We start from the raw sequence: 57,671 nt of genomic DNA, 5'->3' as shown, positions 1-57,671 counted from the left end.
ACCTTGAGGCCCTCGTTCTCGGCCTTGGCGCGGGACGCGGAGCCCTCGCGCAGACCGACGGTCACGTCGACGCCGGAGTCGCGCAGGTTGAGCGAGTGCGCGTGCCCCTGGCTGCCGTAGCCGATGACGGCGACCTTCTTGGACTGGATCAGCGACAGGTCGGCATCGTCGTCGTAGAACAGCTCAGCCACGGTGGAACTCCTTAGGTGATGTGGGTGTGCGAGACAAGAGGTATCAGGCGGAGCGCGAGACGCGCTCGAGCGCCCGGTCCGTGATCGAGCGGGAACCGCGTCCGATGGCGACCGTGCCGGACTGCACGATCTCCCGGACGCCGAACGGCTCGAGCGCCGCGAGCAGCGCCTCGAGCTTCCCCGGGGACCCGGTCGCCTCGATGACGACCGAGTCGGGCACCACGTCGACGACGTGGGCCCGGAACAGGTTGACGATCTCCAGGACGCCGGTGCGCTGCGACGCGTCCGCGCGCACCTTGACCAGCAGCAGCTCACGCTGCACGGAGGCGGCGTCCTCGAGCTCGACGATCTTGATGACGTTGATCAGCTTGTTCAGCTGCTTGGTCACCTGCTCGAGCGGGAGCTCGTCGACGTCCACGACGACGGTGATCCGGGAGATCTCGTCGTGCTCGGTGGGGCCGACCGCGAGCGAGTGGATGTTGAACGATCGTCGGGCGAACAGGCCCGCGACGCGCGTGAGCACGCCCGGCTTGTTCTCGACGAGCACCGACAGTGTGTGACGGCTCATCTGGATCAGTCCTCCCGGTCCCACGCCGGGCTGATGCCACGGGCGTACTCGATCAAGTCGTTGCTGCCGCCCGAGGCGATCATCGGCCAGACCATCGCGTCACGGGAGACCGTGAAGTCCACGACGACGGGCTGGTCGTTGATCTCCAGCGCCCGCTTGATCGTCGCGTCGACGTCGGCCTTCGACTCGCACCGCAGGCCCACCGCCCCGTACGCGTCCGCGAGCTTGACGAAGTCGGGCACGCGCCGCGTGCCGTGGCCCGTGTGCAGGTCGGTGTGGGAGTAGCGCGACTCGTAGAACAGCGTCTGCCACTGCCGGACCATGCCCAGCGACGAGTTGTTGATCACCGCGACCTTGATCGGGATGTCGTTGATCGTGCAGGTGGCCAGCTCCTGGTTGGTCATCTGGAAGCAGCCGTCGCCGTCGATCGCCCAGACCGTGCGGTCCGGCTGGCCGACCTTGGCGCCCATCGCGGCCGGCACCGAGTAGCCCATGGTGCCCAGGCCGCCCGAGTTGAGCCACGCGTTGGGCCGCTCGTACTTGATGAACTGCGCGGCCCACATCTGGTGCTGGCCGACGCCGGCGACGTAGACCGCGTCCGGGCCGGTCAGCTCGCCGATCCGGGAGATGACGTGCTGCGGGGCGAGCAGGCCGTCGGTCGTCTCGTCGAAACCCAGCGGGAACGAGTCGCGCAGGCCGCTCAGGAACGCCCACCACGCCTCGACGTCCGGCTTGCCGTGCTGCGCGTGCTCGCGGGCGAGCTCGGGCAGCAGGTCCGCCAGGACCTCGCGCAGGTCGCCGACGATCGGCACGTCCGCGGTGCGGTTCTTGCTGATCTCGGCCGGGTCGATGTCCGCGTGCACGACGGCCGCGTCGGGCGCGAAGCTCGACAGCAGGCCGGTCACGCGGTCGTCGAACCGCGCGCCGAGCGCGACGACGAGGTCGGCCTTCTGCAGTGCGGCGACGGCCGGGACCGTGCCGTGCATGCCGGGCATGCCCAGGTGCTGCGGGTGCGAGTCAGGCAGCGCACCGCGGGCCATGAGCGTCGTGACGACGGGAGCGCCGGACGCGTCGACGAGCGCCCGCAGCTGCGCGGAGGCGCGGGCGCGGATGACGCCGCCGCCCACGTACAGGACGGGCCGACGAGCGGTCGCGAGCAGCCGGGCCGCCTCGCGGATCTGCTTGGCGTGCGGCTTGGTGACCGGGTGGTAGCCCGGCAGCGAGATCTCCTGCGGCCAGGTGAACGTGGTCTGCGCCTGCATCGCGGACTTGGCGATGTCGACGAGCACGGGGCCGGGGCGGCCGGTCGAGGCGATGTGGAACGCCTCGGCGATGACCCGCGGGATGTCGTCGGGGTCGGTCACCAGGTAGTTGTGCTTGGTCACCGGGAGCGTGATGCCGACGATGTCGGCCTCCTGGAACGCGTCGGTGCCGATCAGCGACGCGCCGACCTGGCCGGTGATGGCGACGAGCGGCACCGAGTCCATGTGCGCGTCGGCGATCGCGGTCACGAGGTTGGTCGCACCCGGGCCGGACGTGGCCATGCAGACGCCGACCTTGCCGGTCGCCGACGCGTAGCCCGCGGCCGCGTGGCCGCCGCCCTGCTCGTGGCGCACGAGGATGTGGCGGACGCGGGTCGAGTCCATGAGCGGGTCGTACGTCGGCAGGATCGCGCCGCCGGGGATGCCGAAGACGACCTCGGCGCCGACCTCCTCGAGCGAGCGGACGATCGACTTGGCGCCCGTGACCTGCTCGGTGATCGAGCTGGTCGCGGGGCTGGTCGACGAGGTGGCTGCCGAGACGGAGGCCGAGCGCGGGCTGACCACGGCCGAGCCGTGGGCGGGCGGAGCGGGCGTGCGCGGCGGTGCCGGGTGGGGACCGGTCATCGTTGTTCTCTCCCTGCGTGCGGTGGTGCTGCGGGGTCATGCCTTGCGGTCGTCGTCCGGGCCGGACAACAGAAAACCCCTCGAGGCCGCGTGGGCCGAACGAGGGGTGAGCGCGCTGACGAGGCCTGTGCGGGTGGCCTCAGCCGGCGCGCTCAGGAAGTACTACGAGGATGATCGTCTGCACGCCAGCGAGGCTACGCCTCCGTAGGCTGGCTGTCACGCCGTCTCACATCGTGGTTCACGGGACCACTCTGTGGAACCGGTTCACGCCACGTCGCGCCGTCGGAACACCACCCACGCCACCAGGACCAGCGCGACGACGACCCCGCCCAGCTGGAGCCCGGCCTGTGTCATGTGCGTGACCTGCTCGACACCGACGCACTGCATCGTCCCGTCCTCGGCTCGGGAGCACTCGTCGACGTAGTAGCTCGCACTCCCCTGCACCCAGGCGACGATGTCGAACGACAGCGTGTAGGGACGCATGCCCGAGACTGCGCTGCCGATGACGCCTTCCCACACCACGGCCCAGCCGATCACCGCACCGAGCACGGCGGCCGTGTGTCGCAGCAGGAACGCGAGGGCAGCCGCGCCGGCGGCGAAGCCGAGTCCGAGCGCGACCAGTCGCAGCGAGGTGTCGACGTAGGGCCGGTAGCCGTGTGGGCCGAGGTCACCGATGGTCCCGTGCGACCGGTACGCCAGCCAGATGCCGAAGGCAGCGACGGCCGTGGAGACCAGCACCGCCGGCGCGACGCCCAGGACGGCCGCCACGACCTTGCTCCAGTAGACCCGGTTGCGCCTCGGCGCGAAGGTCAGCCAGTTGCTGATCGCACCGGTGGCGAACTCCGCCGCGATGAAGCTGACCGCCATGAGCGACGGCGCGAGCACCAGCGGGATGGCCAGGTTGCTCAGCTTCCCCTGCCCCGCCTCGGCGAACGGGGGGTCCGCGTTGACGAAGTCCTGGAGCGAGGGCGCGGGGTAGTCGCAGGTCCAGCCGGTGGTGTCGTCGCCGTTGTCCTTCGCCTGCTGCAGCTGGTCCAGGCAGTCGGCCTCGTACTGGTCGTTGTTCGCCTCCCAGTCGGCGAGGCTCTGCTCGTAGTACGTCTGGGCGTCCGCGAGGTCGGCCGCCGACGGCGGGGACGACGAGCGCCACGCATCGAGCACGATGAGCCCGGAGACCGCGACGAGGCCGACCGCGACGCACCACACGAGGATGCGCGCGAAGAACCGCGCGAGCTCGACCCGCACCAGCCGCGTCACTCCGCACCGCCCTTCTGGGCGCGCCGACCGTGCGGGGCATGGTCCGCGGACTCGGCGTGCGTGCCCGGTCCTTGCCCGGCCGTGAGCTCCAGGAACACCGACTCCAGGTCGGCGCGCACGGGGACCAGCTCATTCACGAAGATCCCGGCACCGGCGAGGACCTGCGTGATCCGGCCGGGGTCCGGCGCCCCCTCGACGACGAGCAGGTGCCCGTCGAGACGCGCGGACCATCCCTGCGCGGCCAGCACAGGACCGGCCACCGCCGGGTCCGGCACACCGACGCGCACCGCGGTCGTCGCCGCGGCGCCGATGAGGTCGGTCACGCGGCCGCTCGCGACGAGCCGGCCGCGGGCGATGATCGAGACCGTGTCGGCGACGAGCTCGACCTCGTTGAGGATGTGGCTCGAGACGAGCACCGTCTTGCCCCGGTCCGCGAGCCCGCGCATCGTGCCGCGGATCTCGCGGATGCCCGCGGGATCCAGGCCGTTGGTCGGCTCGTCGAAGATCAGCAGGTCGGGGTCCTTCAGGAGCGTGGCCGCGATGGCGAGGCGCTGCTTCATACCGAGGGAGTAGCCGCGGTAGCGGTCCTTCGCGCGGTCGGCGAGGCCGACGTCCGCGATGACGACGTCGACGAGCTTCGGGTCCACGCCGATCGCGCCCGCAAGCAGCGTGAGGTTGCGGCGGCCGGAGAAGTTCGGGAAGAACTTGGGCTGCTCGACGATGGCACCCACGCGACCGACGACCTCCGGGAGCGCCTTCGGCACCTCCTGGTCGAAGAGCCGCATCGTGCCGGCGTCGGCGCGGATCAGCCCGAGGAGCATCCGGATCGTCGTCGTCTTGCCCGAGCCGTTGGGGCCGAGGAACCCGTGCACGCCGCCGACGGGCACGTCGAGGTCGAGTCCCTCGACCGCGACCGACCGCGTCATGTTGAGCTTGCGGTAGGTCTTGCGCAGTCCCCGAGTCGAGATCGCCAGGTCAGCGGTCACGAAGCCCCCTTCGTCGTGCGCGCCTCGTCGTCGCGACTGCCCGAACCGTACCTGGCCGACGGGCGTCGCGTGGGCGAAACGGCAGGTCAGATGTGCGCGTCAGGTGACGGCGCGACGACGGAACACGAGCGCTCCGATCGCGAGGACCACGGCGGCCGTGAGCAGGAGGACGAGGCCGCCCTGCGCGGAGCCGACGGTCCGAGCCACGTCCTCGCACACCTGAGCCCCGAGGACGTCGGGATCGGGCCTGCACTCCTGCACGGTGTACTCCGCGCCGCCCTCCAGCCACGCTCGCAGGTTGAGCCCGAGCGTGGCGGGCGCGAGCGCCGGGATGATCTGCGGCAAGGCGACCTCGACCGCGAGCGCCCACCAGACGACGATTCCTGCCACCGCGGCTGCGTTCCTGACGGCGAAGGCCAGACCAGCGCCCAGCACGGCCGCGACTGCCGCTGCTGGGAGCAGGTGGGTCACGAAGCGCAGGAGATCGGTCCACACGGACGCCTCGCCCAGATCCAGCCCTCGGACGAGGTACACCAGGACGACTCCGCCGATCGTCACGGCCAGCGCTGCGAGCGCCGCCGGGAGGACGCCGATCACGGCCGCCCCGGTCTTGGACGCGAGCACCCGGCTGCGTCGTGGCGCGAACGTGAGCCACGTGCCCATGGTGCGGGCGCCGAACTCGGCGGTGACGAAGCTGACCCCCATCGCCAGCGCAGCGATCAGGACGGGGACCTTCATCCCGCCGACGGCGTCACCGAGCTCCCACGAGAGCTCGGGGGGCTCGGGGATGTACTGCGACAGCGTGGGGAGGTCGGGCGGCCGGCAGTCGAGGTCATTGCCCTCGTCGGTCGCCTGCAGCTCGAGGCAGCGCTCGACGAACTGCTTCGCGCCCTCGGCGTCGACGCGGAACGCCTCCGTCGCCGCCGCGACCTCCGCCGCCGATGCTGGAGCGGTGTGGCCCCAGGTCATGAGCACGTACCCCGAGCCCGTGAGCAGGAGGAGTCCGGCGACGAGCCACAGCACGCCGCGGCAGCGGAACCGCTCGAGCTCGATGCGCAGGAGCGTCGTCATGCACCGACCCCCTGCGGCCGGGCGGCGCCCTGCGCGCCCGTGAGCTCGAGGAACACCTGCTCGAGGTCGGGCCGCTCGGCGACCAGCTCGCGCGCGTACACGCCGGCGTCGGCCAGCACGCGGGAGATCTCGACCGGATCGTCCACACCCTCGACGACGAGGACCTCGCCGTCGCGGCGCACGATCCAGCCGCGTCGCTCGAGCGCCTCGCCTCCCCTGACGGGATCCGTCACGTCCACCCGGACCGCTCCCCTGGCGCGCGACCCGATGAGGTCCGCGACCCGCCCGTCGGCGACGAGCCGTCCGCCGACCACGATCGAGACGGTGTCGGCGACCTGCTCGACCTCGGCGAGCATGTGGCTCGACACGAGCACGGTGCGCCCGGCGTCGGCCAGCGCCCGCATGATCGTCCGGACGTCGTGGACGCCGGCCGGGTCCAGCCCGTTGGTCGGCTCGTCGAAGATCACGAGCTCGGGGTCCTTGAGGAGCGTCGACGCGACCGCGAGGCGCTGCTTCATCCCCAGCGAGTACGAGCGGTACCGGTCGCCCGCGCGGTCGGCCAGCCCGACCTGCGCGAGCAGGCCGTCGACCTTCGCCCCGGCACCGACGGACTGCGCGAGCAGCGACAGGTTCCTGCGGCCGGAGAACGCCGGGTAGAACCGCGGCTGCTCGACGATCGCACCGACCTTGGCGACCGCGGCCCCCAGCCCACCGGGCAGGTCGTGACCCAGCACCCGGATCGAGCCCGAGTCGGGACGCTCCAGGCCGAGCAGCATCCGGATCGTCGTCGTCTTCCCGGCGCCGTTGGGGCCGAGGAAGGCGTGCACGCCGCCGACCGGCACCTCGAGGTCGAGCCCCTCGACCGCGACCACCTCACGCAGCGTGAAGGACCGGTAGGTCTTGCGCAGGCCCCTGGTCCGGATCGCCGGTTCGTCGCTCACGCGTGGTCGTCCCCCTCGAGCAGCCCGCCGCCGGCACCCCCGGCATGCTCAGCGCATCGGCATCGCACGGGCGAGGGTTGAGGGGTCCGCGCTGGTCAGCGCGGCGCGGGGTCCATGTCGAAGCCGGGCAGCCCGTCGATGCTCACGCGGTTCTTCAGCCGCCGGTAGTCCGCGCGCCCCCCGGCGCCCTTGCGCTCCATGTACGGCGGCAGCAGGTCGCGCTCGCCCTCGTAGCTCATGAGCGGCACGCCGTAGCCGCACGAGTCGGAGACGCGGTCGACGTCGACGAGGATCACGGCCCGGGTGCCGCGCTCCTCCGGCAGGTCGGCGGGGAACCGCGCGAGCAGGTCGTCGAAGCCCTCGTCGTACAGCGTGACGAAGCGGCCCCGGCCGTGCAGGCGGACGATGTTGGGCGGGCCGTCGAAGGCGCAGAACATGATCGTGATGCGGCCGTTCTCGCGCAGGTGCGCGATCGTCTCCGAGCCGCTGGCGGTGAGGTCGACGTAGGCGACGGTGTGCTCGTCGATCACGACGAACGAGCCGGGGATGCCCTTCGGCGACACGTTGACGTGCCCGTCCGGCCCGCTCGGCGCGGTGGCGACGAAGAACATCGGCTGCTTCTCGACGAAGGTTCGCAGGCGACCGTCGATCGACTCGTGCACCTTTCCCATGCACCGCACGCTAGCCCTGCGTCGCCCGGGCCGGCTCGGTGATTCGCAGCGTGGGCAGGCCGCGCCGCCGGACCAGCCACTCGGCGACGACGAGGTTGGGCAGCCAGCACAGGAACGGCACCGCGGCGTACGCGTTGGCGAACGCCGCCTCGGCGTCGAACGCACCCGAGACGAACGGAACCTGCGCCGCGATCAGCACGCCTGTCCACGCGCGCAGCATGACCGCGGCGTAGGTGAGCGCGAAGTTGCGGATCATCCAGGCCTGGTGCGCGCGCACGTCGCCGGAGCGGATCGCGCGGTAGCCGCGCCAGGCGGTGAGCAGCCACAGGACGGCGAGCGTGCCGAACCCGAAGAAGCCGACGATGCCCGCGGTGTTGAACGGCGCCAGCGCGAGCGCACCGAGGCCGGCGATCCCCACCGCCCCGAGGTAGACCCGGCCGAGCGCGCGGTGCACCACCGGCCGTCGTCGGCGCAGGCCCGCCCAGAACTGGAACGGCCCGACGAGCAGCGCGATGCCGCCCGCCACGACGTGCACGTAGAACGCGGCGAGGATCGCCGCGGACCGGCCGGCGTACCCGGACGCGAGCCCGGCGTCGTCCGCCGCGAGCGCCTCGAGCGACTGCACGAGATAGGGGCTGACCGCGTAGGTGGCGATCGCGACCGAGGTCAGGGTCACGACCGTCCAGCTCGCGCGGCGCGGGCGGCGGGTGACCTGGCGGAGCGGGGCGGGCGTGGCCGTCGTCGTCATGTCGACGACGCTAGGGACGCCCGTGGCGCGGGTCTGTGCGGCAGCCCCACCGAGCTATCGGTGGGGCTGCCCTACTGTCAGATCAGGACGGCGCCCTTCGAGGCCGACTGCACGAGCTTCGCGTACTTGGCCAGCACACCGCGCGTGTACGTCGGGGGCAGCGGCGCCCAGCCGGCCCTGCGGCCGTCGAGGACGTCCTGCTCGACGAGGACGTCGAGGGTCTCGTTCGCCACGTCGAGCCGGATCCGGTCGCCGTCCTGGATGAACGCGATGGGTCCGCCGTCGACGGCCTCGGGGGCGACGTGGCCGACGCACAGCCCCGTCGTGCCGCCGGAGAAGCGGCCGTCGGTGAGCAGCAGGACGTCCTTGCCGAGCCCGGCGCCCTTGATCGCGCCCGTGATGGCCAGCATCTCGCGCATGCCCGGGCCGCCCTTGGGGCCCTCGTAGCGGATCACGACGACGTCGCCCGCGACGATCGTGCCGTCCTCGAGCGCGTCCATCGCGGCCCGCTCGCGGTCGAACACCCGGGCGGTGCCCTCGAACACGTCGGAGTCGAAGCCTGCCGACTTCACGACTGCACCCTCCGGGGCCAGCGACCCGTGGAGGATCGTGATGCCGCCCGTGCGGTGGATCGGGTTGTCGAGCGCGCGCAGGATCTTGCCGTCCGGGTCCGGCGGGTTCACGTCGGCGAGGTTCTCGGCGATGGTCTTGCCGGTCACCGTGAGGCAGTCGCCGTGCAGCAGGCCGGCGTCGAGGAGCGCCTTCATGACGACGGGGACGCCGCCGATGCGGTCGATGTCGTTCATGACGTAGCGGCCGAACGGCTTGAGGTCGCCCAGGTGCGGCACGCGGGCCGCGACGCGCGAGAAGTCGGCGAGCGTGAGGTCGACCTCGGCCTCGTGCGCGATCGCGAGCAGGTGCAGCACGGCGTTCGTCGAGCCGCCGAACGCCATGACCACGGCGATCGCGTTCTCGAACGCCTCCTTGGTCATGATCTGGCGCGCGGTGATGCCCTTGCGGAGCATCTCGACGACGGCCTCGCCGGACTTGTGCGCGAACGCGTCGCGGCGACGGTCGGCCGACGGCGGGGCGGCGGAGCCCGGGATCGACATGCCGATCGCCTCGGCCACCGAGGCCATCGTGTTGGCGGTGTACATGCCGCCGCACGCGCCCTCGCCGGGGCAGATGGCGCGCTCGATGCGGTCCACGTCCTCGCGGCTCATCAGCCCTCGAGCGCACGCGCCGACGGCCTCGAACGCGTCGATGATCGTCACGTCCTTCTCGGTGCCGTCTTCGAGCTTGACCCAACCCGGGGCGATCGAGCCCGCGTAGAGGAACACGCTCGCGAGGTCCAGGCGCGCTGCGGCCATCAGCATCCCGGGCAGCGACTTGTCGCAGCCCGCGAGCAGCACCGAGCCGTCGAGGCGCTCGGCCTGCATGACCGTCTCGACCGAGTCCGCGATGATGTCGCGGCTCACGAGCGAGAAGTGCATGCCCTCGTGGCCCATCGAGATGCCGTCGGACACCGAGATCGTGCCGAACTCCAGCGGGTAGCCCCCCGCGGCGTGCACGCCGGCCTTGGCGGCCTGCGCGAGCCGCTGCAGCGAGAGGTTGCACGGCGTGATCTCGTTCCACGAGCTCGCGACGCCGATCTGCGGCTTGGCGAAGTCGTCGTCGCCGAGCCCGACGGCCCGGAGCATGCCGCGCGAGGCGGTCGCCTCCAGCCCGTCGGTGACGGTGCGGGAGCGGGGCTTGATGTCGACGTCACCGGTGACTTCGGGCGTAGCGGTCATGTTTCGGAGTGTAGGACCGGCCCAGGTCAGGTGCTATGCGCGACCGCCCACGCGTCGCGGTCGGACCAGGCATGATGGCGTGGCCGAAGGACGACGACGCCAGGAGGACAGCACCGTGCACGTGCAGATCGACGACGGGCCCGCATTCGCGTTCGCGGAGATCACCCTGCCGCCGGGCGGATCGGTCCGGGTGGAGTCGGGGGCCATGGCGAGCCAGCGTGGCGACGTCACCGTGGAGACCTCCACGCGCGGCGGGTTCATGAAGGGGCTGCGGCGCGCGTTCGGCGGCGAGAGCTTCTTCGTCAACGACTTCACGTCGGCGTACGGCGGCACGCTGGGCATCGCGCCGGCGCTGCCCGGGGACATCGCCCAGGTGCACCTCCCGGGCGGTGACGAGCTGCTCGTGCAGTCCGGCGGGTGGCTCGCGTCCGACCTCAGCGTCGAGGTCGACTCGTCGTGGGGCGGCGCGAGGGGATTCTTCTCCGGCGCGGGCCTGATCCTGCTGCGGTGCTCCGGCCAGGGCGACCTGCTCGTCGCGGCGTACGGCGGCATCCGCGGCGCGACGCTCGCGCCCGGCGAGCGGATGGTCATCGACACCGGGCACGTCGTCGCCTTCGAGAGCACCGTGCAGTACTCGATCCGCAAGGCCGGCAACTGGAAGACGACCTTCCTGGGCGGCGAGGGGCTGGTGGCCGAGTTCATCGGGCCCGGGCAGGTGTTCATGCAGACCCGCAGCACCAGCGATCTCATCAGCTGGCTCGACGCCCGGCTGCCGCGGCACGACTCGTCCAACAACTGACGGCTCCGCGGCCGCACGCACCGGGCCTGAGCCCCGGCGTCCTCAGCGGCGGCGCAGGAGCGAGACGTCGCGGACCGCGCCGCGGTCGGCCGACGTGGCCATCGCCGCGTAGGCCTGGAGCGCGGGAGACACGTATCGGTCGCGGTTCAGCGGCTGCCACGGGTTCTCCGAGGCCTCCATCTTGGCGCGACGCTCGGCGAGGACCTCATCGGGCACGTTGACCCGGATGAGGCGCGTCTCGACGTCGATCTCGATCTCGTCGCCGTCCTCGATCAGGCCGATCGTGCCGCCGGCCGCGGCCTCGGGCGAGATGTGGCCGACGGAGATGCCGCTCGAGCCGCCGGAGAAGCGGCCGTCGGTGATCAGCGCGCAGACCTTGCCCAGCCCGCGGCCCTTGATGAACGAGGTCGGGTAGAGCATCTCCTGCATGCCGGGGCCGCCCGCGGGACCCTCGTAGCGCACGACGACCACGTGGCCGGGCTCGACCTGCTTGGTGAGGATCTTCTCGACGGCCTCGTCCTGCGACTCGCAGACCAGCGCGCGGCCGACGAAGTGGAAGACGTCGGGGTCGATCCCGGCGGTCTTGAGCACGGCGCCGTCCTCGGCGAGGTTGCCGCGCAGCACCGCGAGGCCGCCCTCGACCGTGTAGGCGTGCTCGAGGTCGCGGATGCAGCCGTTCGCGGCGTCGGTGTCGAGGCGGTCCCAGCGGTTCTGCGTCGAGAACGCCTGCGTGGTGCGCACTCCCCCGGGCGCGGCGTGGAACAGCTCGATCGCCTTGTCCGTCGCCTTGCCCCCGCGCACGTCCCAGTCGTCGAGCCAGCCGCGCAGGGTCGGCGTGTGGACGGAGGTGACGTCGTGGTCGAGCAGCCCGGCGCGGTCGAGCTCGCCCAGCAGCGCGGGGATGCCACCGGCCCGGTGGACGTCCTCCATGTGGAAGTCCGGGTGGTTCGGCGCGACCTTCGACAGGCACGGCACACGGCGCGAGAGGCCCTCGATGTCGGTGAGGTCGAAGTCGACCTCACCCTCCTGGGCCGCGGCGAGGATGTGCAGGACGGTGTTGGTCGAGCCGCCCATGGCGACGTCGAGCGTCATGGCGTTGGCGAACGCGGCCTTGGTCGCGATCCCGCGGGGCGCGGCGGTGTCGTCCTCGTCCTCGTAGTAGCGACGGGCGAGGTCGACGATCGTGCGGCCGGCCTCGAGGAACAGCTCGCGGCGGGCGGCGTGCGTGGCCAGCGTCGAGCCGTTGCCGGGCAGCGACAGGCCGAGCGCCTCGGTGAGGCAGTTCATGGAGTTGGCCGTGAACATGCCCGAGCACGAGCCGCACGTGGGGCACGCGGCCTCCTCGACGGCGGCCAGTGCCTCGTCGCTCACGTTGTCGTCGGCCGAGTAGTTGATCGCGTTGATGAGGTTCAGGGGCGTGGACGCGATGCCGTTGGCGACGATCGCCTTGCCTGCCTCCATGGGCCCGCCCGAGACGAAGATGACCGGGATGTTCAGGCGCAGCGCCGCGTTGAGCATGCCGGGCGTGATCTTGTCGCAGTTGGAGATGCACACGAGCGCGTCGGCGCAGTGCGCCTGGACCATGTACTCGACCGAGTCGGCGATCAGGTCGCGGCTGGGCAGCGAGTAGAGCATGCCCGCGTGACCCATCGCGATGCCGTCGTCGACCGCGATGGTGTTGAACTCCTTGGACACGCCGCCCGCCTCGCGGATGGCCGAGGCGACGAGGTCGCCCATGTCCTTGAGGTGCACGTGGCCGGGGACGAACTGCGTGTAGGAGTTCGCGATGGCGATGATCGGCTTGCCGAAGTCCTCCGACCCCATGCCGGTCGCGCGCCACAGGGCGCGGGCGCCGGACATGTTGCGGCCGTGGGTGGACGTCCGAGAGCGCAGGGGGCGGCTCATACCGGTCAGCTCCTTCAACAACGCGAGAACGGCCGCACCGCGCGGCTGCCGCGTCAGGCTACGTCTGCCTGCGGAAACGTTCGCAGGGCGTCCGCCTCGTGGTCCACGGAGTCAGGAGCTCGATCGGCCCTGCCACGTGCACACGCACACCTCGTTGCCCTCGACGTCGGCGACGATCCAGAACGCCGGTGCCGAGCTGTCGCTGACGAGGTGACCGCCGGCAGCGACCGCCGCCTGCACGCGGGCCTCGGCCTGATCGTGCGGGACGGCGATGTCGACGTGGATCCGGTTGCGCTGCTCGCGCGGCTCGTCCATCTGCTGGAACCACACGGTCGGGCCGACGCCCGCCGGGTCACGCAGCTCGGTGTACTTCTCCTCGTCGGCCACCTCCGGAGAGCCGAACGGCGCCAGCCTCGCCTCGTCGTAGGCGAGCACGGCTCCCCAGAACGGGCGCACGCGCGGGATGTCGAGCGCGTCGACCGCGATCTCGAGCATCTCCGAGCGAGGAACCGCACCCGTCAGCCCGAGCTCGTCGGCAACCTCCGAGACCGCAGCCGCGAGGTCGATGTCGCGTTGCGTCAGGCCGTCGACGTCGTGGCTCGACGTCGTGACCGTCACCTGCCCCCAGCGCAGCAGCACGTCCGGGTGATGGTCGAGGCCGTCGGCGATCTCCGCGATGCGCGCGACGAACGCTGCGCCGGACGCGAAGTCCGGGCCCGTGAACGTCGCACGCAAGCGGCGCAGCATCACGCGCCAGTGCCGTGCGTCGACGGCGTCGGTCACGGCGGAGGACGAGAGGTTCTCGACAGGATCGGCCATGCCTCCCAGCCTGGCACTCGGGTCCGACACGTGCGCGGTCAGCCCTTCAGAGCCTCGTCGTCGGCGGTCTCTGCACCCTCACGGATGTGCTTCGTGACCCACGGCGCGAGCGCGAACATGACCAGCGCGAACGCGAGCGCAGCGATCCCGATGCCCCCGAAGTACGCAGCGTCCCCGACGTCCTCCGTGGCCTGGACCAGCTGCGCCGTGATGGCGTTGCCCGCGCTCGTGGCCAGGAACCACAGCGCCATGGCCTGCCCCCGGAACGCTTTCGGCGCGAGCAGCGTGGTCGCGGCGAGCCCGACGGGCGACAGGCAGAGCTCGCCGAGCGTCTGGATCAGGTACACCACGACGAGCACCCACCACGGCGACTTGCCGTCGCCCGCCTGCCACGCCGCGCCACCGAGGAACACGAAGCTGAGCGCGACGAGCGTCAGGCCGATCGCGAACTTCACGGCCGTCGGCGGGCGGTCGTCCAGCCGGAGCCACAACCAGGCGAAGACGGGGGCGAGCAGGATGATGAAAGCGGGGTTGAGCGACTGGTAGAAGACGGTGGAGATGGTGATCCCAGCGACCGTCCGGTCGGTGCTGTCCTCTGCGAACGACGTGAGCGTGCTGCCCGCCTGCTCGAAGATCATCCAGAACAGCATCGCCGCGACGAACAGCGGGATGTACGCCCGCAGGCGGGACCGCTCGCGCGCGGTGACCTTCGGCGAGCGGAACATCACCCAGAACGTCGCCACGGGCGCCGCGAGCGCGACGTACGAGAGCGCGTCGACGACGGTGTCCGCGGAGAAGCCGCCCTGCACCCAGACCGCGATGCCGAGTGCCACCAGGCATCCGGCACCGACCGCGACGAACAGCCGGGTGACCGGTCCGCGGTCGGCGGGCGTCAACGGGTTGGGCGGGACGTCGCCGGCACCGCCGAGGAGCTTGCGGCCCAGGACGAAGAAGACCAGCGCGATCGCCATGCCGACGGCCGCGACGGCGAAGCCCGCGTGGTACCCCCATGCCTCGCGCACGCCACCCACGACGAAGGGCGCCGCGAGCGAGCCGATGTTGATGCCCATGTAGAAGATCGAGAACGCCGAGTCGCGCCGCACGTCGTCGCGCGAGTACAGCTCGCCGACCATCGACGAGACGTTGGGCTTGAGCAGACCGGTGCCGAGCGCGACCAGCACGATGCCCGTGAACGAGAAGCCCGCGCCGGGTATCGAGAGGAAGACGTGGCCCGCGGCGATGACGATGCCGCCGTAGAGCACAGACCGCCGCGCACCGATCACGCGGTCGGCGAGCCAGCCGCCCAGCACCGAGACGAGGTAGACGGAGGCGCCGTACGCGGCGACCAACGCCTCGCCGGTCGTCTTGCCGAAGCCGAGACCGCCGTTCGCCGCGGTGTCGGTGATGTACAGCAGCAGGATGGCGCGCATCCCGTAGTAGCTGAACCGCTCCCAGAGCTCGGTGCCGAACAGCGTGAACAGGCCGAGCGGGTGGCCGAAGAACGCGTGGTCCCGCGGGACTCGGGGCTCGAGCGTCGCCCCGTCGGGCCCGCCCGGTTCGTCCGGCTTCGCCATCGCCCCATCGTGGCCGGTCAGCGCGCCGGGCACCAGCGTTCGCCGCCCGCGCCATCGCGAAATACGGTAACTCGGTGGCGAGCGTGCACTGGTTCCGACGCGACCTGCGCCTCGCGGACAACCCGGCGCTGGTCGCTGCTGTCGACCGCGCACGCGCCGACGACGGGCTCGTCGTCCCCCTTTTCGTCGTCGACCCAGCCCTGTGGCGGACCGCGGGCGCTCCCCGGCTCGCGTACCTCGCGGCGTCGCTTCGTGCGCTCGACGACGAGCTGGGCGGGCGCCTCGTCGTGCGCACCGGACGGGCCACCGACGTGCTGCCGGCCGTCGCGCGGGAGGTCGAGGCGAGGTCCGTGCACGTCACCGCGGCGACCGAGCCGTACGGGCGTCGCCGCGACGAGGCGGTCGCGCACGCGCTCGGCGACGTCGAGCTCGTCCCGACGGGCTCCCCGTACGCCGTCGCCCCGGGCCGACTGACGACGGGCTCGGGCACCCCGTTCCAGGTGTTCACCCCGTTCCGCAACGCGTGGCTCGACCACGGCTGGTCTGCCCCGGCGCCTCTCCCCCACACGCCCCGCTGGGCGCAGGTCCCGACCGACGGCGTGCCCGACGGGCCGGACGCCGAGGTGGACCTCCCGGCCGCGGGCGAGCGCGCGGCGCACGACCGCTGGCACCGGTTCCTCGACGACGCGCTCGACGAGTACGGCACCGAGCGCGACCGGCCCGACGTCGAGGGGACCTCATCGATGTCGATACCGCTCAAGTTCGGCGAGCTGCACCCGCGGACGTTGCTCGCCGACCTCGCGCAGCGGCAGGGCGCCTCGGTCGCGACGTTCCGGTCCGAGCTCGCCTGGCGCGAGTTCCACGCGGACGTCCTGTGGCACCACCCCTCGGCACGCACGCGGTCGCTGCGCGTGGTCGTCCCGGAGGACTCGTGGGCGCACGGAGCGGCGGCCGACGAGGCCTTCGTCGCCTGGACGCAGGGCCGCACGGGCTACCCGCTCGTCGACGCCGGCATGCGCCAGCTGCTGGCGACCGGCTGGATGCACAACCGGGTCCGGATGGTCGTCGCGTCGTTCCTCGTCAAGGACCTGCACCAGCGCTGGCAGCGCGGGGCCGACCACTTCATGGCGTGGCTCGTCGACGGCGACGTGCCGCAGAACCAGCTCAACTGGCAGTGGGTCGCCGGCACCGGCCGGGACGCGGCGCCCTACTTCCGGGTGTTCAACCCCGTGCTGCAGGGCGAGAAGTTCGACCCCGACGGCGACTACGTGCGGCGGTGGGTGCCCGAGCTGCGGGGCATCGCGGGCAAGGCCGTGCACCAGCCCTGGCGGGTCGGGACCCCGGAGGGCTACCCCGAGCGGATCGTCGACCACAAGGCCGAGCGCGAGGTCGCGCTCGAGGCGTACGGCAGGGGACGCTGAGGTCGGGACAAACGTCCCGCGGATCTTCACGGAACACGCACAAAGGTGGAGGCATGGCGCCGACGACGACGCCACACCGATCAGGTGAAACCCTCCTGGAAAGCACGATGATGACCGCCCTCCGTAGTGAAGAAGCCGTACCCACCGCCTCGGCGACCTCGGTCGTCACTTCGAGCAAGGCGCGGATCGCGCTGGCCCTCGCCCGCCTGACCACCGGCTTCATCTTCCTGTGGGCCTTCCTCGACAAGACCTTCGGCCTGCACTACAGCACCGGCGCGGCCGTGGCCGAGGGCAGCCCGAGCCTCTCGTGGATCGACGGCGGGACGCCCAGCCAGGGATTCATGAAGTTCGGCGCGATCGGCCCGTTCAAGGACGTCTTCGCCAACCTGGCGAGCCCGCTGACCGACTGGCTGTTCATGCTCGGCATGCTCGGCGTGGGTGCCGCGGTCATGCTCGGCATCGGCCTGCGCGTCTCGGCCGTCGCCGGCTCGCTCATCATGGCCATGATGTGGGTGGCCGAGTGGCCGCTGCAGCAGGGGTCCACGAACCCGCTGATCGACTACCACGTGATCTACGCGCTGGTCCTAATCATCGCCGCGCTGACGTTCGCCGGTGACACGTGGGGCCTCGGCCGCTGGTGGGCGAACCTGCCGATCGTGCAGAAGTACTCCTGGCTCCGCTGACGGCCAGGTAGGAGAACGAAGGGCGCGAACCCCGCGGGTTCGCGCCCTTCGTCGTGCGATCAGTCGAGCTGGCCCGCGCGGTACTCGTCCTCGAGGATCCCCATGATGATCGCGTCGCAGAAGCCGTCGCCGTCGCGGTAGGCGTCGCGCTTGCGGCCCTCGACGCGGAACCCGAGGTTCTCGTAGAGGGACTTGGCCCGGGCGTTGATGCTCAGCACGTCGAGCTCCACGCGGTGCAGCCCGATCCCGTCGAACGCGAACCCGAGCACGAGCTGGATCGCCTCCGTGCCGTAGCCGCGGCCTCGATAGGTCGGGCCCATCGCGAGCCGGAGGTTCGCGGAGCGCACCACCTCGTCGACCTCGTTGAGCACGATCTCGCCCCGGAAGCTGTCGTCCCCGTTCGCGGTGACCGCGAAGTCGTAGCGCCCCTCGGCCGTCGCCCGGCTCGCGCACCACGCGTCGATCTGCTCGCGCGTGAACTTCTCGGTGGTCCCCGTGAGCCGGTTGCCCTCGGGGTCGTCGAGCGACACCCACATCGCGTCGGAATCGTCTGCCCGGATGGGGCGCAGGGTGATCATCTCGCCCTGCAGCGTCGGCTTCTCCATCGACGTCTCCTCTCGTCCCCACGGACGGTACGGCGCACGTGTGGCAACGAGGTTACCGGGAGCGCTCGACAGCACTCCCGGACCACGCCGTCGTCAGGAGAACGAGCCCACCCGGGCGTCCTCGGCCTCCTCGATCGCTGCCCGCGTGGCGGCGCCCGTGTCCTTGAAGTGGCCGACGGTGGCGAGCACGAGACCGACGACGACCCAGCCGAGCAGGGCGAGCCACAGCGCCGCGGTGCCGGCCGCGGGGAAGTACGAGTGGTCGCGCAGCAGAGCGGCGGCGGCACCCGGCGGCATCCACTGCCCGATCGCGCCCCACGGAGCGGGCAGCATCTGCCAGGGGGCGGACGCCGACGCGATCGGGTTGGCCACGAGCAGGAACAGCACCGGCCCGATGGCGATGCCGGGGCGCCCGACGACCGACACGAACCCGACGATCACCGACGCGATCGCCGCGAGCGCGAGCGCGATGATCGCGGCGTTGACCAGGTACGCGCTCTGCAGCGCCCCGAACGCGCCCTGCAGGACGCCCGCGACCGCGAGCCCGCCGCCGACCGCGTAGACGCCCACGGCCGCGACGCGGCGCCACACGCCGACGACGACCAGCGAGATCCCGATGCCGCCGATCATCCCGCCGATCACCAGCGGCAGCGTGACGACGCCGAGGATCGCACCGCGGGGGTCCCCCGCGCTCAGCGGCACCACGTCGGTGACCGGCACCGGCGCGCCGAGCTGCTCGCCCAGCACAGGGGCCAGCGCGCCGAGCTGCTGGGCGACGACCGCGCTGCCGGCCGTCGCGGTGAGGATCTCCGGCTGGCCGCCCAGGACGATCGCGCCGTACACGTCGCGCGACTCGACGAGCGCCACCGCGCCCGCGCGGTCCGCGGCGCTCACCACGTCGAATGCGCCGGGCGCGCGCTCCTCGAGTGCGGCGCCGACCTGGGCGACGGCGGCCGGCGGCCCGGCCACGGCGAGCGGCAGGTCCCGGGTCTTCGAGGCGGCGCTCGGCCACAGGAAGGCCAGCGCGAGCAGGGTGACGACGGCCGAGAGGGCGACGCCGATGCCGAGCAGGCGGCGCCAGGGCGTGTGGACGGTCATGACGATCTCCTTCAAACCGAATGTTCGTTCTTGTTCAGGGTGCGACCTGCATCGTCGACTTGTCAAGAACGATCATTCGTTTTTATGCTGCGACGTGCCCAAGGTCACTGAGGAGTACCGCGCCGCGCGTCGGGACGAGATCGCCGACGCGGCCCTGCGGGCGTTCCGCCGGAAGGGCTTCCAGGCCGCGTCGATGGCGGAGATCATCGCCGAGTCCGGGCTCTCGGCGGGCGCGATCTACGGGCACTACCCGAGCAAGAGCGCGCTCGTCGTCGATGTCGCCGCACGGATCGTCGACGCGCGCATCGCGAGCATCGAGGAGCTTGCGACGCTGGACCCGATGCCGGCCCCGCCCACGCTCCCCCGCACGCTGCTGACCGCGATGCTGCACGAGCTCGGCGCACCCGGGCTCATGTTGCAGCTGTGGGGCGAGGGGGTCACCGACCCCGCCGTGCGGGACCTGGCCGCCTCCGTCGTCCACCGGATGCGCGCCACGCTCGGCGGCTACGTGTCGCAGTGGCACCAGCGCACGCACGGGACGCCCGCCGACCAGGCGGACGCGCTCGGCGTCGAGCAGGGTGCACTCTTCGTCGCGGCCGTGCAGGGGTACATCGTGCAGGCTGCGCTCGTCGCCGACTTCGACGGCGAGGCCTACCTCGCGGCGCAGGAGAAGTACCTGCCTCGGTGACGGGCGTGAGCCCCGGGATGCGTCGAAGACTTCGTCGCGCCTCGCGGCACGAAGTCTTCGACGAGCCGCGCGCCACGGGCGGACGCGGCCCGGCAGCCCAGTCAGGGCTGCCGGGCCGGACGGTCAGCCGTTGAGGCGCTCGAGCACCAGCTCGCGCACGCGGCCGGCGTCGGCCTGCCCGCGGGTGGCCTTCATGACCGCCCCGATGATGGCGCCGATCGGCCCCTGGTTGCCGCCCCGGATCTTCTCCGCGAGGTCGGGCTGCGCGGCCAGGGCCGCGTCGATCGCGTCGAGCAGCGGGCCGTCGTCGGACACGACCTCGAGGCCGCGCGCGACGACGACGGCCTCGGGCTCGCCCTCGCCGGCCAGGACGCCCTCGAGCACCTGGCGCGCGAGCTTGTCGTTGATCCGGCCGCTGTCGACGAGCGACTGCAGCGCACCGATCTGCGCGGGCGTGATCGGCAGGTCGGCCAGCTCGACCTCCTGCTGCTTGGCGGTGCGGGCCAGCTCGCCCATCCACCACTTGCGGGCTGCGGCCGGCGAGGCTCCGGCGGCGACCGTCGCCTCGATGAGCTCGACCGCTCCCGCGTTGACCACGTCACGCATCTCGGCGTCGGCGTAGCCCCACTCCCCCTGCAGCCGGCGGCGGCGGGCCGCGGGCAGCTCGGGGAGCGCGGCGCGGATCTCCTCGATCCACGCACGGTCCGGGACGATCGGCGCGAGGTCCGGCTCGGGGAAGTACCGGTAGTCCTCGGCGTCGGACTTGATGCGCCCCGACGTCGTGGTGCCCGTGTCCTCGTGCCAGTGCCGCGTCTCCTGCGTGACCGTGGCGTCCGCGTCCAGGACGGCCGCCTGGCGGCTGATCTCGTAGCGGACCGAGCGCTCGACCGAGCGGAACGAGTTGACGTTCTTGGTCTCGGTGCGGGTGCCGAGCGGCGACTCGGGCGTCGGCCGCAGCGAGACGTTGACGTCGGCACGCACGTTGCCGCGCTCCATGCGCGCCTCGGAGACCTCCAGCGCGCGGAACAGGTCGCGCAGCGTCTGGACGTACGCACGGGCCACCTCGGGCGCGCGCTCACCGGCGCCCGTGATGGGGCGCGTGACGATCTCCACGAGCGGGATGCCGGCACGGTTGTAGTCGACGAGCGAGTACTCCGCTCCGTGGATCCGACCCGTCGAGCCGCCGACGTGGGTGTTCTTGCCCGCGTCCTCCTCCATGTGCGCGCGCTCGATGTCGACGCGGAACACGGTGCCGTCCTCGAGCTCGACGTCGACGAAGCCGTCGAACGCGATGGGCTCGTCGTACTGCGACGTCTGGAAGTTCTTCGGCACGTCCGGGTAGAAGTAGTTCTTCCGCGCGAACCGGCAGCTCTCGGCGATCGAGCAGTTCAGCGCCAGACCGATCCGGATCGCGTACTCGACGGCCGTCTCGTTGACGACCGGCAACGCGCCAGGCAGGCCGAGCGAGACGGGCGTGACCGACGTGTTCGGCTCCTCGCCGAACCCGGCGGGCGCGCCGTCGAACATCTTGGTCGCCGTGCCGAGCTCCACGTGCACCTCGATCCCGATCACGGGGTCGAAGCGGGCGACGGCCTCGTCGTAGTCGACGAGGTCAACCAGCGCGCTCATCGGGTCTCCAGTTCCGGGGCGCGGCCCAGCAGCGGGCCACCCCACTCGTTCTCCAGCAGGGCCTCGAGCGCGGCACCGACCCGGTAGAGGCGGTCGTCCGCCTTCGCAGGAGCGAGCACCTGGAAGCCGACGGGCAGGCCGTCGTCGGACAGGCCGCTCGGCAGCGACAGGCCGGGGACGCCGGCCAGGTTCGCCGGGATCGTCGCGACGTCGTTGAGGTACATCGCCAGCGGGTCGTCGAGCTTCTCGCCGAGCTTGAACGCCGTGGTCGGCGCGGTGGGCGAGACCAGCACGTCGGCCTTCTCGAACGCGGCGCTGAAGTCGCGCTGGATGAGCGTGCGCACCTTCTGGGCCGAGCCGTAGTAGGCGTCGTAGTAGCCGGCCGACAGCGCGTACGTGCCGAGGATGATGCGGCGCTTGACCTCGTCGCCGAAGCCCTGGCCGCGCGTCGCGGACATCACGCGCTCGGCCGTCGGGTTGTCCTCGGGGATGACGCGCAGCCCGAACCGCATGCCGTCGAACTTGGCCAGGTTGCTCGAGGCCTCGGCCGGCAGGATCAGGTAGTACGCGGCGAGCGCGTACGTGAAGTGCGGGCAGGAGACCTCGACGATCTCGGCACCCGCCGAGCGCAGCAGCTCGAGCGACTCGTCGAAACGGGCCTGGACGCCGGCCTGGTAGCCCTCGCCCTGCAGCTCCGTGATGACGCCGACGCGCACGCCGGTCAGGTCGCCGTTCGCGCCGAGGCGCGCGGCGCCGACGAGGTCCGGCAGCGGCTCGTTGATGCTCGTCGAGTCGCGCGGGTCGTGGCCGCCGATGAGCTCGTGCAGCAGCGCGCTGTCGAGCACGGTCCGCGTGACGGGGCCGGCCTGGTCGAGGCTGCTCGCCAGGGCGATGAGCCCGTAGCGGGACACGCCGCCGTAGGTCGGCTTGACGCCGACCGTGCCGGTGACGGCCGCGGGCTGGCGGATCGAGCCGCCGGTGTCCGTGCCGATCGCGAGCGGCGCCTCGTACGCGGCGACGGCCGCGGCCGAGCCACCGCCCGAGCCGCCGGGGATCCGATCGAGGTCCCACGGGTTGTGGGTGTTGCCGTACGCCGAGTGCTCGGTGCTCGAGCCCATGGCGAACTCGTCCATGTTGGTCTTGCCGAGGATCGGCAGGCCCGCGGCCTTGATCTTCTCGACGAGCGTCGCGTCGTACGGCGGCACCCAGCCCTCGAGGATCTTCGAGCCGGCCGTCGTCGGCAGGCCCTGGGTCACGACGACGTCCTTGACGGCGATCGGCACACCCGCGAGCGGGTGCAGCTCCTCGCCGGCCGAGCGCCGCGCGTCGACGTCGGCGGCCGTGGCGAGCGCCTTCTGCGAGGAGACGTGCAGGAACGCGTGCACCGCGCCGTCGACGGCGGCGATGCGGTCCAGGTGCGCCTGGGTGGCCTCGACGCTCGAGGCCTCGCCCGAGGTCAGCGCGTCGGCCAGTGCCGCGGCGCTGAGCCGCGTGAGGTCAGCGCTCATGAGTCCTCCCCCAGGATCTGCGGGACGAGGAACTTGCCGTCCTGCGCCGCCGGGGCGGACGCGAGCACGGCGTCACGGTCGACCGTCGCGACGGGCACGTCAGTACGGAACACGTTCGACAGGGGCAGGGGGTGGCTGGTGGCCGGCACGTCAGGCGTGGCGATCTCGCTCACGCGCGCGACCGACTCGACGATCACGTCGAGCTCGCCGGCGAGCCGGTCCAGCTCGGCGGGAGTCAGGTCGATCCGGGCCAGCCCCGCCACGCGCGCGACCTCGTCGCGGGAGAGGGAGGACATGGGCCCGAGTCTAGTGGGGTGGCTAGACCACCCGGTCGACGGCCGCCGTGACGAGCGAGAGGAGCGCGCGGGCGTAGGCGTCCTCGGCCGTGTCCGCCGTGAACACCTGCTCGGGCCGGCCCGCGACCTCGACGAGCACCTGGTAGCTCCCGTCGGTCGAGCGGGCGAGCGAGCGGAACGTCCGGCCGAGCTTGGCGCGCAGCTGGTCCTCGCGCGGCAGCCACAGCGCGTCGTCCTGCGCGACCGAGTCGAGCGCCCACTCCGTGGTGCCGTTGAACCCCAGCACCGTGCCCGTGTCGTAGCGGTGCGCCTCGATGGTCATCTCGCTGATCGTGAAGACCTCCTCGTCCAGGCCGTCCACGAGCACGACGAACGAGTCGCCCGACGCGGGGTCCCACCGCAGCCCGGAGGCCCGCAGCAGGAGCGCGAGGTCGGTGGAGATCATCTCGTCAGTATCGCCCCCCAGGGCGCCCGGGGTCGGTCAGCGCACGCTGAACGCCGCGTCGAACGAGGCCGTCGGCGCCGCGAACGCGTTGCGGCGGACGAACTCGAGCGCGTCCGGCGCCCCGACCAGGCGGTCCATCCCGGCGTCCTCCCACTCCACCGAGATCGGCCCGTCGTACCCGATCGCGTTGAGCGCGCGGAACGAGGCCTCCCACGGCACGTCGCCGCGGCCCGTCGAGACGAAGTCCCACCCACGGTGCTGGTCGCCCCAGCCCAGGTGCGAGGAGAGCCGCCCGTTGCGCCCGTTGCCCACGCGCAGCTTCACGTCCTTGCAGTCGACGTGGTAGATCCGGTCCGCGAAGTCGCCGATGAAGTCGACCGGGTCGAGCTGCTGCCAGATGAAGTGGCTGGGGTCCCAGTTCAGGCCGAAAGCCTCGCGGTGGCCGATGGCCTCGAGCGTGCGCACCGTCGTCCAGTAGTCGTAGGCGATCTCGCTCGGATGCACCTCGTGCGCGAACCGCACGCCCACCTCGTCGAACACGTCGAGGATCGGGTTCCACCGGTCCGCGAAGTCCTGGTAGCCCGCGTCGACCGCGGCCTGCGAGACCGGCGGGAACATCGCGACGTACTTCCAGATCGACGACCCGGTGAAGCCCACCACGGTCTTCACGCCGAGCTTGGCCGCCAGCCGCGCGGTGTGCTGCATCTCGGTGGCCGCGCGCTGCCGCACGCCCTCGGGATCGCCGTCGCCCCACACGACGTCCGGGAGGATGTCGCGGTGCCGCTGGTCGATCGGGTCGTCGCACACGGCCTGGCCCTTGAGGTGGTTGGAGATCGCCCACACCTTCAGGCCGTGGCGTTCCAGGATCTCCAGCCGGCCCGCCACGTACTCCTCGTCGTCCCAGCGCCAGGGGTCCAGGTGGTCACCCCAGCAGGCGATCTCGAGCCCGTCGTAACCCCAGCCCGCGGCGAGGCGCGCGACCTCCTCGAACGGCAGGTCGGCCCACTGGCCGGTGAACAGCGTGATCGGTCGTGCCATCGGTCACATCTCCTTGGTCGGGGTCCACACGGAGTCGGCTCCTGCCGAGCGTTCCACGGCGTCGAGCACGCGCTGCACCTGCAGCCCGTCGGCGAACGTGGGCGTCGGGGCCGCGCCGGTGGCGATGCCGCCGACGAGGTCGACGACCTGGTGGGTGAAGGCGTGCTCGTAGCCCAGGCCGTGGCCCGCCGGCCACCAGGCACCGACGAACGGGTGCTCGGGCTCGGTGACCACGATCCGCCGGAACCCTGCGGTGGCGGCCGGCTCCGCGGCGTCGAAGTAGTGCAGGACGTTCATGTCCTCGAAGTCGAACGCGAGCGAGCCGGCCGACCCGTTGATCTCGAGCCGGATCGCGTTCTTGCGGCCGTAGGCGAACCGTGTCGCCTCGAAGGTCGCCAGTCCCCCGCCGGACATCCGGCCCAGGAAGATGGCCGCGTCGTCCACGGTCACCGGGCCTGTGCGCCCCGAGGACGACGACGCGCTCAGCCCGCTCGACGAGTCCGCGACCGGGCGTTCCCGCACGAAGGTCTCGAGCACCGCCGAGACCCCGGTGACCTGCTCGCCGGTGATGAACTGCGCGAGGTCGACGATGTGCGCGCCGATGTCCCCCAGCGCGCCCGACCCGGCCTTCTGCTTGTCCAGCCGCCACGACAGCGGCGCGGCGGGGTCGGCGATCCAGTCCTGCAGGTACTGCGCGCGCACGTGGCGGACGGTGCCGAGGCGCCCATCGGCGACGAGGCTGCGCGCGAGCTGGATCGCCGGCACGCGCCGGTACGTGAAGCCGACCATCGCGACGCCGGGGGCGAGCGCCGCTGCGGCGGCCATCGCCTCCGCCTCGGCGACCGAGTTGGCCAGCGGCTTCTCGCACAGCACGTGCTTGCCCGCCTCGAGCGCCGCGATGGCGATCTCGGCGTGCGTGTCGCCCGGCGTGCAGACGTCGACCAGGTCCACGTCGTCGCGCCCGACGAGCGCCTTCCAGTCGGTCTCCACGTCGCGCCACCCCTGGGTGGCCGCCGCGGCGCGGACCGCGGCCTCGTTGCGTCCCGCGACGACCGCCATGTCGACGGCGAGCGGGAGGTCGAAGAACCGCGGGGCGTTGCGCCACGCCTGCGCGTGCGCCACGCCCATGAAGGCGTAGCCGACCATCCCCACGCCGAGGCGCGGCCGATCGGTGGGTGCTGCTGGGGGTGCGGTCATGGTGGGCTCCTCGCGCCTCGTGCTGAGACCGGACGGGGTCCGAACAAGGCCGGGCGGGCCGCAGGGCTGCAGCGGCCCGCCCGGACGAGGTCAGGACTCGAAGGCCGTCGGCAGGTACTTGTCGACGTTCGTCTTGGTGACGACGGGTGCGTACAGCTGCACCTTGCGCGGCACCTCGACCTCGACCAGGTCGCTCATCGACTTGCCCTGCACGAGGAGCCGGGCGAGCTTGATGCCGTCCGCGGCCTGCGTGGACGGGTAGATGACCGTGGCCTTGAGGACCGTGTTGTCGGCCTTGATGGCGTCCATGACGTTCTTCGAGCCGGCGCCGCCGACCATGAAGAACTCGTCGCGGTTGGCGTTCTGGATGGCCGCGAGGACGCCGACGCCCTGGTCGTCGTCGTGGTTCCAGATGGCGTCGAGCTTGGGCGCCGCCTGCAGGAGGCTGGCTGCGGCCGCCTCGCCGCCCTGGACCGTGAAGTCGGCCGCGACGCGGTTCGAGACCTTGAGGCCGCAGGTGCCGAGCGCGTCGGCGAACCCCTTGCTGCGGTCCTGCGTCAGCGGCAGCGAGTCGATACCGGCGATCTCGGCGACCTTGGCGTCGGTCTTGCCCTTGAGCTGCTCGCAGATGTAGGCGCCGGCGCTGACGCCCATGCCGTAGTTGTCACCGAGCACCGTGGTGCGCGCGGCGTTGGGGTCCGAGAACTCGCGGTCGACGTTGACGACGACGATGCCGGCGTTCATGGCCTTCGTCGCGACCTCGGTCAGGGCTGCTCCGTCGAAGGGCAGCAGCACGATGGCGTCGACGCCGTCGTTGATGAACTGCTCGATCTGGCTGATCTGCACGTTGACGTCGTTCGTGCCCTCGGCCTTCTTGAGCTCCACGTCGGAGTACTTGCCGGCCTCGGCGACCGCGGCCTTCGTGATGGCGCCCATCCAGCCGTGGTCGGCCGCGGGGGCGGAGAAGCCGATGACGACCTTGTCGCCCGGCTCGTCGTTGCCCGACGAGGCACCGGGCTGGACGGCCGCGGTCGACGTGTCGTCGCTCGGGTCCTCCTCCGGGGTGTTCGACGTGCAGCCGGACACGACGAGCGTGAGGGCGGCTGCGGTGCCGGCGATGGCGAGCCAGCGGCGGCGCAGGGGTGCTGCGGACATGGCGATCCTCCTTGATCGGGTGGTGCAGGGGACGTGCGTGCGTGCGGGACTCAGGTACTGGTGCGGGAGCGCTCGGCGAGCCGCTGCTGGAGCAGGACGGCGGCGACGATGATCACGCCCTTCGCCACGTTCTGCGCCGAGCTCGACAGGTTGTTCTGCGTGAACACGTTGGTGAGCGTCGAGAAGATCAGGACGCCCAGGACGGTGCCGACGATCGTGCCGCGACCGCCGATGAGGAGCGTGCCGCCGACGACGACGGCCGCGATCGCGTCCAGCTCGTAGAACTGGCCGTTGGTGGAGCTGCCGGCCGTGGTGCGGCCGAGCATCATGACCCCGCCGATGCCCGCGGCGAGACCCGCGAGCGCGTAGAGGTAGGTGGTGTGGCGCTTGACGTTGATGCCGGCCAGGCGTGCGGCCTCGGGGTTGCCGCCGACCGCGATCGTGCGCCGGCCGAACGTGGTCCGGTTGAGCAGGACCCAGCCGCCGATGGCGACGACCGCGAAGATCCACACGATGGTCGGGATGCCCAGGGGGTCCGCCCGGAAGAAGTCGAGGAAGCTCTGCACCTTGACGACCTGCGTCTGGCGGTTCGCGATGATCTCCGCGAGGCCTCGTGCGGCGACCATCATCGCGAGCGTCGCGATGAACGCGACGACCTTCCCGTAGGCGATCAGCACGCCGTTGACCAGCCCCGCCCCGAGCCCGACGAGCAGCGCGACGCCCACCATGACGAGCCAGTGCGTGTCGTTCGCCATCGTCTGCGTCGCGAGCGTGCTCGCCCAGACCGAGGCCAGGCCGAGCACGGACCCGACGGACAGGTCGATGCCGCCACCGGTGATGACGAAGGTCATCCCGATGCTCAGCACGCCGGTGACCGCGGCCAGGCTCAGGATCGTGAGGATGTTGTTGACGCTGAGGAACCGGTCGCCCGCGGTGATCACGCCGACCGCGCACAGCGCGACCAGCGCGACGACCAGGCCGAGGTTGCGACCCGCGGCCCCGCTGAGCAGGCCCCTGCGCTTGGCAGGGGTGGTGGCCTTCTCCACCCGGGCGGACTCGTCCGCTGCCGGCACCTTCGCCGTGAGGTCCTGGTCGCTCACGCGGCACTTCCTTCCATGACGAGGTCGAGCACCCGGTGCTCGTCGATCTCGGACGTCGGTCCCTCATGGACCACGCGCCCGTCGGACACCACGAGGACGCGGTCGGCGAGGCCGAGCACCTCCTCGATCTCGCTCGAGACCACGACGACGGCGGTACCGCGTGCGGCGAGCTCGGCGATCAACGCGTAGATCTCCGCACGTGCACCGACGTCGACGCCGCGGGTCGGCTCGTCGAGCAGCAGCACCCGGCAGCCGTGCACGAGCCAGCGGGCGAGCAGCACCTTCTGCTGGTTGCCGCCGGACAGGGTGCGCGCGTGGCGGTCGCCATCGGCGGGCCGCACGTCGAGCGCGGTGATCTGCTGCCCGGCCTCGCGCTTCTCGGCACCCTCGTCGAGGAAGCCCGCGTTGGCGGTGCGGGCGAACGTGGACAGCGTGATGTTGCGGTAGACCGGCTCGTCCAGCAGCAGACCTTGGCTCTTGCGCTCCTCGGGGCACAGCCCGATGCCCGCGCGCACCGCATCGGGCACCGAGCCCGCCTTGAGCGCGGTGCCGTCGATCTCGACGCGTCCGGTCGTGGCCCTGCGGGCGCCGAACACGGTCTCGAGGATCTCCGAGCGCCCGGAGCCGACGAGCCCCGCGAGCCCGACGACCTCGCCCGCCCGCACGTCGAAGGAGACGCCGCTGAACGCGCCCCGCAGGCCGAGGTCCTCGACGTGCACGAGGGTCGGGGCGTCGTCGGCCACGGGTGGACGACGCGGGATCGCGTACTCGACGTTGCGGCCGGTCATCAGGCGGATGAGCTCGGCGGTCGGGGTGTCGGCCACGGCGAGCCCGCTGGCGACCGTGCGGCCGTCCTTGAGCACCGTGATCCGGTCGCCGATCTGGCGGATCTCCTCGAGCCGGTGGGAGATGTAGACGACGGCCACACCCTCGGCGGTCAGGTCGCGCACGACCCGGAAGAGGTTGGCGACCTCCTCGGAGTCGAGCACCGCCGAGGGCTCGTCCATGACGATCACCCGCGCGTCGTGCGACAGCGCGCGGGCCATGCTGACGATCTGCTTGCCCGCGGCGGACAGCGTGCCCACCTCGCGCCGGGGCGAGATGCCGCTGTGCCCGAGCCGCGCGAGGAGCTTCCTGGTGTGCGCGATCACCGCGCGACGCTGGGAGAAGCCGGCGGTGGCGAGCTCGTGGCCCAGGTAGATGTTCTCGGCGACCGACAGGCCGTCGACGACGTCGAGCTCCTGGTACATCGTCGCGATGCCGAGCTTCAGGCCTGCGACCGGGTGCGGGATGGTGACGGGCTCGCCGTCGATGAGGATCTCGCCCTCGTCGGGCTGGTGGGCGCCCGCGAGCACCTTGATGAGCGTGGACTTGCCCGCGCCGTTCTGGCCGAGCAGGCAGTGCACCTCGCCGGCGCGGATGTCGAGGTCCACGCCGTCGAGGGCACGGGCGCCGGGGAACTGCTTGACGATGCCTCGCATCGTGAGCAGCCCGGCTGTCTGGGGGTCGTCGGTGACCATGCGGACGAACGTAGGGATACTTCTGTCGGACGTCAAGCAAAAGTCGAGAGTTCTGTGGCAGAGTTATGCGAACGTGATCCGCACAAGTCCGCGGTCGGCACGCGAGAGGGCCACGAGGCGGGTGCCGCGCTCGTGACCGGGACAGGGGTGGTTCACTGTGCGCATGGACGAGCTGACCAAGTTCGCCCCCAGGCCGACAGGTGCCGGGGAGATGTTCCAGCTCCTCCGTGACGGGCAGCCGCGCACCCGCGCTGACCTGGCAACTCTCACCGGCCAGGCCCGGTCGACGATCGCCGCGCGGGTCGACCTGCTGCTCGCCTCCGGCTTCGTCGCCCCCGCAGGCGAGGCCACCTCGACGGGTGGGCGCCCGCCCGCGACGTTCCGGTTCAACCCCGCCGCCCGCGTCGTGCTCGCCGTCGACCTCGGCGCGACGCACTCACGGCTCGCGCTGACCGACCTGTCCGGCAACGTGCTCGCCGAGCACGCCGAGCAGATCGCGATCGCCGAGGGGCCCGAGCCCGTGCTCGACCGCGTCGTCGAGCTCGCGCACGAGCTTCTCGCCTCGGCCGGGCGCCCCGACTCCGACCTGGTCAGCGTCGGCATGGGCCTGCCCGGGCCCGTCGAGCACTCGACGGGGCGTCCCATCAACCCGCCGATCATGCCGGGCTGGGACGACGCGGACGTGCCCGGGCTGCTCAACCGCCGCCTGCACGTGCCGGTGCTGGTCGACAACGACGTCAACATCATGGCGCTCGGCGAGCACACCTCGCAGTGGCCGGCGGTCGACCACCTGCTGTTCGTCAAGGTCGCCACGGGCATCGGCGCGGGCATCATCTTCGACGGCGCGATCCGCCGCGGCGCGCAGGGCTCGGCCGGCGACCTCGGCCACATCGCGGTCCCCGGCGGGCTCGACCTGCCGTGCCGCTGCGGCAACACCGGCTGCCTCGAGGCCGTCGCGAGCGGACCCGCGATCGCCTCGGCGCTCACCGCCCTGGGCACCGCCGCGTCGAGCGGCGCCGACGTGGTCGCCCTGGTCCGCGCGGGCGACCTCGACGCGAGCCGCGAGGTGCGCGAGGCCGGCCGACACATCGGCGGCGTGCTCGCGGCGTGCGTGAGCATGCTCAACCCGTCCGTCATCGTCATCGGCGGCCAGGTCGCCGAGGCGGGTGAGCACCTCATCGCCGGCATCCGCGAGGTCGTCTACCGGCGCTCGCTCCCGCTGGCCACCCAGCACCTGCGCATCGTCGCGTCCCGCACCAAGGGCCGCGCCGGCGTGCTCGGCGCGAGCGCCATGGCGGCCGACCACGTGCTGTCCGCGGCCGCGATCGACGCCCACATCGCGTGAACCTGAACCCCCCACAAGCCAACGAAGACCAGGAGGACACCGTGACCCGTCAGGCACTCGTCGTGCGTGGAGGCTGGGACGGCCACGCCCCCGAGGAGGCGGCCGACCTGTTCGTGCCGTTCCTGCGCGAGCACGACTTCGACGTCACCGTCGAGGGCTCGCTCGAGGTGTACGCCGACACCGAGTTCATGGCCGCGACCGACCTCATCGTCCAGTGCTGGACGATGGGCGACATCCTGGCCGACGAGCTGCGGGGCCTGCGCACGGCCGTCGCGGCGGGGACCGGCTTCGCGGGCTGGCACGGCGGGATCGTCGACTCGTTCCGCATCGCCACCGACTACCTGCAGCTCGTCGGCGCCCAGTTCGTCGCGCACCCGCGCGGGATCGTCGAGCACACGGTCGCGATCACCCGGCCGGACCACCCGCTCGTCGAGGGCGTCCACGACTTCTCGCTGCACTCCGAGCAGTACTGGTTGCTCACCGACCCGCTCAACGAGGTGCTGGCCACCACGACCATCACGCCCGGCCCGGACGACGAGTGGCACGCACCCGTCACGTCCCCCGCCGTGTGGACCCGGCGCTGGGGGGCCGGGCGCGTGTTCGTCGCGACCCCGGGCCACCAGCTCGCGGACCTCGAGACCCCGGCGCTGCGGACGATCATCGAGCGCGGACTGCTCTGGGCAGCCCGGTAGCGCCGAGCGCGGTCAGACAATCGCGGCCGGCGCGCTAGCAGCCTCCCGCGAGCGGTCCGTCCCCCGCGCGCACGAGCTCGCGGTAGCGGTAGGCGTCGGCCGGCTGGAAGCCGAGGCCCGCGTACAGCAGAGCGGCGCCCGCGTTGTGCGCCTCCACCTGCAGGAACACGCGCCGCGCACCGCGCTTACGGGCCGCCGCGAGCGCGCGCAGCGTGAGCTCCCGCCCGAGCCCGGCCCGACGCAGGGTCGGGTCGACCACGAGGCTGGACAGGCCGGCCCAGTCCTCCGCGTAGGCCACGCGGATCACGCCACCCACGTGGTTGTCGACGACCGCGGTGAGGTAGTCGGCGGGCGCGCCGACCAGGACCTGCCGGGCGATCGCGTGGTCGGCGCCGGCCTTCTTCACACCGAGCCAGGCGGTCAGCCAGGCCGCGTCGGGCTCGGTCGCGTTGCGGACCTGCAGGTGCGGCCGCGCGGGCTCGGGAGTGCCCGGGCCGAGGCCACGCACGAGCACGTCGGTGTCCGACGCGATCGCGTAGCCCCGCTCCTCGAGCTGGGCCTCGAGCAGGACGTCGGACGCGCTCACGCGCACGATCGACGGCTGCCCCGCAGCGGCGTACAGCGCCTCGACCGCGGTGATCTCCGCGGCGGACGTGTCCCGGCCGGGCACCGCGCTGTTGGCCCGCCGGGTCACCCCGCCCGAGAGCCCGACGCGCCATCCCCCGGACGTGACCTCGACGTGCGTCGGCGGCCACGTCGCCTGCTCGACGAGCACGCCCGGCGCCTCGGGCGGCGTCCACGTGTAGGCGCGCAGGTGGACCTCGACGTGACCCCAGTCGCGGTGGGGCTGCGGCACGAAGCCGAGCCGCCCGTACAGCCGCTGCGCGGTGGTCATCGCGTCCAGGGTCGAGAGCACGATCCGCCGCGCGCCGGCGACGACGCACTGCCGCATCGCGGCGCGCATGAGGGCCTCGGCGATCCCCCGGCCCCGTGCCTCGGGAGCGACCGCGAGCATCCGCAGCTCGAGCTCGCCCGGCTCGGCGATCTCGGCGTACGACGTGCCGTGCGGCGCGAGCGTGATGGTCCCCACGACGACGGGCGTGCCGTCCGACGCCTCGACGGTCGCGACCAGCAGCGTCGCCTCCGCCGCCCGGCGCTCGGCGTCACGCAGCTCGCTCGTGTAGCCCTCGTCGGGGTCGACGAGCTCGTCCGCGAGGTACGCCTCCGCGGTGAGCGCCCCGGCGTCGGCGATCTGCGGGCCCGCCGCGACGGCGATGACCGGCGCGGCGCTCATGCCGACGCCCCCTCGGCCACCGCGGCCTCGTCGTCGGCCGCGGTCTCGTCGTCGGCCGCGGTCTCGTCGTCGGCGGGTAGCGCCACGCCCGCCGGTCCGGACGCGAGCAGCGCCTCGAACCCTGCCTCGTCCAGGATCCGCAGACCGAGCTCGCGCGCCTTGGTCTCCTTCGAGCCCGCGTTCTCCCCCACCACGACGTAGTCGGTCTTCTTCGAGACGCTCCCGGCCGACTTCCCGCCGCGCGACAGGACCGCCTCCTTGGCCTCGTCGCGGCTGAACCGCTCGAGCCCGCCGGTCACGACCACGGTCAGTCCCTCGAGCGTCCGTTCTTGCCCCGCGACCGCCTCGTCCGCCATCCGCACGCCGGCGGCCCGCCAGCGATCGACGACCTCGGCGTGCCACGGCTCGGCGAACCAGTCGAGGATCGACTGTGCGATCGTCGGCCCCACGCCCTCGACCGCCGCGAGCCGCGCGCCCGCCTCGGGCTCTGCGAGCGCCGCCCGCAGCGCATCCATCGACCGGAACTCCTGCGCGAGCGCGCGCGCGGCCGTCGGTCCGACGTTGCGGATGCTCAGCGCGACGATCACGCGCCACAGGTCCTTGGTCTTGGCCAGGTCGAGCTCGTCGAGCAGCGTGCGCGCCGCCTCCGACGGGCCCCAGTCGGGCAGGTCGGTCGTCGCCGCGGCGCGCTGCGCCTTGGTCCACGTGAGCCGGCGACGGAACGGGGTGCGCCGGCGCACGTTGCCGTCGTCGTCCTCGCGCGGCAGGCCCGTCTCCGGGTCGCGCACGACGACCTGGATCTCGCCGAGCCTCGCGAGGCTGCGCTCCCGGACCGCGGTGCGCTCCTCGTCCGAGGCGTCCGGGCCGTAGCCCACCAGGTCGAACAGGTCCGCCTCGGTGCGCAGCGGCGGCGTCTCGGGCACGTCCGGCTGCGTGAGCGCCGCGGCGGTCACCTCGCCGAGCGCCTCGATGTCGAGCCCGCCGCGCGACCCGATGTGCTCGACCCGGCCGCGCACCTGGGCGGGGCAGGACTCGGCGTTCGGGCAGCGCAGGTCCACGTCGCCCTCGCGCATCGGCCGCAGCGGCGTGCCGCACTCGGGGCAGTCGGTCGGCATCTGCCACTCGACGCGCGGGTAGCCGTCGTCGCGCAGCGCGTCGACCGCGCCCACGATCTCCGGGATCACGTCGCCCGCCTTGCGCAGCACCACGACGTCGCCGACCAGCACGCCCTTGACCCTGACCACGTCCTGGTTGTGCAGCGTGGCCTGCCGCACCGTGCTGCCTGAGACGAAGACGGGCTCCATGACGGCGAACGGGGTCGCGCGACCGGTCCGACCGATGCCGACCTCGATCGCCACGAGCCGCGTGTTCACCTCCTCGGGCGGGTACTTGTACGCGATCGCCCACCGCGGGGCGCGGCTCGTGGACCCGAGCCGCCGCTGCAGCACGATCTCGTCGATCTTCACGACGATGCCGTCGATCTCGTGCTCCACGTCGTGCCGGTGCTCGCCGTAGTGCTCGATCATCTCGCGCACCCCGTCGAGCCCCTCGACCACGCGCGTGTGGCCCGAGACGGGGATCCCCCAGCCGGCGAGCAGGTCGTACACCTGCGACTGCCGCTCGACAGTGGTCCCCGAGCCCGCGGGCCAGCGCAGCGCGCCGATCCCGTGCGCGTACATCCGCAGGTCACGACCCGCCGTGACGCGCGGGTCCTTCTGCCGCAGCGAGCCGGCCGCGGCGTTGCGCGGGTTCGCGAACGGGCTGCGGCCCGCGGCGACCTGCGACTCGTTGAGAGCCGCGAAGGCCTCGACCGGGAAGAACACCTCGCCGCGCACCTCGATGAGGTCCGGATGGGTGGCTGGGTCCCCCGCGAGCTCGTGCGGGATGGTCGAGATGGTCCGGACGTTGAGCGTCACGTCCTCGCCCGTCCGGCCGTCGCCGCGGGTCGCGGCGCGCACCAGGCGGCCCTTCTCGTAGAGCAGGGCGATCGCGAGCCCGTCGATCTTGAGCTCGCACAGGTAGTGCAGGGGGTCGGACGTCTCGAGGTCGCGGTGCGCGCGGTCCGCCCACGTGCCGATCTCCTCGGTGGAGAACGCGTTGTCGAGCGAGAGCATGCGCTCGACGTGGTCGACCGAGGTGAACTCGGTGGAGAACGTGCCGCCCACGCGCTGCGTCGGCGAGTCCGGTGTGCGCAGCCCGGGGTGGGCGTCCTCGAGGGTCTGCAGCTCGCGCAGCCGCTCGTCGTACTGGGCGTCCGAGGAGGTGGGCGCGTCGCTGATGTAGTACGCGAACTGGTCCGCCTCGATCAGGTCGGCCAGCTCGGTCCACCTCCGACGCGCGTCCGCCGGGATCTCCACCTGGTTCTCGTCGCTCACCCGCACATCATCGCGCGGACCGCCCACAGGCGCGTCAGCGCGCGGCGCGCCGCCGCGAGAGCACGAGCAGCGTGATCGTCCCGGCAGCGCCGGCGACGAGCAGGACCAGTGCGACGGTGATCAGCGTCGTCGAGGTGTCGGCGACGACGATGTCCTCGCGCGCGCCGTCGACCACCCACGAGCACACGGACGCCGGCGGCATGATCTCGTAGTGCACGCGCGCCTGCTGGAGCGGGCCGTCGGTCGCGCCGAACGCCACGAGGCAGGGCGTGTCGCCCGCGTCGGTCGCGGCGATCGTCGTCTTGGCGACGTTCGTCCACGCGGCGACGAGGAGCACGAGCCCGACGATCGCCGCGGCCGTCGACACCAGCATCAGGACAGCCCTGCGCACGGCGGGGTTGCTCACGTCTCGCTCCGTTCGGTCACCAGCCGCGCGCACCGCACGGCACCGGCGAGCGCCGCGCGGGCGTCGTCGGGAGAGGCTGCGGCCGGCGGGTCGCCGGCCAGGATCACCACGTCGCGCAGCGCGGCGGCCGGCAGGCCGACCGAGCGCCACGGCCGGGTCACGGTATCGGCCTGGCCGACGACGTCCGGCCCGGCGCACTGCGAGGACGCCTGCGGCGGGGCCTCGGCCCACAGCCGCATCCCACCCTCGACGGCCTCCGCCACGCGCTCCCAGCCCGGCTCGCCGAGCCCCGCGACCGCGAGCGCGAAGGCATCGGCGCCCGACGAGCGCAGCGCGGGCAGCGACGACCACGCGGTCCCGCCGTGTACCGCGACCGCCGCGGCGCCGCCGGCGCGCGCGCCCGTGACCACCGCGGAGAGCCGCTCGGCCGCGACCGGGCCCGGCACGCGCCGCAGCGCGGAGTAGCCCGAGAACGTGGGCAGCACGCCGGCCAGCACCTGGGCCAGCAGCGGCTCGTGCACGAGCACCTGGACCTGCGCGCCCGGGACGGCCCGGCGCACCGCGACGAGGTGCTCGCCGATCCCGGCGGCCAACGACTCGGAGAGCTCGTGCACCGCGCCGGTGTCGGCGAGCACGCGGTCGCCCCGCGCGAGGTAGAGCACCGCGGCCAGCGTCAGCGGGCCGAGCACGGGCACGAGCAGCGGGCCGACGTACCCGTGCGCGGCGACCGCGAGCGCGTCGAGGTCCTCGCGCGCGAAGGCCTGCGCGCGGCCGACGTCGCCGCCGGGACGGTCGGACAGCTTCCAGCCGTGCGGGCCGAGCTCCGTGGGCAGCTCGACCAGGAGCGCGGCGGCCGAGCCGGTCCGGTCGCCCCAGGGCCCGCGCGCGGGCAGCGTGGGCGTGAACGGCAGGCCGATGACCTCGTCGGGCAGGTCCGTGAGGTCGCCGACAACGACGGACGCCGCCTCGAGCGCGTCCGACCCGGGCCACCGGCCCGTGCCGCTGACAGCGGTCACGAGGCCGCCACGGCAGCACGACGCGACGACGTCACCGTCGCCTGCCCCAGCACGCGCGTGCCGTCGAACAGCACGAGCGACTGCCCCGGTGCCACGCCCCGCAGCCCGTCCGCCAGCGTCACCTCGACCGAGTCCCCGGCCACCCGGGCCCGCGCTGCGACGGGAACGCCATGCGCCCGCACCTGGACCGAGCACTCGAGGTCGGCGGAAGGCGTCCCGAACCACACGGCCCGGTCCGCGGCGACGACGTCGACGAGCAGCTCGTCGGCCGAGCCGACCACCACGCGGTTGTTCACCGGCTCGATCGAGAGCACGTACCGCGGCTTGCCGTCCGCGGCGGGGCGGCCGAGCGCGAGGCCGCGGCGCTGCCCCACCGTGTACGCGTAGGCGCCGTCGTGCTCGCCCACGACCTCGCCGTCGCTGTCGACGATGTCGCCCGGCTGCGACCCCAGGCGCGCGCGCAGGAAACCCTGGGTGTCGCCGTCGGCCACGAAGCAGATGTCGTAGGAGTCGGGCTTGGCCGAGACCGAGAGCCCCCGGGCGGCCGCCTCGGCACGGGTGACCTCCTTGGAGGGCACGTCGCCGAGCGGGAACATCGAGCGCGCGAGCCGCTCCGGGCCCATCACCGCGAGCACGTAGGACTGGTCCTTGGCCGCGTCGAGCGCGCGGTGCAGCTCGCGCGTGCCGTCGTCGCGCACGACGATGCGCGCGTAGTGGCCAGTGCACACGGCGTCGAACCCGAGCGCGACCGCCTTGTCGAGCAGCGCGGCGAACTTGATGTGCTCGTTGCAGCGCACGCAGGGGTTGGGCGTGCGCCCGGCCTCGTACTCGGACAGGAAGTCCGCGACGACCGTCTGCTCGAACTGCTCGGACAGGTCCCACACGTAGTACGGGATGCCCAGCACGTCGGCCGCGCGTCGCGCGTCGCCCGCGTCCTCGATCGAGCAGCAGCCGCGTGAGCCCGTGCGGAACTGGTCGCGCGTGCGCGACAGCGCCATGTGGACGCCGACGACGTCGTGCCCCGCGTCGACCGCGCGCGCGGCAGCGACCGCCGAGTCGACCCCGCCGGACAGGGCGGCCAGGACGCGCATCAGCGCACCCCCGCCAGGCCCGCGGCACGAGCCCGGTCGACGACGGCGGGGAGGGTGGCGACCAGCGCGGCGACGTCGTCGGCCGACGAGGTGTGGCCGAGCGAGAACCGCAGCGCGCCGCGCGCGTCGTGCTCGTCGACCCCCATCGCCAGCAGGACGTGCGACGGGCGCGGGACGCCCGCCTGGCACGCCGATCCCGTGGAGGCCTCGATGCCCGCGGAGTCGAGCAGGTAGAGCAGCGAGTCCCCCTCGCAGCCCGGGAACGTGAAGTGCGCGTTGAACGGCAGCCGGCGCGCAGTGTCGACCGGGCCGCGCAGCTGCGCGTCGGGCACGGCCGCGAGCACGCCCGCGACGAGCTCGTCGCGCAGCGCCGCGATGCGGGGTGCGACCACGGGGCGCGCCGCGACGGCCTCGTCGACCGCCGCCGCGAACGAGACCAGCAGCGCCGCGTCGAGCGTCCCGGACCGCACGCCGCGCTCCTGCCCGCCGCCGTGCTGCACGGGCATGAGGTCGAGCCCGCGGCGCGCGAGCAGCGCACCCGTGCCGCCCGGCCCGCCGACCTTGTGCCCGCTGACCGTCATCGCGTCGAGCCCGGAGGCCGCGAAGTCCACCGGCACCTGGCCGACGGCCTGCACCGCGTCCGCGTGCACCGGCACGCCGTACCGCCGCGCGAGCGAGACGACCTCGTCGAGCGGCTGCAGCGCGCCGACCTCGTTGTTCGCCCACATGACCGACAGCAGCGCGGCCTGCTCGCCGTGCCGGTCCAGCTCGTCGCGCAGCGCGTCCACGTCGAGGACGCCGTCGGAGTCGACCGGGAGCAGCACGAGCTCGGCGCCCGTGTGCTCGGCCATCCAGAACGCCGGGTCCAGGACCGCGTGGTGCTCGACCGCGGAGACGAGGATGCGCCGGCGGGTCGGGTCCTCGCGGCGCCGGGCCCAGAACAGCCCCTTGACGGCGAGGTTGTCGGCCTCCGTGCCGCCCGAGGTCCACAGCACGTCCGACGGGCGCGCGCCGAGGGCCGCGGCGAGCGACTCGCGCGACTCCTCGACGACCCGGCGGGCCGCCCGGCCGGAGCCGTGCAGGGATGACGGGTTGCCCGTGCGGGTCATCTCGTCGGTCAGCGCGCGCACCGCGCCCGGCAGCATGGGCGTGGTCGCCGCATGGTCCAGGTAGACGGTCACGGGCACGAGTCTACGAACTGGAGCGGACTCTCCCCGCACGCACCCCCTGCGACCTGGCAGGATGTGCGCCGTGAGTGCCGACGACGTCATCGCGTTGCCGGTCGCGTTCAGCGGGCAGCGGCTCGACTGGCGCGACCTGCCTCGGCACGTCCGCGCAAGGATCGCGGAGCTCGCGGGCGCCCAGGTGACCGCGGAGATCAGCGCGACGAGCGGCTTCTCCCCCGGCTTCGCCGCGGTCCTCGAGCTGGCCGACGGCCGCGGGGTGTTCGTCAAGGCGGTCTCCAGCGCCGAGAACCCCCTGTCCCCGGACCTCGCGCGCGCCGAGGCACGGGTCGCCGCCTGCCTGCCCCCGCAGGTCCCCGCGCCGCGGCTGCAGTGGTCGTCCGACGACGGCGACTGGGTGATCCTCGGCTTCGACGTCGTGCACGGCCGCTCCCCGGAGCTGCCCTGGGTCCCCACCGAGCTCACCGCCGTGCTCGACGCGGTCGCACGCCTCGCGGACGTCGAGCCCCTGCCGGGCCACACGCTTCCCCGCACCGACGACCAGCTCGCCGAGGACTTCACCGGCTGGCGCAAGATCGCCGCGATGGACGACGCCGAGCAGACCCGGGGCGAGGAGGCCGGCGGCGAGATCGGCCGCTGGGCGCGGGCGAACCTCGACCACCTGCAGCGGTGCGAGCAGGAGGCGCTGCGCGCCATCTCCGGCGACGGCCTCGTGCACGGCGACCTGCGGGCCGACAACGTGCTCATCGACCCCGACCACCACCGCGTGTGGCTGATCGACTGGCCGCACGCGAGCGTGGGCGCGCCGTGGCTCGACCTCGCGTTCATGCTCCCGAGCGTGACGCTGCAGGGCGGCGGCGACCCGGCGACGATCTTCCGCGCCCAGCCGGCGTCCGAGGGCGTGTCCGACGACGAGCTGCGCGCCGGCCTGGCCGGGCTCGCGGGCTACTTCGTCTGGAGCTCGCTGCAGCCCGCGCCCCCGGGCATCCCGAACCTGCGCCGGTTCCAGGCCGCGCAGGGTATGGCGACCGTGCGGTGGTTCCGCGAGCTGACCTGAGTCAGCCCTGCTGCGCCCGCAGGGCCGCGGTGAGCTGCGGCAGGACCTCGTTGAGGTCGCCCACGATCCCGAAGTCGGCGATCTCGAAGATCGGCGCGTCGGGGTCCGAGTTGATCGCGACGATCGTGCCGGACGCCTGCATGCCGCCGCGGTGGTGCACCGCGCCGGAGACGCCCACGCCGATGTAGAGCCGCGGCGAGATGGTCACGCCGGTCTGGCCGATCTGCGCGTCGTGCCCGATCCAGCCCTCGTCGGTGGCCACGCGCGTCGCGCCGACCGCGCCGCCGAGCACGTCGGCGAGCTCCTCGACGAGCGTGAAGTCGCCCTCCGTGCCGCGGCCGCCGGCCACGACGACGTGCGCGCTGCCGAGGTCCGGGCGACCGCTCGCGGGGCGCTCGGTGCGCTCGACCAGGCTGACCCGGCGCGCGGCCGCGCTCGCGGCGACTGCGTGGTCGACGACGTCGGGGACGCCGCCGCTCTCGGCGGGCGAGACCGCGACCGAGTTGGCCTTGAACGTCACGACCGCCAGGGGCGTGGTGATCGCGCACCGCGTGTTCCAGGTGCCGGCGAACACGGTCTTGCTCGCGACGAGCCGGCCGTCCTCGACGACCAGCCCGTCGGCGTCCGTGACCACGCCCGCGCCGGTGAGGACCGCGAGCCGGGCCGCGACCTCCTTGTTCTCGAACGTCGAGGTGACCAGCAGGGCGCCCGCGCCGGTCGCGTCGAGCAGGCTCGCGAGCGCCTCGGCCAGCACGGCCGACAGGTGCAGGTCGGCGTCGGCGGTCAGCCGGTGCACGCGCGAGACGCCCAGCGCGCCGAGGTCGGCGAGCGTCTCCGCGTCAGGCTCCGCGCCGTCGGCCGCCCACACGCCGTGGATCGCGCCGCCCAGCCCGCGGGCGAGGGTGACCAGCTCGCGCACGGGCGCTCGCAGCGTGCCGTCGGCGGTGTGGTCGAGCAGGACCAGGGAGTCGGTCACGTGTCGCGTCCTCAGATCTCGTGTGTCGGGGAAGCCGGTCAGGCGAGCTTGTTCTCGACGAGGTACGCCGCGAGCTGCGTGCCCGCGTCCCCCTGGTCGTTGATGAGCACGCGGTTCTCGCGCGCCGGCCGCGCGGCCGCCTCGACGACCGCGGTGCGTGCACCGGCCGCGCCGACGTCGGCGGGCGAGAGGCCGAGGTCGCCGAGCGAGAGGGTCGTGACCGGCTTCTTGCGAGCGGCCATGATGCCCTTGAAGTTGGGGTAGCGCGGCTCGTTGGCCTGGTCGGTGACCGAGACGAGCGCGGGCAGCGGCGCCTCGAGCACCTCGGTCGCGTGATCGAGGTTGCGGCGCACGCGCACGGTGCCGCCCTCGACGCTCACCTCGGCCGCGAGCGGCAGGGCGGGGACGTCGAGCAGTGCCGCGAGCGCGGTCGGGAGCAGCGACGTCAGGCCGTCGAGGCCGGCCATGCCGGTCACGACGAGGTCCACGGGCGTCTCGGTGCCGAGGTGCGTGATCGCCGCGGCCAGCACGCGCGCGGTCCCGACCACGTCGGAGCCGGCGATCGCGTCGTCGAGCACGTGGACGGCCTCGTCGGCGCCCATCTGCAGGCCCTTGCGGACCGCGTCGACCGCGTCGTCGGGCCCGACCGTGAGGGCGACGACCTCGCCGCCGGCTGCCTCCGCGAGCGTGAGGGCGGCCTCCAGGGCGTTCTCGTCGAGCTCGTTGAGGGTGCCGTCACCCCCGTCACGCACCACGTAACCGGACTCACCGAGGGCGCGGTCCGACTGGATGTCCGGGACGTGCTTGACGCAGACGACGATTCTCACGTCCGGAACGTTACCCCGGGCGCGGTGCCCCACGGGGGGCTGTGTTCGCCTGGCGGAACCCGCGACATCACGCGCCGCGAAACATCGTCGTCGCACGCGTCCTCCATGATGTTGCCGTGACCACCCTCCACGCCCACCGCCGACCCCCGCAGCTCGGGGTCCACGTGACCGACGACGGCATCGTCGTCGCCGTGCTGGCCACGCACGCCCACGCCGTCGACCTGTGCCTGTTCGACGACGACGGCGCCGAGCGTCGCGTCCGGCTCGGCGGCCCCGCGCAGGGGCTGTTCTGGGCCGACGTGCCCGGCGTGCGGCCCGGTCAGCGCTACGGCTTCCGCGCGCACGGCGTCTGGGACCCGGTCGCGGGCCTGCGGCACAACCCGGCCAAGCTGCTCGTCGACCCCTACGCGCGCGGCCTGCTGGGCGAGATGACGTACGGGCCTCAGACCTATGGACACGTCGTGGCCGACGACCTGACGGGCGACCCGTACGGGCCGGCGGACGAGCGCGACTCGGCGGGGTTCGTGCCGTACTCCGTCGTCGTCGACACGCGTGCGCTGCCCGGCCCCGACCCGGCCGCGAACCGCCCGTGGGTGCCGTGGGACCGCACGGTCGTCTACGAGGCGCACGTGCGGGGCCTGACGATGCTCAACGAGCAGGTCCCGGCCGAGCTGCGCGGCACGTACGCAGCGCTCGCGCACCCGGCCGTCGTCGACCACCTGCGCCGCCTGGGCGTCACGACGCTCGAGCTGCTGCCGATCCACGCGGCGGCCACCGAGCCGCACCTAGTCGACAAGGGCCTGACGAACTACTGGGGCTACTCGACGCTCGGCTTCTTCGCCCCGCACGCGGCCTACGCGACGGCCGCGGCCCAGGCGGCCGGCCCGGCGGCCGTGCTCGCCGAGGTCCGCGGCGCGGTGCACGCGCTGCACGAGGCCGGCATCGAGGTCCTGCTCGACGTGGTCTACAACCACACCAACGAGGGCGGCCTGCCGGGCCAGCACGTCTCGTGGCGCGGCCTCGACTCGACGATGTACTACGTGCACGACGGCGGCGTCCCGGCCGCGCTGGCCGACGTGACCGGGACGGGCAACACCCTGGACTTCCGCCGCAGCGCCGTGGTCCGCATGACGCTCGACTCGCTGCGCTACTGGGCGAACGAGATAGGCGTCGACGGCTTCCGGTTCGACCTCGCGGTGACGCTCGCGCGCGACTCGGACGGCTTCACGCCCGACCACCCGCTGCTCGTCGCGGCCGCCGCGTCGCCCAGCCTGCACGGCCTCAAGCTCGTCGCCGAGCCGTGGGACATCGGGCCCGGCGGCTGGCGCACGGGCCAGTTCCCGCTGCCGTTCGGCGAGTGGAACGACCGCTTCCGCAACGCGTCGCGCTCGTTCTGGCTCGCCGACCCCTCCCGCGCGGCGCACGGTCTGCCCGGCCACCGCGTGCGTGACCTCGCCACCCGCCTGTCCGGCTCGGTCGACCTGTTCGGCCACAGCGACCCGCCGCTGGTGCGCGGCCCGGTCGCGTCGGTCAACTTCGTCACCGCGCACGACGGGTTCACGCTCGCGGACCTGGTCTCCTACGACTACAAGCACAACTCCGCGAACGGCGAGAACAACCGCGACGGCAGCGACGACAACCGCTCGTGGAACCACGGCGTGGAGGGCCCGGTGAACCCCGACTCCCCTGCCGCGGACATCGCGCCGCTGCGCCGCCGCTCGATCCGCAACCTGTTCGCCACGCTCGCGCTCGCCGCCGGGACCCCGATGATCACGGCGGGCGACGAGATGGGCCGCACCCAGCGCGGCAACAACAACGCGTACTGCCAGGACAACGAGATCTCCTGGATGAGCTGGGACCTGTCCGAGAGCCGCCAGGACCTGCTGGCGACCTCACGCTGGCTCCTCGCGCTGCGCCGCGACCACCCCGCGCTGCGCTCGCCGCGCTTCTACACCGGGCGGCCCGTCGCCGGCAGTCAGCGCCCCGACCTCGCCTGGTTCGACGCGGCCGGCGTCGCGTTCGACCACGCCCGCTGGCACGACGCCTCGATCCGCACGCTGCAGATGCTGCGCGCGTCCGCCGAGCCCGACGAGCCGGAGGACGTGGTCCTGCTCGTCATCAACGGCGCGCTCGAGCCGATGGACGTCACGCTGTCGGGCCAGCCGGGCGACCGCTGGCTGCTCGCGTGGGACTCCGTCTGGGAGCACCCGTCCGAGCAGCGGGCGGCCGCGATCGCGGGCGCGCTGCACACGGCGACGGGCGAGGTCGCGGCGCTCGAGCCGCTCAGCATGCGGGTCTACCTGCTCGCGCCCTGATGCTTTCTGGACGAGCGTCCAGGGCGTAGGGTGCCGTCGCATGACGCACTCCCACGATGTCGTGGTCGTCGGCGCCGGCCTCGCCGGCCTGGTCGCCACCGCCGAGCTCACCGCGGCCGGTCACCACGTGACCCTGCTCGACGCGGAGCCCGCGGCCTCGCTCGGCGGCCAGGCGTTCTGGTCGTTCGGCGGGCTGTTCCTCGTCGACTCCCCGGAGCAGCGCCGCCTCAAGATCCGCGACAGCGCCGAGCTCGCGCTCGGCGACTGGTTCGGCTCGGCGGACTTCGCCGACGACGGCAGCGACCGGTGGGGTCGCGCCTGGGCCGAGGGCTTCGTCGACTTCGCCGCGGGCGGCATGCGCGCGTGGCTGCACGGGCAGGGCGTGCGCTGGTTCCCGCTCGTGCAGTGGCCCGAGCGCGGCGGCTACCTCGCCGACGGACACGGCAACTCGGTGCCTCGATTCCACGTCACGTGGGGCACCGGCCCGGGCGTGCTCGAGCCGTTCGTGCGCGCGCTGCTCGATGCGCGGGCCGCGGGGCTCGTCGACGTCCGCTTCCGGCACCGCGTCACGTCGTTGGTCACGACCGACGGGCGGGTCACGGGCGTGCGTGGCGAGATCCTGGCACCCGACGACGTGTCGCGCGCCGAGCGATCGTCGCGGGAGGTCGTCGCGCCCTTCGAGCTCGACGCCGCGTCCGTCGTGCTCGCGACCGGCGGCGTGGGCGCCAACCACGAGCTCGTGCGGGCGTTGTGGCCCTCGTCGGCCGGACGACTGCCGGAGCGCATGCTCTCGGGCGTCCCCGACCACGTCGACGGCTCCGGCATCGAGGCCGCGCGCTCGGCGGGCGCGGCCGTCGTCCACGAGGACCGGATGTGGCACTACCCCGAGGGCGTCACCGACCACACGCCGGTGTGGTCGAAGCACGGGATCCGGATCCTGCCCGGGCCGTCCTCGTTGTGGCTCGACGCCGACGGTCACCGCCTGCCGGTCCCGCTGTTCCCCGGCTTCGACTCCCTCGGGGCGCTGCAGCACATCACCGGGCGCGGCGACGACCACTCCTGGTTCGTGCTCGACAAGACCATCCTCGGCACCGAGTTCGCCCTGTCCGGGTCGGAGCAGAACCCGGACCTGACCGGCCGCAGCATCCCCCAGCTCCTGCAGCGGGTGCTGCCCGGGGCCGTCGGTCCGGTCGAGACGTTCGCGCAGAAGTCCGACGAGTTCCTCTGGGCCGACACGCCCCACGAGCTCGCGGCGAAGATGAACGCCCTGTCGGGCTCGTCGCGCATCGACGGCGACGCGCTCGAGGCGCTGATCGTCGCCCGCGACCGGCAGGTCGAGTCCGGCCTGGGCAAGGACCTGCAGGTCATCGCGACCGCGCGGGCCCGCGAGTACGTCGTCGACAAGCTCATCCGCGTCGCCAAGCCGCACCGCCTGCTCGACCCCGCGCACGGCCCGCTCCTCGCGGTGCGGCTGTCCGTGCTGACCCGCAAGACGCTCGGCGGCCTGGCCACCGACCTCGAGGGCCGCGTGCTGCGCGCCGACGGCGAGGTGCTGCCCGGCCTGTGGGCCGTGGGCGAGGCGTCCGGGTTCGGCGGCGGCGGCGTGCACGGCCACCGCGCCCTGGAGGGGACGTTCCTGGGCGGCTGCCTCTTCACGGGCCGCACCACGGGCCGCGCCCTCGCCTCCACCCTCTGACCTCTCGCCCTCCCGCGAGTGCGCCCGCGACGTGGGCCGCTCTCGGTGCGCACGGGGCGCGCTCGCGGAGTGAACGTCGAGCGTCGGGGAGGCGTTGCAGATGCTGGGTAGGGGCGCCTGCGGATAGGTTCGGGACTGTGACGACTTCCCCCGCGAGCCCCGGTCGCGGCCAGCGCTCGAACGGCCGCCGCAAGCCCGCAGCCCCCAGCCCTGCATCCCCGACCGCTTCCACCGCCGATGCGTCGGCCGGTGCGCAGCCTGCGACGTCGCACGTCGTGACGCCCCCTGTGGCGGCCGTTGCCGCGGCGACGTCTCCCGACGAGCAGGCGCGCGTGACCGCTCGCGTCGAGCCCACGTCGCGCAAGGCGAAGCGGGCCGCCGAGTCCGTCGAGCCCTCGCGGCCGACGACCGCACCGACCACCGCGGCGCCCGCCGACACTGCGCCTGCAGCGGCCCCCGCCCCGACGACGGCCGCCACCGCCCCGTCGTCGTCCGCCGCGACCCCTGCGCCGACTCCCGCGCCGACAGAGCCCGCGGCGTCCGCCCACGCACCCATCGGCCGCATCCCCGTCGTCGACGTCTCCCCCGTCGCCGAGGCCGGTCGCTTCCCCGCGAAGGCGGTCGTCGGCGAGGCGTTCCCGGTCCGGGCGACCGTCTTCCGCGAGGGCCACGACGCGGTCGCCGCGACCGCGGTCCTCGTCGCTCCCGACGGCACGGACCACTCGAGCGCCCCGATGGTCGACATCGCGCCGGGCCTCGACCGCTACGAGGCGCGCCTGGTCCCCGACCGGGTAGGCAGCTGGTCCTTCCGGGTCGAGGGCTGGTCCGACCCGTGGGCCACCTGGGTGCACGACGCGACGATCAAGATCGCGGCGGGCATCGACGTCGAGCTCATGCTCGCCGAGGGCGCGCTGCTGCTCGCGCGCGCCGCCGCCCGCGACACCGTGCCCGACGAGGACGCCTCGACCCTGCGCTACGCGGAGAGGCGCCTGCACGACGTGCACCTCTCGCCCGACGAGCGGCTCGATGCCGCCCTCGCCGACCGCGTCCGCAGCGCGCTGGCCCGCAACCCACTGCGCGACCTGGTCAGCGCGTCGCCGGAGTACCCGCTGGTCGTCGAGCGCACGCTCGCGCTGGCCGGCTCGTGGTACGAGCTCTTCCCCCGCTCGCACGGCGCCCGGTACGACGAGTACACCGGCCGCTGGGTCTCGGGCACGCTGCGCACCGCGGCCGATGAGCTGCCGCGCATCGCCGGCATGGGCTTCGACGTCGTCTACCTCACGCCGATCCACCCGATCGGCTCGTCCAACCGCAAGGGCCGCAACAACTCGCTGCTCACCGAGCCGGGCGACCCCGGCTCGCCGTACGCGATCGGCTCGGCCGACGGCGGCCACGACGCGATCGAGCCGACGCTCGGCACGTTCGACGACTTCGACGCGTTCGTCGCCCGGGCGCGCGAGCTGCGCATGGAGGTCGCGCTCGACGTCGCGCTGCAGTGCTCGCCGGACCACCCGTGGGTCGCGGAGCACCCGGAGTGGTTCACGACGCGCGCGGACGGCACGATCGCCTACGCGGAGAACCCGCCGAAGAAGTACCAGGACATCTACCCGCTGAACTTCGACAACGACCCCGCGGGGATCGCGGCGGAGATCCGTCGTGTCCTGCAGGTCTGGATCGACCACGGCGTGACGCTGTTCCGCGTCGACAACCCGCACACCAAGCCGCTCGACTTCTGGCAGTGGCTGCTCGCGGACGTCGCCAAGGACCACCCCGAGGTGATCTTCCTGTCCGAGGCGTTCACGCGCCCCGCGATGATGGCCACGCTCGCCAAGGTCGGGTTCCACCAGTCGTACACGTACTTCACGTGGCGGAACACGAAGGACGAGATCGAGGAGTACCTCGAGGAGGTCTCGGGCGAGTCCGGCGCGTGGATGCGCCCGAGCTTCTGGCCGACGACGCACGACATCCTGCCGCCGTACCTGCAGGCGTCCGGCGGCCGCGGGTTCGCTGTCCGCGCGGTCCTCGCCGCGACCGGCAGCCCCACGTGGGGCATCTACTCCGGCTACGAGCTCGTCGAGAACGTCCCCCGGCCCGGCGTCGAGGAGCAGATCGACAACGAGAAGTACGAGTTCAAGCCGCGCGACTGGTCGCAGGCCGAGCACCTCGGCATCGCGCTGCTGCTCGGCAACCTCAACGCCATCCGCCGGGGCCACCCCGCGTTGCGCCAGCTGCGCAACCTGCGGGTGCACCCGACGAGCGACGACGCGACCGTGGCGTTCTCCAAGCACCTGTCGGCCGAGCACTCCCCGACGGGCCGGGCGGACACGGTCCTCGTCGTCGTGAACCTCGACCCGTGGAACACGCGCGCCGGCACCGTCGAGATCGACCTGGCCGGCCTCGGCCTGCCCGAGCAGGTCACCGCGCGCGACCTGCTCACCCACGAGGAGTGGACGTGGGGCTCGACTGCCTTCGTCCGCCTCGACCCCGCCGAGCGACCCGCGCACGTCATCGCGCTGGAGGCACCGTGACCACCGAGCCCCAGGCGCGCACCGCGTCCCTGCCCCGCGTCCGCGAGCCCGCGCCGACGACCGCGCAGATCACCCTGCCGCCGAGCCGCCAACCGCAGGTCCCGGCCGTCGGTGCCAACGGCCTGTCCGACGACCCCGAGTGGTACCGCAAGGCGGTCTTCTACGAGGTCATGCTGCGCTGCTTCTCCGACGCGGCCGGCAACGGCAGCGGCGACCTGCGCGGCCTGATCAACCGGCTCGACTACCTGCAGTGGCTGGGCATCGACTGCCTGTGGCTGCCGCCGTTCTACCCGAGCCCGCTGCGCGACGGCGGCTACGACGTCGCCGACTACACCGCGGTCGCCGCGCAGTACGGCACGATCGCGGACTTCACCGAGCTCATCACCGAGGCGCACGCCCGCGGGATGCGCCTGGTCGTCGACCTCGTCATGAACCACACCAGCGACCAGCACCCGTGGTTCCAGGCGTCGCGCTCGGACCCCGAGGGCCCGTACGGGGACTTCTACGTCTGGTCCGACGAGAACTCGCGCTACCAGGACGCGCGCATCATCTTCGTCGACACCGAGACGTCCAACTGGACCTTCGACCCCGTGCGTCGGCAGTACTTCTGGCACCGGTTCTTCAGCCACCAGCCCGACCTCAACTTCGACAACCCCCGCGTGGTCGACGCGATGCTCGACGTGGGCCGCTTCTGGCTCAACCTCGGGGTCGACGGGTTCCGCCTGGACGCCGTGCCGTACCTGTTCGAGGCCGAGGGCACCAACTGCGAGAACCTGCCCGAGACGCACGCGTTCCTGCGCAAGGTCCGCCGGATGCTGGACGACGAGTACCCCGGCCGCATCATGCTCGCCGAGGCGAACCAGTGGCCCGAGGAGGTCGTGCACTACTTCGGCTCCGAGGAGGAGCCGGAGTGCCACATGTGCTTCCACTTCCCCGTGATGCCGCGGATCTTCTACTCGATCCGTGACCAGAAGGCCTCGCCGATCGTCGACATCATGGCCGACACCCCGGCCATCCCCCGCGGCGGCCAGTGGAGCACGTTCCTGCGCAACCACGACGAGCTGACGCTCGAGATGGTCTCCACCGAGGAGCGCGCCTCGATGTACGGCTGGTACGCGCCGGACTCCCGGATGCGCGCCAACGTCGGCATCCGCCGCCGCCTCGCGCCGCTGCTCGACAACTCCCGCAAGGAGATCGAGCTCGCGCACGCGCTGCTGCTCAGCCTCCCCGGCAGCCCGTGCCTGTACTACGGCGACGAGATCGGCATGGGCGACAACATCTGGCTGCCGGACCGCGACGCGGTGCGCACCCCGATGCAGTGGACCCCGGACCGCAACGCCGGCTTCTCGACGGCGGACCCGGGCAAGCTCTACCTCCCACTCGTCCAGTCGCTCGTCTACCACTACGGGCACACCAACGTGGAGGCGCAGCTCGCCCAGCCCACGAGCCTGCTGCACTGGGTGCGCGGCATGCTCACGGTCCGCCGCGCGCACCCCGCGCTCGGCATGGGCGACGTCGAGTTCCTCGACTGCGACAACGAGTCGGTGCTCGCGTTCCGCCGCCACACCGACGACGAGTCGCTGCTCGTGCTCGCCAACCTCGCCTCGACCGCGCGGCACGCCACCGTCAAGCTCCCCGAGCACGCCGGGCGCCCGCTGCGCGACGTCTTCGGCGGCGCCCAGTTCGGGACCATCGGCGACGACGGCACGGCCACCTTCACGCTCGGGTCCCGCGAGTTCTTCTGGCTCGCGCTCGAGGACGCACCGGAGCTCGGATGACGATCGCTGCGCAGCCCGCGACGCCCCTCGACGACGCGCTGCTGGAGGTCCTCGCGCCCTGGCTCCCCGCGCGCCGCTGGTTCCCGGCCAAGGGCGCGGCGGCGACGCTGACCCTCACGGGCGTGCTCCCGCTGTCCGACGAGGTCCGCATCCTGCTGGTCCGCGCCCGGGCCGGCTCGATCGACGCGCTCCTGCAGGTCCCGGTCGTGCTCGGTCCCGGCACGGGCGAGGTCATCGGGACGCTCAACGACCGGGACGTGCGCGACGGCGCTGCCGACCCGGCCTTCCTGCGGGCCTGGCTCGCCGCGGCCGACGGCCCGGGCACGAACGCCAACCCGGACGCGGCCCGGATGATCACCGGCGAGCAGTCCAACACGTCCGTGATCCTCGGGGACACCGCGATCCTCAAGGTCCTGCGCGCCCTGCAGCCGGGCGAGAACCCGGACGTCGACGTCCCGCGCCACCTCGTCGAGCAGGGCTGGTCCCATGTGCCGGCGCCGCTGGCGTGGCTCGAGGGCGAGTGGTTCGACGCCGACGGGACGTCGCGCCGCGGCTACCTCGGTGCCTTGAGCACGTTCGTCGCAGGCGCCGAGGACGGCTTCGAGCTCGCGTGCGCGTACGCCGGGCGAGGCGAGTCGTTCGCCGACCTGGCCCGCGACCTCGGCGCCGTGACGGCGACCATGCACGCGGCACTGGCCGCGTCCTTCCCCCGGCTCGACGCCCCCGACGGGCCCGCCCTGGTGGCCGACGGGATCGCCCAGCGCTTCTCCTGGGCCACGTCCGCGGTCCCCCAGCTCGCGGCCTACGCGCCGGGCGTCGAACGCGTCCTGGCCGAGGTCCGCGCCCTGCCGACGACGCCGCCGCGCCAGCGCGTGCACGGCGACCTGCACCTCGGTCAGGTGCTGCGGGCCCGGGAGGCGTGGTTCATCACCGACTTCGAGGGCGAGCCCCTCGCGCCGCTCGACCAGCGCACCAAGCCGGACCTGGCGGTGCGCGACCTGGCCGGCCTGCTGCGCTCGATCGACTACGCGGCGGCCGTCGGTGGCCTGACCGGGGACGCCGCGGCGGCGTGGACCGACGAGGCCCGTGACGCGCTGCGCGCCGGGTACACCTCGTCGGACGCCTCGTCCCATGGCCCGGCGGGCGGCTCGTCGGGCGGCTCTTCGGGCGGCTCTTCGGACAATGAGGTGCTCACGCACGCGCTCGAGCTGGACAAGACGCTCTACGAGGCCGTCTACGAGTCCCGCAACCGCCCGACCTGGTTGCCCATCCCGATCGCCGCGCTGGACCGCCTGGTCGGCTGACCCGCGCTCGTCAGTCGAGCTCGGCGGCCCACGGCGGGTTCGCCCCACTGCGGGACACCGTGATCGCCGCCGCGCGTGCGCACCGGGCGAGGATGTCGGCCAGCACCTGCGGGTCGATGCTGCGCAGTGCGTCGCGGTCGCCCGCGAGCCCCGCGCCGACGAGCCCGTCGATCAGTGCACCCATGAACGTGTCCCCCGCGCCGACCGTGTCGACGACGTCGACCCTCGGCGCGACCACCCAGGAGAAGCCGGTCGGCGTGAGCACGGTCGCGCCCTCGCCCCCGGTCGTCACGACGACCAACGCCGGCCCGAGCGTGAGCCAGTCGGCCGCGGTGTCCATCGGGTCCTGGTCCGGGTGGAACCAGGCGAGGTCCTCGTCGCTCACCTTGACGACGTCCGCGAGCGCGACGAGCTCGCCGACCCGGGCCGCCGCGACGACGTGGTCGCCCATGAGCGCGGGCCGCGCGTTCGGGTCGTACGTGATGGTTGTCGTGGGGCGCAGCCGCGCGACGAGGTCCGCGACCTGCCGACCGCCCGGGTCGAGGACCGCGGAGATCGACCCGACGTGCAGCACGTCGGCGGGCTGGACGTCCACGTCGCCGAGGTCCCACGCCAGGTCGAACACGTAGGTCGCGGCACCGGTCGCGTCGAGCGTGGCCTCGGCCGTCGAGGTCCGCTCTGCGGGGGCGACGACGACGTCGACGTGCGACTCCTCGAGCCACGCGCGGATCACCGCGCCGCGCTCGTCGTCGCCGAACGACGTGAGCAGTCGCGGCGCGCACCCGAGGCGACCGAGCGTCAGCGCGACGTTGGCCGGGCTCCCGCCGGGGTGCTCGACGACGGACCCGTCGGCCCGACGCACGATGTCGACGAGCGCCTCGCCGACCACCAGGACGCTCATGCGAGCAACCCGTCCGCGACGGCCTTGCCGATGGCGGGTGCGAGCGGCAGGCGCGGGATGAGCACGGACTGCACCGCGTGGTAGAGGTCGGCCTTGCCGGGCCAGACGGTCGCGGCCGGGTGGTTCTCCGCGTCGAGCTGGTGGTGCCACGAGCCGCGCTCGCGGTCCAGCACGTACTGCTCGGCGTAGTCCCACCACCGGCGGTAGTCGTCGGCGAACCGGGCCTCGCCCGTGCGGCGGTAGAGCGCGGCCGCGGCGGCCGTGGCCTCGGCGATCACCCAGTGCATGCGGTCGTGCACCACGGGCGCGCCCGACCAGTCCGTCGTGTAGACGAACCCCGGAGCGCCGTCGGCCGCCCAGCCGTCGGCGACCGCGCGGTCGAACAGGGCCGTGGCCCCGGCCAACCCACCCCCGGCGACGTCGGCGCCCGCGGCCTCGACGTGCAGCAGCAGCCTGGCCCACTCGAGCCCGTGCCCGATCGTGGCGCCGTACGGCTTGAACTTGTCGCCGGGCTTGTCGGCGTTGAGCTCGGGCTGCGGCACCCACTGCGCGTCGTAGTGCTCGGGGATGCGCCAGCCGTTCGCGCTCGCGTGCGCCACGACGTTCGTCGTGATGCGCGCCGCGCGCTGCAGCCACGCGGGGTCGCCCGTGACGTCGTATGCGGCGAGCATCGCCTCGACGGAGTGCATGTTGCCGTTCACGCCCCGGTACGGGTCGACCGTCGTGAAGCCGCGGTCCCACGCATCCACGCACATCCCGGCCTCGTCGTCCCAGAACCGGGTGAGCAGCGTCGCGAGGGCCTCGTCGAGCAGGTCGCGCGCGCCGGGCAGGCCGGCCAGGGTCGCGGTCGAGGCGGCGAGCACGACGAACGCGTGGTCGTAGCAGGCCTTCGTCCCCTCGTCGCGGCCCGGGCCGGCGTCCGCGAACCAGCCGCCGTGCTCGTCGTCGTGCAGCGGTCCGGTCAGGCCGGCGAGCGCCGCCTCCGCGGTCGCGGAGGCGCCCGGCACGCCGAGCAGAGCCGCGAGCGAGTACACGTGGGTGGTCCGCGCGGTGATCCACGTCTGGACCGGCTGGGAGGCGTCGGGGTGGCCGTCGTCGTCGAGCCAAGCGGCACCGCCGCCGGCGGCGGGCAGCTCCCGGCCGAACTCGAGCAGCCGGGTGAGCTCGCGGCCGAGCCAGTCGCGGTGGGTGGGCAGGTCGGGCCAGGCGATCACGCGTCTCCTCCAGGACTGAGCACGCGACGGCCGTCGCGTCGGTGCTCGGTTGCCGTGCTCGTGGGCGCTCCCGGTGAGGAGGAGTGCCTCGACGTCGCGACGATCGGGCCGCCGTGGCCGAATGACATCGCTGACATGAGCATACCGGCGCCATCCCGCCCCGTCTGCAGGCCACTCGGCGCGACCGCCGCTGGGCCCGACGGCCCGCTGCTAGGGTGCGCCCGTGGTGACCCCATCCCCGGCCGACGACGCCCCGCGCCCGAGCTCGTCCGCGCCTTCGTCGGCCGCTACCACGCCCGCCGCCTCGTCTGCCAGCACGAGTCCCGCCCCGTCTGCCACCACCACTCCCGCCGCGCCCGCCAGCAACACGCCCGTCGCGTCTGCCGCAACCGCTCCCGCCGCGTCTGCCACAACCGCTCCCGTCGCGTCAGCCGCCACCGCGCCGCCCGGCCGCGCGACGCTCGCGGACGTCGCGCGCCTCGCGGGCGTCAGCGCCAAGACCGTCTCGCGCGTCGTGACCGACACGGACACGGTCGCCCCCTCGACGCGGGCGCGCGTCGAGGCCGCCGTCGCCGAGCTGCGCTTCCGCCCCAACTTCCTCGCGCGGGACCTGCGCCACGGTGCGGTCTCCAAGACGGTCGGCTTCGTCATGGGCGACATCACCAACCCGTTCTACTTCGAGCTCGGCGCGGGCATGGAACGCGAGCTGCACCGCGGCGGCCTGACGATGGTGCTCACGGCGACCGAGGACGACGCGAGCGCCGAGGAGCGCGTCGTCGGCTCGCTCCTCGCGCAGCGCGTGCGCGCGCTCGTCGTCGTCCCGATCGCGGCCGACCAGTCCTACCTCGAGCACGAGCGCAGCCTCGGCACACCGATCGTGTGCGTCGACCGTCCGCCGGTGGGGCTGGACGTCGACACGGTGCTGCTCGCGAACCGCGCCGGCGCGGCCGCGGCCGTCGACTCGCTGACCGCTCTCGGGCACCGGCGGATCGCCTACATCGGCAGCCCCGGTGACCTGTACACCAACCGCGAACGTCTGGCCGGGTACCGCGAGGCGCTGGCTCGCGTGGGCGTGCACGACACCGCGCACTGGGAGCGCACCGACGGCGACGGCCGCGACTTCGAGGCCGCGATCCACGACGTCCTGCACCAGGCCGATGCGCCGACCGCCGTGCTGACGGCGAACAACCGGGCGAGCGCGGCACTCCTGCGCGCCGTCGGCACCGACCGCGGCGACCTCGCCTACATCGGGTTCGACGACTTCGACCTCGCGGACGTCCTCGGGTTCAGCGTCGTGGCCTACGACATGCGCGAGTTCGGCCGGCTCGCGGCGCAGTGCGTGCTCGACAGGCTCGAGTCGCCGGACGCCCCGCCACGGGCTCTCGAGGTGCCCGTGCACCTGGTCCACCGAGGCTCCGGAGAGCGACCGCCGGCCTGATCCCGCCGCCGACGTGCGGGAACGCAGCGGCCCGTCGGCGCGCTGGCGGTGCACGGGGGCGCCGCGAGTGGTTGGGTAGTGGGATGAGCCCGGCTGCGTCACCCCCGGTCCCCGTCGATTCCGACACCCTTCGCACCGTCGCCCACGGCGCCTGGTTCGACCCGCACGCCGTCCTCGGCCCACACCCGGGCGATGGAGGCGTGACGATCCGCGCGCTCAAGCCGATGGCCGATGCCGTCGTCGTGCGCACCGCGACGGGTCGCCACGAGCTCGCGCACGAGCAGGACGGCGTCTGGGTCGCGGTGCTCCCCGGCACCGAGGTCCCGGACTACCGCCTCGAGGTCACGTACGGCGAGACGACGACGGAGGCCGACGACCCTTACCGCTTCCTGCCCACCGTGCAGGAGCTCGACCGCCACCTCATCCGCGAGGGCCGGCACGAGCAGCTCTGGACCGTCCTGGGCGCGAACGTCCGCTCCTACCCCGGCGAGCTCGGTCAGGTCGACGGCACGTCGTTCGCCGTCTGGGCCCCCAACGCGCGCGCGGTCCGCGTCATCGGCGACTTCAACTACTGGCAGGGCGCGACCCACGCCATGCGCTCGCTCGGCGAGAGCGGCGTCTGGGAGCTGTTCATCCCCGGGGTCGTGGCGGGCACCCGGTACAAGTTCGAGATCCTCGCGCCCGACGGCTCCTGGCGTCAGAAGGCGGACCCGATGGCCCGCGGCACCGAGGTGCCGCCCGCGACTGGCTCGGTCGTCGTGCAGTCCGCCTACACCTGGAACGACGAGGCCTGGCTCGCGGCCCGCGCGGCGCGCAACCCGCACACCGAGGCCCTCAGCGCCTACGAGGTTCACCTCGGCTCGTGGCGCGAGGGCCTGTCCTACCGCGACCTGGCGCACCAGCTCACCGAGTACGTGCTCGAGCTCGGTTTCACGCACGTCGAGTTCCTCCCCGTGGCCGAGCACCCGTACGGCCCGTCCTGGGGCTACCAGGTGACGTCCTACTTCGCCCCGACGTCGCGGTTCGGCCACCCCGACGACCTGCGCTACCTGATCGACACGCTGCACGGCGCCGGCATCGGCGTCATCGTCGACTGGGTGCCGGGCCACTTCCCCAAGGACGAGTGGGCGCTCGCGCAGTTCGACGGGACCGCGCTGTACGAGCACCCGGACCCGCTGCTCGGCGAGCAGCCCGACTGGGGCACGTACATCTTCAACTTCGGGCGGTCCGAGGTCCGCAACTTCCTCGTCGCCAACGCGACGTTCTGGCTCGAGGAGTTCCACGTCGACGCGCTGCGCGTGGACGCCGTCGCCTCCATGCTCTACCTCGACTACTCGCGCAAGGAGGGCCAGTGGCGCCCGAACCGCTACGGCGGCCGCGAGAACCTCGACGCCATCTCGTTCCTCCAGGAGGCCAACGCCACGGCCTACCGGCGCAGCCCCGGCACGATGATGATCGCCGAGGAGTCGACCGCGTGGCCCGGCGTCACCGCGCCCACCGACTACAACGGCCTCGGTTTCGGGCTGAAGTGGAACATGGGCTGGATGAACGACACCCTGCGCTACATGGCGGAGGAGCCGGTGCACCGCCGCTACCACCACGGGGAGATCACCTTCTCGATGGTCTACGCCTACTCGGAGCGCTACATCCTGCCGATCAGCCACGACGAGGTCGTGCACGGCAAGGGCTCGCTCTACGGCCGCATGCCCGGTGACCACTGGCAGAAGCTCGCGGGCGTCCGCACGCTGCTCGCCTACCAGTGGACCCACCCCGGCAAGCAGCTGCTGTTCATGGGCCAGGAGTTCGCGCAGCAGAACGAGTGGACCGAGTCCCACAGCCTCGAGTGGTGGGCGCTCGACGACCCGGGCCATCAGGGCGTGCAACGCTCGCTCAAGGACCTCAACGCCGTCTACCGGGCTACGCCGGCGCTCTGGCAGCTCGACCACTCCCCCGAGGGCTTCGAGTGGATCGACTCCGACGACGCCGACAGGAACACGCTCGCCTACATCCGCCGCGGCGTGGACACGCCGGACGTCGTGGTCGTCGTGAACTTCGCCGGCACGCCGCACGAGAACTACCGGCTCGCCCTTCCGCAGGGCGGCAGTTGGACCGAGGCGTACAACTCCGACGCAGAGCTCTACGGCGGTTCCGGGGTCGGCAATCTCGGCGCCATCGACGCGCTTCCGGACCCCCACTACGGGCGCCCCTATTCGGCATCGGTGCGCATTCCGCCGCTGGGCGCGGTCATCTTCGTCGCCCCGACCCAGGCTGCGGGGCCGGACCTCTTCTAGCAGAACCCGACCGCCACCGAACGGTCGACGACGAGGGGCTCACCTGCATCTGTGCAGGTGAGCCCCTCGTTCATGTCCGTCCGCGTCACTGGGGAGAAACACCTGCTCGGCCGTCCGCGTCCACGCTCGTCGAGTGCGCACCGAACCCTCGAGTGCGCCGGACGCCACTCGGTCGCGGCCCTGGTTGAGGGGGCACGGGGCGTAGCACTCGCGACGGGATAATGCGTGCGGCGAGACTTGTGGGGGAAACAGAAAGAGCCACCCCCGGAGGGGTGGCTCTTTGCTGAATGATGTCCGGCGGCGTCCTACTCTCCCACACCCTGGCGAGTGCAGTACCATCGGCGCTGAGGG

General features: G+C 72.8%; 48 protein-coding genes (1 of these 48 running past the window's edge). 14 read left to right on the top strand and 34 right to left on the bottom strand.

What is annotated here, in order from left to right:
- The 10 genes from ilvC to ilvD (D1825_RS14550) all read right to left on the bottom strand — a co-directional run.
- Positions 1-191 carry the start of a ketol-acid reductoisomerase gene (gene ilvC, locus D1825_RS14595; RefSeq protein ID WP_118768138.1) on the bottom strand. 838 nt of this gene lie to the left of the window's left edge, so only the first 191 of its 1,029 coding nucleotides appear in the window; it begins with the start codon at positions 189-191; its stop codon lies off the left edge, out of view.
- Positions 192-234: 43 nt separating this feature from the next.
- Positions 235-759: an acetolactate synthase small subunit gene (gene ilvN, locus D1825_RS14590; protein ID WP_118768137.1), complete on the bottom strand. Its 525-nt coding sequence runs from the start codon at positions 757-759 to the stop codon at positions 235-237.
- Between the two features lie 5 nt (positions 760-764).
- Complete coding sequence (locus tag D1825_RS14585; RefSeq protein WP_118768136.1) at positions 765-2,645, bottom strand: acetolactate synthase large subunit; 1,881 nt, start codon at positions 2,643-2,645, stop codon at positions 765-767.
- Positions 2,646-2,909: 264 nt separating this feature from the next.
- Positions 2,910-3,902: an ABC transporter permease subunit gene (locus tag D1825_RS14580; RefSeq protein ID WP_118768135.1), complete on the bottom strand. Its 993-nt coding sequence runs from the start codon at positions 3,900-3,902 to the stop codon at positions 2,910-2,912.
- On the bottom strand, positions 3,899-4,828 hold the full coding sequence (locus D1825_RS14575) for an ABC transporter ATP-binding protein (protein ID WP_118768157.1): 930 nt from the start codon (positions 4,826-4,828) through the stop codon (positions 3,899-3,901). The genes D1825_RS14580 and D1825_RS14575 overlap by 4 nt, the downstream gene beginning before the upstream one ends.
- A 159-nt stretch (positions 4,829-4,987) precedes the next feature.
- A complete protein-coding gene (locus D1825_RS14570; RefSeq protein ID WP_118768134.1) occupies positions 4,988-5,959 on the bottom strand; it encodes an ABC transporter permease subunit in 972 nt (323 codons plus the stop codon).
- Positions 5,956-6,900: an ABC transporter ATP-binding protein gene (locus D1825_RS14565; protein ID WP_233549918.1), complete on the bottom strand. Its 945-nt coding sequence runs from the start codon at positions 6,898-6,900 to the stop codon at positions 5,956-5,958. Before D1825_RS14565 ends, D1825_RS14570 begins: the two co-directional genes overlap by 4 nt.
- Before the next feature lie 95 nt (positions 6,901-6,995).
- Positions 6,996-7,571 (bottom strand): pyridoxamine 5'-phosphate oxidase family protein, encoded by a 576-nt coding sequence (locus tag D1825_RS14560; protein ID WP_118768133.1) that lies wholly within the window; start codon positions 7,569-7,571, stop codon positions 6,996-6,998.
- A gap of 10 nt (positions 7,572-7,581) precedes the next feature.
- Positions 7,582-8,319 carry a DUF2306 domain-containing protein gene (locus tag D1825_RS14555; protein ID WP_118768132.1) on the bottom strand — a complete coding sequence of 246 codons (738 nt, stop codon included), beginning with the start codon at positions 8,317-8,319 and terminating at the stop codon, positions 7,582-7,584.
- A 77-nt stretch (positions 8,320-8,396) separates the two neighbouring features.
- Entirely contained in the window at positions 8,397-10,112 is a 1,716-nt protein-coding gene (gene ilvD / locus D1825_RS14550) for a dihydroxy-acid dehydratase (RefSeq protein ID WP_118768131.1), read from the bottom strand.
- Between the two features lie 115 nt (positions 10,113-10,227).
- Here ilvD (D1825_RS14550) and D1825_RS14545 point away from each other — a divergent pair, with 115 nt between their 5' ends.
- Complete coding sequence (locus D1825_RS14545; RefSeq protein WP_199721609.1) at positions 10,228-10,911, top strand: TIGR00266 family protein; 684 nt, start codon at positions 10,228-10,230, stop codon at positions 10,909-10,911.
- Between the two features lie 42 nt (positions 10,912-10,953).
- On the opposite strand, the gene ilvD (D1825_RS14540) is transcribed toward D1825_RS14545, so the two are convergent.
- The 3 genes from ilvD (D1825_RS14540) to D1825_RS14530 form a co-directional block, all read right to left on the bottom strand.
- The gene (gene ilvD, locus D1825_RS14540; protein ID WP_118768129.1) at positions 10,954-12,816 is read right to left on the bottom strand and encodes a dihydroxy-acid dehydratase; all 1,863 of its coding nucleotides are present in this window, start codon (positions 12,814-12,816) and stop codon (positions 10,954-10,956) included.
- A 111-nt stretch (positions 12,817-12,927) separates the two neighbouring features.
- Positions 12,928-13,635, bottom strand: a complete 708-nt coding sequence (locus tag D1825_RS14535; RefSeq protein ID WP_118768128.1) for a 4a-hydroxytetrahydrobiopterin dehydratase — start codon at positions 13,633-13,635, stop codon at positions 12,928-12,930.
- A gap of 38 nt (positions 13,636-13,673) precedes the next feature.
- A complete protein-coding gene (locus D1825_RS14530; protein ID WP_118768127.1) occupies positions 13,674-15,209 on the bottom strand; it encodes a peptide MFS transporter in 1,536 nt (511 codons plus the stop codon).
- Between the two features lie 74 nt (positions 15,210-15,283).
- Between D1825_RS14530 and D1825_RS14525 the strand changes: the two genes are divergently transcribed.
- Complete coding sequence (locus D1825_RS14525) at positions 15,284-16,630, top strand: cryptochrome/photolyase family protein (protein ID WP_118768126.1); 1,347 nt, start codon at positions 15,284-15,286, stop codon at positions 16,628-16,630.
- 110 nt (positions 16,631-16,740) lie between these two features.
- Positions 16,741-17,313, top strand: a complete 573-nt coding sequence (locus D1825_RS14520) for a DoxX family protein (protein ID WP_118768125.1) — start codon at positions 16,741-16,743, stop codon at positions 17,311-17,313.
- Between the two features lie 59 nt (positions 17,314-17,372).
- Here the strand turns inward: D1825_RS14520 and D1825_RS14515 are convergent, their stop codons facing one another.
- Both D1825_RS14515 and D1825_RS14510 read right to left on the bottom strand, forming a co-directional pair.
- Positions 17,373-17,918 carry a GNAT family N-acetyltransferase gene (locus D1825_RS14515; RefSeq protein ID WP_118768124.1) on the bottom strand — a complete coding sequence of 182 codons (546 nt, stop codon included), beginning with the start codon at positions 17,916-17,918 and terminating at the stop codon, positions 17,373-17,375.
- A 93-nt stretch (positions 17,919-18,011) separates the two neighbouring features.
- Positions 18,012-19,016, bottom strand: coding sequence for a hypothetical protein (locus tag D1825_RS14510; RefSeq protein ID WP_138067691.1), 1,005 nt, complete (start codon positions 19,014-19,016; stop codon positions 18,012-18,014).
- Between the two features lie 94 nt (positions 19,017-19,110).
- Between D1825_RS14510 and D1825_RS14505 the strand changes: the two genes are divergently transcribed.
- On the top strand, positions 19,111-19,704 hold the full coding sequence (locus tag D1825_RS14505; RefSeq protein WP_158580742.1) for a TetR/AcrR family transcriptional regulator: 594 nt from the start codon (positions 19,111-19,113) through the stop codon (positions 19,702-19,704).
- A 123-nt stretch (positions 19,705-19,827) separates the two neighbouring features.
- Here D1825_RS14505 and gatB read toward each other — a convergent pair whose 3' ends face one another.
- From gatB to D1825_RS14460, 9 genes are all read right to left on the bottom strand, one after another.
- Positions 19,828-21,333 carry an Asp-tRNA(Asn)/Glu-tRNA(Gln) amidotransferase subunit GatB gene (gene gatB / locus D1825_RS14500; protein WP_118768121.1) on the bottom strand — a complete coding sequence of 502 codons (1,506 nt, stop codon included), beginning with the start codon at positions 21,331-21,333 and terminating at the stop codon, positions 19,828-19,830.
- On the bottom strand, positions 21,330-22,841 hold the full coding sequence (gene gatA / locus D1825_RS14495) for an Asp-tRNA(Asn)/Glu-tRNA(Gln) amidotransferase subunit GatA (RefSeq protein WP_118768120.1): 1,512 nt from the start codon (positions 22,839-22,841) through the stop codon (positions 21,330-21,332). Before gatA ends, gatB begins: the two co-directional genes overlap by 4 nt.
- Positions 22,838-23,137: an Asp-tRNA(Asn)/Glu-tRNA(Gln) amidotransferase subunit GatC gene (gatC, locus tag D1825_RS14490; protein WP_118768119.1), complete on the bottom strand. Its 300-nt coding sequence runs from the start codon at positions 23,135-23,137 to the stop codon at positions 22,838-22,840. The genes gatA and gatC overlap by 4 nt, the downstream gene beginning before the upstream one ends.
- 22 nt (positions 23,138-23,159) lie before the next feature.
- Positions 23,160-23,582 carry a pilus assembly protein CpaE gene (locus D1825_RS14485; protein WP_118768118.1) on the bottom strand — a complete coding sequence of 141 codons (423 nt, stop codon included), beginning with the start codon at positions 23,580-23,582 and terminating at the stop codon, positions 23,160-23,162.
- Positions 23,583-23,618: 36 nt separating this feature from the next.
- Entirely contained in the window at positions 23,619-24,620 is a 1,002-nt protein-coding gene (locus tag D1825_RS14480) for a sugar phosphate isomerase/epimerase family protein (protein ID WP_118768117.1), read from the bottom strand.
- Between the two features lie 3 nt (positions 24,621-24,623).
- Positions 24,624-25,817, bottom strand: a complete 1,194-nt coding sequence (locus tag D1825_RS14475) for a Gfo/Idh/MocA family protein (protein ID WP_118768116.1) — start codon at positions 25,815-25,817, stop codon at positions 24,624-24,626.
- 90 nt (positions 25,818-25,907) lie between these two features.
- Entirely contained in the window at positions 25,908-26,972 is a 1,065-nt protein-coding gene (locus D1825_RS14470; RefSeq protein WP_118768115.1) for a substrate-binding domain-containing protein, read from the bottom strand.
- Positions 26,973-27,022: 50 nt separating this feature from the next.
- Complete coding sequence (locus D1825_RS14465) at positions 27,023-28,072, bottom strand: ABC transporter permease (protein ID WP_118768114.1); 1,050 nt, start codon at positions 28,070-28,072, stop codon at positions 27,023-27,025.
- The gene (locus tag D1825_RS14460) at positions 28,069-29,592 is read right to left on the bottom strand and encodes a sugar ABC transporter ATP-binding protein (RefSeq protein WP_118768113.1); all 1,524 of its coding nucleotides are present in this window, start codon (positions 29,590-29,592) and stop codon (positions 28,069-28,071) included. Before D1825_RS14460 ends, D1825_RS14465 begins: the two co-directional genes overlap by 4 nt.
- A 163-nt stretch (positions 29,593-29,755) precedes the next feature.
- Between D1825_RS14460 and D1825_RS14455 the strand changes: the two genes are divergently transcribed.
- Together D1825_RS14455 and D1825_RS14450 are read left to right on the top strand one after the other, a co-directional pair.
- Complete coding sequence (locus D1825_RS14455; protein ID WP_118768112.1) at positions 29,756-30,937, top strand: ROK family protein; 1,182 nt, start codon at positions 29,756-29,758, stop codon at positions 30,935-30,937.
- A 41-nt stretch (positions 30,938-30,978) separates the two neighbouring features.
- Positions 30,979-31,629 carry a ThuA domain-containing protein gene (locus tag D1825_RS14450; RefSeq protein ID WP_118768111.1) on the top strand — a complete coding sequence of 217 codons (651 nt, stop codon included), beginning with the start codon at positions 30,979-30,981 and terminating at the stop codon, positions 31,627-31,629.
- A 34-nt stretch (positions 31,630-31,663) separates the two neighbouring features.
- Here the strand turns inward: D1825_RS14450 and D1825_RS14445 are convergent, their stop codons facing one another.
- Genes D1825_RS14445 through D1825_RS14420 form a run of 6 tightly spaced genes read right to left on the bottom strand, consistent with a single transcriptional unit; the run spans position 31,664 to position 38,992 of the window.
- Positions 31,664-32,923 (bottom strand): GNAT family N-acetyltransferase, encoded by a 1,260-nt coding sequence (locus D1825_RS14445; RefSeq protein ID WP_118768110.1) that lies wholly within the window; start codon positions 32,921-32,923, stop codon positions 31,664-31,666.
- Positions 32,920-35,304: an NAD-dependent DNA ligase LigA gene (gene ligA, locus D1825_RS14440; RefSeq protein ID WP_407643337.1), complete on the bottom strand. Its 2,385-nt coding sequence runs from the start codon at positions 35,302-35,304 to the stop codon at positions 32,920-32,922. Before ligA ends, D1825_RS14445 begins: the two co-directional genes overlap by 4 nt.
- A gap of 28 nt (positions 35,305-35,332) precedes the next feature.
- Positions 35,333-35,704 (bottom strand): hypothetical protein, encoded by a 372-nt coding sequence (locus D1825_RS14435; RefSeq protein WP_118768108.1) that lies wholly within the window; start codon positions 35,702-35,704, stop codon positions 35,333-35,335.
- Positions 35,701-36,720: a uroporphyrinogen decarboxylase/cobalamine-independent methonine synthase family protein gene (locus tag D1825_RS14430; RefSeq protein ID WP_118768107.1), complete on the bottom strand. Its 1,020-nt coding sequence runs from the start codon at positions 36,718-36,720 to the stop codon at positions 35,701-35,703. Before D1825_RS14430 ends, D1825_RS14435 begins: the two co-directional genes overlap by 4 nt.
- Complete coding sequence (gene mnmA / locus D1825_RS14425) at positions 36,717-37,811, bottom strand: tRNA 2-thiouridine(34) synthase MnmA (protein ID WP_118768106.1); 1,095 nt, start codon at positions 37,809-37,811, stop codon at positions 36,717-36,719. Before mnmA ends, D1825_RS14430 begins: the two co-directional genes overlap by 4 nt.
- Positions 37,811-38,992: a cysteine desulfurase family protein gene (locus tag D1825_RS14420; protein WP_118768155.1), complete on the bottom strand. Its 1,182-nt coding sequence runs from the start codon at positions 38,990-38,992 to the stop codon at positions 37,811-37,813. The genes mnmA and D1825_RS14420 overlap by 1 nt, the downstream gene beginning before the upstream one ends.
- Before the next feature lie 70 nt (positions 38,993-39,062).
- On the opposite strand from D1825_RS14420, the gene D1825_RS14415 reads away from it, so the two are divergent.
- Positions 39,063-40,052 (top strand): phosphotransferase family protein, encoded by a 990-nt coding sequence (locus D1825_RS14415; protein WP_118768105.1) that lies wholly within the window; start codon positions 39,063-39,065, stop codon positions 40,050-40,052.
- Position 40,053: 1 nt separating this feature from the next.
- Here D1825_RS14415 and D1825_RS14410 read toward each other — a convergent pair whose 3' ends face one another.
- Both D1825_RS14410 and D1825_RS14405 read right to left on the bottom strand, forming a co-directional pair.
- The gene (locus D1825_RS14410; RefSeq protein WP_118768104.1) at positions 40,054-41,028 is read right to left on the bottom strand and encodes an electron transfer flavoprotein subunit alpha/FixB family protein; all 975 of its coding nucleotides are present in this window, start codon (positions 41,026-41,028) and stop codon (positions 40,054-40,056) included.
- Positions 41,029-41,066: 38 nt separating this feature from the next.
- On the bottom strand, positions 41,067-41,855 hold the full coding sequence (locus D1825_RS14405; protein ID WP_118768103.1) for an electron transfer flavoprotein subunit beta/FixA family protein: 789 nt from the start codon (positions 41,853-41,855) through the stop codon (positions 41,067-41,069).
- Positions 41,856-41,971: 116 nt separating this feature from the next.
- Here D1825_RS14405 and glgX point away from each other — a divergent pair, with 116 nt between their 5' ends.
- From glgX to D1825_RS14380, 5 genes are all read left to right on the top strand, one after another.
- Positions 41,972-44,170, top strand: a complete 2,199-nt coding sequence (gene glgX / locus D1825_RS14400; protein ID WP_118768102.1) for a glycogen debranching protein GlgX — start codon at positions 41,972-41,974, stop codon at positions 44,168-44,170.
- 40 nt (positions 44,171-44,210) lie between these two features.
- Positions 44,211-45,866: an FAD-binding dehydrogenase gene (locus D1825_RS14395; protein WP_118768101.1), complete on the top strand. Its 1,656-nt coding sequence runs from the start codon at positions 44,211-44,213 to the stop codon at positions 45,864-45,866.
- A 332-nt stretch (positions 45,867-46,198) separates the two neighbouring features.
- Positions 46,199-48,394 carry an alpha-1,4-glucan--maltose-1-phosphate maltosyltransferase gene (locus D1825_RS14390; protein WP_118768154.1) on the top strand — a complete coding sequence of 732 codons (2,196 nt, stop codon included), beginning with the start codon at positions 46,199-46,201 and terminating at the stop codon, positions 48,392-48,394.
- A 68-nt stretch (positions 48,395-48,462) separates the two neighbouring features.
- Positions 48,463-50,172, top strand: coding sequence for a maltose alpha-D-glucosyltransferase (gene treS, locus D1825_RS14385; protein ID WP_407643338.1), 1,710 nt, complete (start codon positions 48,463-48,465; stop codon positions 50,170-50,172).
- Positions 50,169-51,476: a maltokinase N-terminal cap-like domain-containing protein gene (locus D1825_RS14380; protein ID WP_118768100.1), complete on the top strand. Its 1,308-nt coding sequence runs from the start codon at positions 50,169-50,171 to the stop codon at positions 51,474-51,476. The genes treS and D1825_RS14380 overlap by 4 nt, the downstream gene beginning before the upstream one ends.
- Positions 51,477-51,486: 10 nt before the next feature.
- Here the strand turns inward: D1825_RS14380 and D1825_RS14375 are convergent, their stop codons facing one another.
- On the bottom strand, positions 51,487-52,377 hold the full coding sequence (locus tag D1825_RS14375; RefSeq protein WP_118768099.1) for a carbohydrate kinase family protein: 891 nt from the start codon (positions 52,375-52,377) through the stop codon (positions 51,487-51,489).
- A complete protein-coding gene (locus D1825_RS14370; RefSeq protein WP_233549917.1) occupies positions 52,374-53,591 on the bottom strand; it encodes an AGE family epimerase/isomerase in 1,218 nt (405 codons plus the stop codon). The genes D1825_RS14375 and D1825_RS14370 overlap by 4 nt, the downstream gene beginning before the upstream one ends.
- 223 nt (positions 53,592-53,814) lie before the next feature.
- Between D1825_RS14370 and D1825_RS14365 the strand changes: the two genes are divergently transcribed.
- Positions 53,815-55,029 (top strand): LacI family DNA-binding transcriptional regulator, encoded by a 1,215-nt coding sequence (locus D1825_RS14365; protein WP_233549916.1) that lies wholly within the window; start codon positions 53,815-53,817, stop codon positions 55,027-55,029.
- An 83-nt stretch (positions 55,030-55,112) separates the two neighbouring features.
- On the top strand, positions 55,113-57,320 hold the full coding sequence (gene glgB / locus D1825_RS14360) for a 1,4-alpha-glucan branching protein GlgB (RefSeq protein WP_118768098.1): 2,208 nt from the start codon (positions 55,113-55,115) through the stop codon (positions 57,318-57,320).
- Positions 57,321-57,671 lie beyond the last annotated feature (351 nt).

Source organism: Cellulomonas rhizosphaerae, from assembly GCF_003470205.1.
In the GTDB taxonomy this organism is placed as follows: Bacteria; Actinomycetota; Actinomycetes; order Actinomycetales; family Cellulomonadaceae; genus Cellulomonas; species Cellulomonas rhizosphaerae.
The sequence above is the reverse complement of the archived record's forward strand: the minus strand, read 5'-3'. Positions and strand labels throughout refer to the sequence as shown.

What these genes read in the sequence shown, in the direction of transcription:
- ilvN (WP_118768137.1), bottom strand. Translation starts at nt 759, where the DNA reads ATGAGCCGTCACACACTGTCGGTGCTCGTCGAGAACAAGCCGGGCGTG.
- D1825_RS14585 (WP_118768136.1), bottom strand. Translation starts at nt 2,645, where the DNA reads ATGACCGGTCCCCACCCGGCACCGCCGCGCACGCCCGCTCCGCCCGCC.
- D1825_RS14575 (WP_118768157.1), bottom strand. Translation starts at nt 4,828, where the DNA reads ATGACGCGGTCGGTCGCGGTCGAGGGACTCGACCTCGACGTGCCCGTC.
- D1825_RS14570 (WP_118768134.1), bottom strand. Translation starts at nt 5,959, where the DNA reads ATGACGACGCTCCTGCGCATCGAGCTCGAGCGGTTCCGCTGCCGCGGC.
- D1825_RS14560 (WP_118768133.1), bottom strand. Translation starts at nt 7,571, where the DNA reads ATGGGAAAGGTGCACGAGTCGATCGACGGTCGCCTGCGAACCTTCGTC.
- D1825_RS14555 (WP_118768132.1), bottom strand. Translation starts at nt 8,319, where the DNA reads ATGACGACGACGGCCACGCCCGCCCCGCTCCGCCAGGTCACCCGCCGC.
- ilvD (WP_118768131.1), bottom strand. Translation starts at nt 10,112, where the DNA reads ATGACCGCTACGCCCGAAGTCACCGGTGACGTCGACATCAAGCCCCGC.
- ilvD (WP_118768129.1), bottom strand. Translation starts at nt 12,816, where the DNA reads ATGAGCCGCCCCCTGCGCTCTCGGACGTCCACCCACGGCCGCAACATG.
- D1825_RS14535 (WP_118768128.1), bottom strand. Translation starts at nt 13,635, where the DNA reads ATGGCCGATCCTGTCGAGAACCTCTCGTCCTCCGCCGTGACCGACGCC.
- D1825_RS14530 (WP_118768127.1), bottom strand. Translation starts at nt 15,209, where the DNA reads ATGGCGAAGCCGGACGAACCGGGCGGGCCCGACGGGGCGACGCTCGAG.
- D1825_RS14520 (WP_118768125.1), top strand. Translation starts at nt 16,741, where the DNA reads ATGACCGCCCTCCGTAGTGAAGAAGCCGTACCCACCGCCTCGGCGACC.
- D1825_RS14515 (WP_118768124.1), bottom strand. Translation starts at nt 17,918, where the DNA reads ATGGAGAAGCCGACGCTGCAGGGCGAGATGATCACCCTGCGCCCCATC.
- D1825_RS14510 (WP_138067691.1), bottom strand. Translation starts at nt 19,016, where the DNA reads ATGACCGTCCACACGCCCTGGCGCCGCCTGCTCGGCATCGGCGTCGCC.
- gatB (WP_118768121.1), bottom strand. Translation starts at nt 21,333, where the DNA reads ATGAGCGCGCTGGTTGACCTCGTCGACTACGACGAGGCCGTCGCCCGC.
- gatA (WP_118768120.1), bottom strand. Translation starts at nt 22,841, where the DNA reads ATGAGCGCTGACCTCACGCGGCTCAGCGCCGCGGCACTGGCCGACGCG.
- gatC (WP_118768119.1), bottom strand. Translation starts at nt 23,137, where the DNA reads ATGTCCTCCCTCTCCCGCGACGAGGTCGCGCGCGTGGCGGGGCTGGCC.
- D1825_RS14485 (WP_118768118.1), bottom strand. Translation starts at nt 23,582, where the DNA reads ATGATCTCCACCGACCTCGCGCTCCTGCTGCGGGCCTCCGGGCTGCGG.
- D1825_RS14480 (WP_118768117.1), bottom strand. Translation starts at nt 24,620, where the DNA reads ATGGCACGACCGATCACGCTGTTCACCGGCCAGTGGGCCGACCTGCCG.
- D1825_RS14475 (WP_118768116.1), bottom strand. Translation starts at nt 25,817, where the DNA reads ATGACCGCACCCCCAGCAGCACCCACCGATCGGCCGCGCCTCGGCGTG.
- D1825_RS14470 (WP_118768115.1), bottom strand. Translation starts at nt 26,972, where the DNA reads ATGTCCGCAGCACCCCTGCGCCGCCGCTGGCTCGCCATCGCCGGCACC.
- D1825_RS14460 (WP_118768113.1), bottom strand. Translation starts at nt 29,592, where the DNA reads ATGGTCACCGACGACCCCCAGACAGCCGGGCTGCTCACGATGCGAGGC.
- D1825_RS14455 (WP_118768112.1), top strand. Translation starts at nt 29,756, where the DNA reads ATGGACGAGCTGACCAAGTTCGCCCCCAGGCCGACAGGTGCCGGGGAG.
- D1825_RS14445 (WP_118768110.1), bottom strand. Translation starts at nt 32,923, where the DNA reads ATGAGCGCCGCGCCGGTCATCGCCGTCGCGGCGGGCCCGCAGATCGCC.
- mnmA (WP_118768106.1), bottom strand. Translation starts at nt 37,811, where the DNA reads ATGCGCGTCCTGGCCGCCCTGTCCGGCGGGGTCGACTCGGCGGTCGCT.
- D1825_RS14395 (WP_118768101.1), top strand. Translation starts at nt 44,211, where the DNA reads ATGACGCACTCCCACGATGTCGTGGTCGTCGGCGCCGGCCTCGCCGGC.
- D1825_RS14380 (WP_118768100.1), top strand. Translation starts at nt 50,169, where the DNA reads ATGACGATCGCTGCGCAGCCCGCGACGCCCCTCGACGACGCGCTGCTG.
- D1825_RS14375 (WP_118768099.1), bottom strand. Translation starts at nt 52,377, where the DNA reads ATGAGCGTCCTGGTGGTCGGCGAGGCGCTCGTCGACATCGTGCGTCGG.
- glgB (WP_118768098.1), top strand. Translation starts at nt 55,113, where the DNA reads ATGAGCCCGGCTGCGTCACCCCCGGTCCCCGTCGATTCCGACACCCTT.